At 60.6% G+C, this 47215-nt stretch carries 47 protein-coding genes, 2 pseudogenes and 2 riboswitches; of the genes and pseudogenes, 23 read left to right on the forward strand and 26 right to left on the reverse strand.

All coding sequences use genetic code 11. The features are described 5' to 3' along the window. The first annotated feature begins 261 nt into the window (after positions 1-261). A riboswitch (glycine riboswitch) is annotated at positions 262-354 on the forward strand. Between the two features lie 10 nt (positions 355-364). After that, positions 365-471, forward strand: a riboswitch (glycine riboswitch). Positions 472-512: 41 nt separating this feature from the next. From gcvT to AWT75_RS14345, 5 genes and pseudogenes are all read left to right on the forward strand, one after another. Next, positions 513-1601, forward strand: a complete 1089-nt coding sequence (gcvT, locus tag AWT75_RS14325; RefSeq protein WP_062789778.1) for a glycine cleavage system aminomethyltransferase GcvT — start codon at positions 513-515, stop codon at positions 1599-1601. A 92-nt stretch (positions 1602-1693) separates the two neighbouring features. After that, a complete protein-coding gene (gcvH, locus tag AWT75_RS14330; protein WP_062789780.1) occupies positions 1694-2080 on the forward strand; it encodes a glycine cleavage system protein GcvH in 387 nt (128 codons plus the stop codon). Between the two features lie 85 nt (positions 2081-2165). Continuing rightward, positions 2166-5017, forward strand: a pseudogene (gcvP, locus tag AWT75_RS14335) (aminomethyl-transferring glycine dehydrogenase). A 493-nt stretch (positions 5018-5510) separates the two neighbouring features. Continuing rightward, positions 5511-7541: a putative bifunctional diguanylate cyclase/phosphodiesterase gene (locus tag AWT75_RS14340; RefSeq protein WP_239689602.1), complete on the forward strand. Its 2031-nt coding sequence runs from the start codon at positions 5511-5513 to the stop codon at positions 7539-7541. Between the two features lie 106 nt (positions 7542-7647). After that, positions 7648-9231: an ABC transporter substrate-binding protein gene (locus tag AWT75_RS14345; protein ID WP_062789853.1), complete on the forward strand. Its 1584-nt coding sequence runs from the start codon at positions 7648-7650 to the stop codon at positions 9229-9231. A gap of 13 nt (positions 9232-9244) precedes the next feature. Here AWT75_RS14345 and AWT75_RS23010 read toward each other — a convergent pair whose 3' ends face one another. Continuing rightward, positions 9245-9580, reverse strand: coding sequence for a hypothetical protein (locus tag AWT75_RS23010; protein WP_062789783.1), 336 nt, complete (start codon positions 9578-9580; stop codon positions 9245-9247). Between AWT75_RS23010 and AWT75_RS14355 the strand changes: the two genes are divergently transcribed. Continuing rightward, positions 9494-10111, forward strand: coding sequence for a TetR/AcrR family transcriptional regulator (locus AWT75_RS14355; protein ID WP_420835426.1), 618 nt, complete (start codon positions 9494-9496; stop codon positions 10109-10111). The two genes, AWT75_RS23010 and AWT75_RS14355, sit on opposite strands and share 87 nt — an antisense overlap. Positions 10112-10277: 166 nt before the next feature. Then, positions 10278-11555 (forward strand): O-acetylhomoserine aminocarboxypropyltransferase/cysteine synthase family protein, encoded by a 1278-nt coding sequence (locus AWT75_RS14360; protein ID WP_062789787.1) that lies wholly within the window; start codon positions 10278-10280, stop codon positions 11553-11555. Positions 11556-11613: 58 nt separating this feature from the next. On the opposite strand, the gene AWT75_RS14365 is transcribed toward AWT75_RS14360, so the two are convergent. The 4 genes from AWT75_RS14365 to AWT75_RS14375 all read right to left on the reverse strand — a co-directional run bounded on the left by AWT75_RS14365 (position 11614) and on the right by AWT75_RS14375 (position 13723). After that, positions 11614-12072 carry a BLUF domain-containing protein gene (locus AWT75_RS14365; protein WP_052693880.1) on the reverse strand — a complete coding sequence of 153 codons (459 nt, stop codon included), beginning with the start codon at positions 12070-12072 and terminating at the stop codon, positions 11614-11616. A gap of 125 nt (positions 12073-12197) precedes the next feature. Next, on the reverse strand, positions 12198-13022 hold the full coding sequence (locus tag AWT75_RS14370; RefSeq protein WP_239689603.1) for an EF-hand domain-containing protein: 825 nt from the start codon (positions 13020-13022) through the stop codon (positions 12198-12200). Continuing rightward, positions 13004-13147, reverse strand: coding sequence for a hypothetical protein (locus AWT75_RS23015; protein ID WP_239689604.1), 144 nt, complete (start codon positions 13145-13147; stop codon positions 13004-13006). Before AWT75_RS23015 ends, AWT75_RS14370 begins: the two co-directional genes overlap by 19 nt. A gap of 3 nt (positions 13148-13150) precedes the next feature. Continuing rightward, on the reverse strand, positions 13151-13723 hold the full coding sequence (locus tag AWT75_RS14375; protein ID WP_045846164.1) for a LemA family protein: 573 nt from the start codon (positions 13721-13723) through the stop codon (positions 13151-13153). 111 nt (positions 13724-13834) lie between these two features. Here AWT75_RS14375 and AWT75_RS23020 point away from each other — a divergent pair, with 111 nt between their 5' ends. Both AWT75_RS23020 and AWT75_RS23025 read left to right on the forward strand, forming a co-directional pair. Then, positions 13835-14368, forward strand: a complete 534-nt coding sequence (locus AWT75_RS23020; RefSeq protein WP_239689605.1) for a hypothetical protein — start codon at positions 13835-13837, stop codon at positions 14366-14368. Beyond that, positions 14281-14688 (forward strand): DUF2520 domain-containing protein, encoded by a 408-nt coding sequence (locus AWT75_RS23025; RefSeq protein ID WP_239689606.1) that lies wholly within the window; start codon positions 14281-14283, stop codon positions 14686-14688. Before AWT75_RS23020 ends, AWT75_RS23025 begins: the two co-directional genes overlap by 88 nt. Here AWT75_RS23025 and pncB read toward each other — a convergent pair. Genes pncB through AWT75_RS14395 form a run of 3 tightly spaced genes read right to left on the reverse strand, consistent with a single transcriptional unit; the run spans position 14674 to position 17194 of the window. Further along, positions 14674-15891 carry a nicotinate phosphoribosyltransferase gene (gene pncB, locus AWT75_RS14385; protein ID WP_045846278.1) on the reverse strand — a complete coding sequence of 406 codons (1218 nt, stop codon included), beginning with the start codon at positions 15889-15891 and terminating at the stop codon, positions 14674-14676. The two genes, AWT75_RS23025 and pncB, sit on opposite strands and share 15 nt — an antisense overlap. A 20-nt stretch (positions 15892-15911) precedes the next feature. Next, positions 15912-16616 (reverse strand): SAM-dependent methyltransferase, encoded by a 705-nt coding sequence (locus AWT75_RS14390; protein WP_062789789.1) that lies wholly within the window; start codon positions 16614-16616, stop codon positions 15912-15914. Further along, entirely contained in the window at positions 16616-17194 is a 579-nt protein-coding gene (locus AWT75_RS14395) for a Maf family protein (protein ID WP_062789791.1), read from the reverse strand. Before AWT75_RS14395 ends, AWT75_RS14390 begins: the two co-directional genes overlap by 1 nt. A 59-nt stretch (positions 17195-17253) precedes the next feature. Between AWT75_RS14395 and AWT75_RS14400 the strand changes: the two genes are divergently transcribed. From AWT75_RS14400 to AWT75_RS14450, 11 genes are all read left to right on the forward strand, one after another. Next, a complete protein-coding gene (locus tag AWT75_RS14400) occupies positions 17254-17754 on the forward strand; it encodes a YceD family protein (protein ID WP_045846168.1) in 501 nt (166 codons plus the stop codon). A 35-nt stretch (positions 17755-17789) separates the two neighbouring features. Then, complete coding sequence (gene rpmF / locus AWT75_RS14405) at positions 17790-17969, forward strand: 50S ribosomal protein L32 (protein ID WP_045846169.1); 180 nt, start codon at positions 17790-17792, stop codon at positions 17967-17969. Positions 17970-18037: 68 nt separating this feature from the next. Then, positions 18038-19075 carry a phosphate acyltransferase PlsX gene (plsX, locus tag AWT75_RS14410; RefSeq protein WP_062789793.1) on the forward strand — a complete coding sequence of 346 codons (1038 nt, stop codon included), beginning with the start codon at positions 18038-18040 and terminating at the stop codon, positions 19073-19075. A 7-nt stretch (positions 19076-19082) separates the two neighbouring features. Beyond that, entirely contained in the window at positions 19083-20042 is a 960-nt protein-coding gene (locus AWT75_RS14415) for a beta-ketoacyl-ACP synthase III (RefSeq protein WP_045846171.1), read from the forward strand. A gap of 153 nt (positions 20043-20195) precedes the next feature. After that, positions 20196-21125: an ACP S-malonyltransferase gene (gene fabD / locus AWT75_RS14420; RefSeq protein WP_045846172.1), complete on the forward strand. Its 930-nt coding sequence runs from the start codon at positions 20196-20198 to the stop codon at positions 21123-21125. A 69-nt stretch (positions 21126-21194) separates the two neighbouring features. Next, the gene (fabG, locus tag AWT75_RS14425) at positions 21195-21932 is read left to right on the forward strand and encodes a 3-oxoacyl-ACP reductase FabG (RefSeq protein WP_062789795.1); all 738 of its coding nucleotides are present in this window, start codon (positions 21195-21197) and stop codon (positions 21930-21932) included. Between the two features lie 108 nt (positions 21933-22040). After that, positions 22041-22280: an acyl carrier protein gene (gene acpP / locus AWT75_RS14430; RefSeq protein ID WP_019103041.1), complete on the forward strand. Its 240-nt coding sequence runs from the start codon at positions 22041-22043 to the stop codon at positions 22278-22280. A gap of 165 nt (positions 22281-22445) precedes the next feature. Continuing rightward, on the forward strand, positions 22446-23687 hold the full coding sequence (fabF, locus tag AWT75_RS14435) for a beta-ketoacyl-ACP synthase II (RefSeq protein ID WP_045846174.1): 1242 nt from the start codon (positions 22446-22448) through the stop codon (positions 23685-23687). Between the two features lie 128 nt (positions 23688-23815). Next, the gene (locus tag AWT75_RS14440; protein ID WP_062789856.1) at positions 23816-25108 is read left to right on the forward strand and encodes an aminodeoxychorismate synthase component I; all 1293 of its coding nucleotides are present in this window, start codon (positions 23816-23818) and stop codon (positions 25106-25108) included. Then, a complete protein-coding gene (gene pabC, locus AWT75_RS14445; RefSeq protein WP_062789797.1) occupies positions 25108-25923 on the forward strand; it encodes an aminodeoxychorismate lyase in 816 nt (271 codons plus the stop codon). Before AWT75_RS14440 ends, pabC begins: the two co-directional genes overlap by 1 nt. A gap of 181 nt (positions 25924-26104) precedes the next feature. Then, a complete protein-coding gene (locus tag AWT75_RS14450) occupies positions 26105-26983 on the forward strand; it encodes an EAL domain-containing protein (protein WP_062789799.1) in 879 nt (292 codons plus the stop codon). A 30-nt stretch (positions 26984-27013) separates the two neighbouring features. Here the strand turns inward: AWT75_RS14450 and AWT75_RS14455 are convergent, their stop codons facing one another. Then, positions 27014-27307, reverse strand: coding sequence for a DUF4936 family protein (locus AWT75_RS14455; protein WP_062789801.1), 294 nt, complete (start codon positions 27305-27307; stop codon positions 27014-27016). A gap of 124 nt (positions 27308-27431) precedes the next feature. Between AWT75_RS14455 and AWT75_RS14460 the strand changes: the two genes are divergently transcribed. Further along, a complete protein-coding gene (locus AWT75_RS14460) occupies positions 27432-28322 on the forward strand; it encodes a prephenate dehydrogenase (RefSeq protein ID WP_062789803.1) in 891 nt (296 codons plus the stop codon). 1 nt (position 28323) lies between these two features. Further along, positions 28324-29070, forward strand: coding sequence for an SDR family oxidoreductase (locus AWT75_RS14465; protein ID WP_062789805.1), 747 nt, complete (start codon positions 28324-28326; stop codon positions 29068-29070). On the opposite strand, the gene AWT75_RS14470 is transcribed toward AWT75_RS14465, so the two are convergent. After that, positions 29067-32327 carry an ImcF-related family protein gene (locus AWT75_RS14470; RefSeq protein WP_082696116.1) on the reverse strand — a complete coding sequence of 1087 codons (3261 nt, stop codon included), beginning with the start codon at positions 32325-32327 and terminating at the stop codon, positions 29067-29069. The genes AWT75_RS14465 and AWT75_RS14470 overlap by 4 nt on opposite strands. 63 nt (positions 32328-32390) lie before the next feature. On the opposite strand from AWT75_RS14470, the gene AWT75_RS22220 reads away from it, so the two are divergent. Next, positions 32391-32555, forward strand: coding sequence for a hypothetical protein (locus AWT75_RS22220; protein ID WP_204377063.1), 165 nt, complete (start codon positions 32391-32393; stop codon positions 32553-32555). Here the strand turns inward: AWT75_RS22220 and AWT75_RS23860 are convergent. From AWT75_RS23860 to AWT75_RS14550, 16 genes and pseudogenes are all read right to left on the reverse strand, one after another. Next, positions 32474-32650 carry a PAAR domain-containing protein gene (locus AWT75_RS23860; protein ID WP_204377062.1) on the reverse strand — a complete coding sequence of 59 codons (177 nt, stop codon included), beginning with the start codon at positions 32648-32650 and terminating at the stop codon, positions 32474-32476. The genes AWT75_RS22220 and AWT75_RS23860 overlap by 82 nt on opposite strands. Beyond that, entirely contained in the window at positions 32647-33807 is a 1161-nt protein-coding gene (locus AWT75_RS14480; RefSeq protein WP_153013341.1) for a hypothetical protein, read from the reverse strand. The genes AWT75_RS23860 and AWT75_RS14480 overlap by 4 nt, the downstream gene beginning before the upstream one ends. Before the next feature lie 11 nt (positions 33808-33818). Next, on the reverse strand, positions 33819-36092 hold the full coding sequence (locus AWT75_RS14485) for a T6SS phospholipase effector Tle1-like catalytic domain-containing protein (protein WP_062789811.1): 2274 nt from the start codon (positions 36090-36092) through the stop codon (positions 33819-33821). Next, entirely contained in the window at positions 36074-36736 is a 663-nt protein-coding gene (locus AWT75_RS14490) for a DUF3304 domain-containing protein (protein ID WP_062789813.1), read from the reverse strand. Before AWT75_RS14490 ends, AWT75_RS14485 begins: the two co-directional genes overlap by 19 nt. After that, a complete protein-coding gene (locus AWT75_RS14495; protein WP_062789816.1) occupies positions 36718-37380 on the reverse strand; it encodes a DUF3304 domain-containing protein in 663 nt (220 codons plus the stop codon). The genes AWT75_RS14490 and AWT75_RS14495 overlap by 19 nt, the downstream gene beginning before the upstream one ends. 141 nt (positions 37381-37521) lie before the next feature. Continuing rightward, a complete protein-coding gene (locus tag AWT75_RS21335) occupies positions 37522-38208 on the reverse strand; it encodes a hypothetical protein (protein WP_153013342.1) in 687 nt (228 codons plus the stop codon). 55 nt (positions 38209-38263) lie between these two features. Next, positions 38264-39097 carry a toxin Tle1 chaperone Tla1 gene (locus tag AWT75_RS14505; RefSeq protein ID WP_062789826.1) on the reverse strand — a complete coding sequence of 278 codons (834 nt, stop codon included), beginning with the start codon at positions 39095-39097 and terminating at the stop codon, positions 38264-38266. Continuing rightward, positions 39097-40704: a DUF2345 domain-containing protein gene (locus tag AWT75_RS23540; protein ID WP_161937755.1), complete on the reverse strand. Its 1608-nt coding sequence runs from the start codon at positions 40702-40704 to the stop codon at positions 39097-39099. Before AWT75_RS23540 ends, AWT75_RS14505 begins: the two co-directional genes overlap by 1 nt. 119 nt (positions 40705-40823) lie before the next feature. Beyond that, a pseudogene (locus AWT75_RS23545) lies at positions 40824-41429 on the reverse strand (contractile injection system protein, VgrG/Pvc8 family); the annotation flags it as partial. 75 nt (positions 41430-41504) lie between these two features. Further along, the gene (locus AWT75_RS14520) at positions 41505-41990 is read right to left on the reverse strand and encodes an Hcp family type VI secretion system effector (RefSeq protein WP_045846180.1); all 486 of its coding nucleotides are present in this window, start codon (positions 41988-41990) and stop codon (positions 41505-41507) included. Between the two features lie 89 nt (positions 41991-42079). Then, entirely contained in the window at positions 42080-43660 is a 1581-nt protein-coding gene (locus tag AWT75_RS14525) for an OmpA family protein (RefSeq protein ID WP_062789835.1), read from the reverse strand. Between the two features lie 9 nt (positions 43661-43669). Further along, entirely contained in the window at positions 43670-44314 is a 645-nt protein-coding gene (locus AWT75_RS14530; protein ID WP_062789838.1) for a DotU family type IV/VI secretion system protein, read from the reverse strand. After that, positions 44311-45660 carry a type VI secretion system baseplate subunit TssK gene (gene tssK, locus AWT75_RS14535; protein WP_062789841.1) on the reverse strand — a complete coding sequence of 450 codons (1350 nt, stop codon included), beginning with the start codon at positions 45658-45660 and terminating at the stop codon, positions 44311-44313. Before tssK ends, AWT75_RS14530 begins: the two co-directional genes overlap by 4 nt. Before the next feature lie 12 nt (positions 45661-45672). Beyond that, positions 45673-46176: a type VI secretion system baseplate subunit TssE gene (tssE, locus tag AWT75_RS14540; protein WP_082696120.1), complete on the reverse strand. Its 504-nt coding sequence runs from the start codon at positions 46174-46176 to the stop codon at positions 45673-45675. Continuing rightward, on the reverse strand, positions 46173-46841 hold the full coding sequence (gene tssJ / locus AWT75_RS14545; RefSeq protein WP_082696121.1) for a type VI secretion system lipoprotein TssJ: 669 nt from the start codon (positions 46839-46841) through the stop codon (positions 46173-46175). Before tssJ ends, tssE begins: the two co-directional genes overlap by 4 nt. Further along, on the reverse strand, positions 46834-47215 hold a 382-nt coding region (locus AWT75_RS14550; protein WP_161937756.1), incomplete at its 5' end, for a type VI secretion system baseplate subunit TssG. The genes AWT75_RS14550 and tssJ, both read right to left, overlap by 8 nt.

The raw sequence follows: 47215 nt of genomic DNA on the forward strand, positions 1-47215 counted from the left end.
AGCGGTATCGAGTGGTACTGAGGCAGGGCGCTGCAACACCTGCGGCGGCGTTGCGACGTCGGCTGAAGGGCAGGTGAGATGTGGATCAACAAGGGCTGCTGCGGCAGCCCTTTTGTTATGTCTGATCAATAATGAATAAATTGTGACAAGGAATTATTCGTATTTTTTCGATTACGAAAATAATGCAAAAACAACAGGATAGATCACTTCGCGTGAAGATATTCTTGGCTTGCCTTTGTCTTTATCTGCAACGATAATCGCCCCCATCATGCAGGAGAGAGTGGCCAATCGCGGCCACCGCCGAAGGCGCAAGCGCACCCGCAATCGCTCAGGCAAAAGGACTGCATCATCGGATATCACGTATCTGCTTTACTCTGGAGAGCGCTGCCCATGAAGGCAGCCACCGAAGGGGCTAACGGCGGCTGAAAATGCCCGCCGGAAAATCTCAGGTGTCAGGACAGAGGGGTGTTGTACCAAGACAGGCAAAACACCCCCTTTGCAAGGACGCACAGATGACGGCCCCGAAACGTACCCCCCTGTTTGACGCTCATGTCGCCGCCGGCGCCAAGATGGTTGATTTCGCCGGTTGGGAAATGCCCATCCATTACGGCTCCCAGCTGAAGGAACATGAGATCGTGCGCAGCGACGCCGGCATGTTCGATGTGTCCCACATGACCGTGATCGACATCACCGGCAGCGATGCCAAGGCCTGGCTGCAACAGCTGATTGCCAACGACGTGGCCAAGCTGGGCTTTGAAGGCAAGGCGCTGTACTCCGGCATGCTGACCGAAGACGGCACCGTGGTGGACGACCTGATTGTCTACCTGACTTCCTACGGCTACCGCATGGTGGTGAATGCCGGTACCACTGATAAAGACCTGGCCTGGATGGAGAGCCACAAGGCCGGTTTTGATGTCTCCCTCAATGTACGTCGCGACCTGGCCATGCTGGCCGTGCAAGGCCCCAATGCCATTGCCAAGGTCTGTGCGGTAAAGCCGCAACTGGCCGACGCCATTCAATCACTCAAGGTATTCCAGGGCTTGCCTGCAGGCGACTGGTTCTTTGCCCGAACCGGCTACACCGGTGAAGACGGTCTGGAAATCATGATTCCGGCCGGCGAAGCCATCAACTTCTTCAATCAGCTGGTAGAGGCCGGCGTGGCCCCCATCGGCCTGGGCGCACGCGACACCCTGCGTCTGGAAGCCGGCATGAACCTGTACGGCCACGACATGGACGAAACCGTATCTCCGCTGCAGGCCGGCATGGGCTGGACCATTGCCTGGGAACCGGCCAGCCGTGACTTTATCGGCCGCAAGGCACTGGAAGCCCAGAAGGCCGCCGGTGTGCCGATGAAGCAGGTGGGCCTGGTGCTGGAAGGCCGTGGCGTGCTGCGTGAAGGCCAGAAAGTGGTAGTGGAAGGCGTGGGTGAGGGCATCATCACCAGCGGCACCTTCTCGCCCACCCTCAAGCACTCCATCGCCATCGCCCGCGTACCGGCCGCAACCGGTGCCGACGCACAGGTGGATTTGCGTGGTACGCTCACCGCTGTCCGCGTGGTGAAGATGCCGTTCGTGCGCAACGGCAAGAAAGTTTTCGAATAACAGCGAGCCGGAATACAGCTAGCCAGCCCTTGGCGCTGGCTGGCGGTTTCCCGCTCCCGTAACGGTTCAATCAATCCGAGGAGATTCAATCCATGAGCAATATCCCTGCCGAACTGAAATACGTTGCCAGCCACGAATGGCTGCGTCTGGAAGCCGACGGTTCCGTTACCGTGGGCATTACCGAACATGCACAAGAGCTGCTGGGCGACATCGTGTTCGTCGAGCTGCCGAAAGTGGGTGCCAACCTGGCTGCTGAAGAGCAAGCTGGCGTGGTGGAATCGGTAAAAGCCGCTTCCGATGTATACGCCCCGATCGCCGGTGAAGTGCTGGAAGTGAACGCCGAACTGGAAGCCGCTCCCGAGCTGGCCAACAGCGAGCCCTATGGCGCTGGCTGGTTCTTCAAGATCAAGCCGGCCAATGCCGCAGATCTGGACAGCCTGCTGGATGCCGCTGGCTACGCCAAGGAAATCGGCGCCTGATTGCACGCTGTCAAAGCCTCGTGATGCACACCATCGCGGGGCTTTTTCAGTTTCAGGCACAGCTCTTCATTACCGGACACCCACCATGACTCTTGCTTCCCTGTTTAACCGTAGCGAATTCATTGCCCGCCATATCGGGCCCTCCGATGCAGAACGCAGCGAAATGCTGGCCGAAATCGGTGCCGCCTCGCTGGACGATCTGGTTGCCCAGACCCTGCCGGCCGACATCCGCCTGAACCGTGCGCTGGACCTGCGTCCCCGGTGCCGGAAGCCGAAGCCCTGGCCGCGCTGAAAGATGTGGCCAGCCGCAACATCGTCAACAAGTCTTTCATCGGCCTGGGTTACTACCCGGTGCTGACCCCCACCGTCATCCTGCGCAATGTGCTGGAAAACCCGGGCTGGTACACCGCTTACACCCCGTATCAGGCTGAAATCGCCCAGGGTCGTCTGGAAGCCTTGCTCAACTACCAGCAAATGGTGATGGACCTGACCGGTCTGGAAATGGCCAATGCCTCGCTGCTGGACGAAGCCACCGCCGCCGCCGAAGCCATGGCCATGGCGCGCCGTGTATCCAAGAGCAAGTCCGAACAGTTCTTTGTCGACAGCCGCGTGCTGCCGCAAACCCTGGACGTGATGAAGACCCGTGCCAAGTACTTCGGTTTCGAGCTGGTTTCCGGCCACCCGGAAGAGGCTGGCAATGGCGACTACTTTGGTGCGCTGTTCCAGTATCCGGGCGAAGCGGGTGACCTGATCGACCTGACGCCGTACATTGCCGCCGTCAAGGCCAAGGGTGGTGTGGCCGTGGTGGCTGCCGACATCATGGCGCTGGTGGCACTGAAGTCGCCGGCCGAAATGGGTGCCGATGTGGCCATCGGCAACACCCAGCGCTTTGGCGTGCCGATGGGCTATGGTGGCCCGCACGCGGCCTACTTTGCCTTCAAGGATGAAATGAAGCGCTCGGCACCGGGCCGCATCATCGGTGTGTCGGTGGATGCCAAGGGCAAGACCGCGCTGCGCATGGCGCTGCAAACCCGCGAGCAGCACATCCGCCGCGAAAAGGCCAACTCCAATATCTGTACCAGCCAGGTACTGCTGGCCAATATCGCCGGCATGTACGCGGTGTACCACGGTGCGGAAGGCGTCAAGCGCATTGCCAGCCGCATCCACCGTCTGGCTGCCATCTTCGCCCATGCGGTGAAGAGTGCCGGTGGCAAGCTGGTATTCGACCGCTTCTACGATACGGTACAGGTGGAAGCGGCCAATGCCGACGCCATCTACGCCGCCGCCCTGGCTGCCGGTTACAACCTGCGTCGCGTGTCTGCCACCGTGCTGGGCGTGGCCTTCCACGAAGCGGCTACCGAGGCTGATCTGGCCACGCTGATCCAGCTGTTTACCGGCAAGGATGCCGACATCGCCGCGCTGGATGCCGCCGCTGCCGATGCCATCCCGGCCGGCCTCAAGCGCGAATCCGCCTTCTTCACCCACCCGGTGTTCAACACCCACCACAGCGAGCACGAGATGCTGCGCTACCTGAAGAAGCTGGAAAACCGCGACCTGGCGATGAATCACTCGATGATTTCGCTGGGCAGCTGCACCATGAAGCTGAATGCCACCAGCGAGATGATTCCCATCACCTGGCCGGAATTCGCCAATATGCACCCGTTTGCCCCGCGTGATCAGGCTGCCGGTTACCTGCAACTGATCGACGACCTGCAAACCCAGCTGAAAGCCATCACTGGTTTTGACGCCATTTCCATGCAGCCCAACTCGGGTGCGCAGGGCGAGTATGCCGGCCTGCTGGCCATCAGCCGTTACCACGAAGCGCGTGGCGAAGCGCAGCGCAATATCTGCCTGATTCCGCAATCGGCCCACGGTACCAACCCGGCCACCGCGCAGATGATGAACATGCAGGTAGTGGTGGTGAAGTGTGACGAATCCGGCAACGTCGACGTGGCCGACCTCAAGGCCAAGGCGGAGCAGCATTCGGCCAACCTGGCGGCGCTGATGATTACCTACCCGTCCACCCACGGTGTGTTCGAACAGCCGATCCGCGAAATCTGCGACATCATCCACAGCCATGGTGGCCAGGTGTACATGGACGGTGCCAACCTGAACGCCCAGGTGGGCCTGTGCCGTCCGGCGGACATCGGTGCCGACGTGTCGCACATGAACCTGCACAAGACCTTCTGCATCCCGCACGGCGGTGGCGGCCCGGGCATGGGCCCCATCGGCCTGAAAGCCCATCTGGCCCCGTTCATGGCCAACCACGTGGTGGCTGACGTGCCGGGTGCGGTTGCCGGTCAGACTGCGGTGTCCGCTGCGCCGTTCGGCTCGGCTTCCATCCTGCCCATCTCCTTCATGTATATCCGCATGATGGGTGCCGAGGGCATGAAGGCTGCCACCGAAAACGCACTCTTGTCCGCCAACTACATGGCCAAGAAGCTGGGTGAGCATTTCCCGGTGCTGTATACCGGTGCCAATGGCCGTGTGGCGCACGAGTGCATCATCGACCTGCGCCCGCTCAAGGCTGCCAGCGGCGTGACCGAGGTGGACGTGGCCAAGCGCCTGATGGACTACGGCTTCCACGCTCCGACCATGAGCTTCCCGGTACCGGGCACGCTGATGATCGAGCCGACCGAATCCGAACCCAAGGCCGAACTGGACCGCTTCATTGCCGCCATGACCGCCATCCGTCAGGAAATCGACCAGGTGCAGAACGGCACATGGCCGGCGGACAACAACCCGCTGCGCAATGCACCGCACAGCAAGGCTGACATCGCTGGCGACTGGGACCGTCCGTACAGCCGCGAAACCGGCCTGTTCCCGCTGCCTTATGTGCTGGAAAACAAGTTCTGGCCGAGCGTGAACCGTATCGACGACGTATACGGCGACCGCAACCTGGTGTGCAGCTGCCCCAGCACCGACAGCTACATGTAAGTCAGCCCATGCGTGGGGCCTGTCTGGGTCCCACCGCCATAAGCCCCCGTTTTTCGGGGGCTTTCAGGCCGCAGGCAAGGTCATTTGGTACGATTTTCCAGGGCCCGGCAAAGCCGGGCCTTTCGATTGAGTTATCGCTTCCGCAGCCTTCCTGTCTATTCCCAATTCCCCCGCCCTTGCCCTGCAAGGGAGCCTCGCCTTCTTTATCAGAAAGCGAGATGAGGTGGAAATCATCTGTAAGCCCCCGTTTTTACGGGGGCTTTTTTATTTTTCTGGCGCCAGCTGACTGCTTGTCCACCCGTCATGGCGGGTAGGCGTTAACCACCTGTTGCTTAAAATATGGGCAGGTATTAAAGAAATGAGATTTATTTTAAGTTTATGGTTTAAAAAGGCTGGATGATTGCTAGAATGACTCTCTTATTCATTGCACATGACGAAATGCTTGTTGTCATGGATTCACCATTCAGGATGCAAGAGCAGGTTGGAACGCGATATGCCGCATGATGGAGTACCGTTTACCGAGGAAAGCATGGCGCGCTTTGCCTTGCTCGACAGGCTGCGCCATCCGGTATGGGTATTCGATATTGAAGCCCGGCGCGTGTACTGGGCCAACCCTCCTGCCTTGCAGGTGTGGGAGGCTGCCAGCCTGGATGAATTGTGCAGCCGTGACATGGGGCAGGACATGTCCGACTCCGTGGCACGCCGTTTGCAGCAGTACCAGAGTGACTTCATCAGCCATGACATGATGTTTTCCGAAACCTGGACGCTCTATCCCAACGGTCATCCGCGCAGCCTGAAGGTGATGTTCAGCGGAATACGCCATCAGGGACGCATGCTGATGCTGTGCGAGGCGCTGGGTGAGTTGCAGGCCGACCCGGACACCCTGCGCAGTGCGGAAGCCCTGTTGCATTCGCCGGTATTCATCACCCTGTATCAGGCCGATGGCAAGGCGCTGTATCGCAATCCCAGTGCACGTGAGCAGGTGCTGGACCCGGCAGAGTGCTGGCAGACGCGTTTTGTCGACCCGGCCGATCTGGCCGCGTTGCAACAACAGCTGCGGGCACATGGCAAGGGTCGCTTGGTGGCCAGGGTGCTGACCCGGCAGGGGGAGCGCTGGCATGAAGTATCGGCACGCCATTGCCGCGATGCGGCATCCGGCCAGCCTGCAGTGCTGGTCAGCGAAATGGATGTCAGCGAGCTGAAAGAGGCCGAGGCGCGCGCCAGCTATCTGGCCATGCACGATATCCTCACCGGGCTGCCCAATCGCAATTTCGTCCAGCAGCATTACCCGGCCTTGTTGCAGCAGGCCCGTGCGCAAAATCTGGAAGTGGCCTTGTTGTGCATCGACCTGGACCGCTTCAAGAACATCAATGACAGCCTGGGTCACGGCTTTGGCGACTTGCTGCTGGTGCAGATGAGCGAGCGCCTGAAACAACTGCTGTGTGCCGGCCAGCAACTGGCCAGGCAGGGTGGCGACGAATTCCTGTTGCTGCTGTGCGCTCCGCAGGTCAAGGAGCTGGCTGCCAGCCTGGCCGCAGCCATCGTGGAAAGCCTGGGTCGCCCCTTGTGGCTGCACGGGCAGGAAGTACAGCTGACCGCCTCGGTGGGCATCAGCCTGTGCGCCGACGGGGCCGAGGATGTGCAAAGCCATATGCGCCATGCCGACCTGGCCATGTACAGCGCCAAGGAAGCCGGGCGCAATGGCGTCCAGTTTTACGACGAATCCATGGATGCCCGTGCCCGATCGCGCCTGGCGCTGGAGTACGAAATCCGCCGCGGCCTGGAAAATGGCGAATTCGAAGCCTTCTACCAGCCTCGCGTGGATTGCTTCAGCGGCCGCATTGTCGGGGCTGAAGCGCTGGCGCGCTGGCGACATCCGGAACGCGGCCTGTTATTTCCTGACAGCTTCATCCCCGCCAGTGAGGAAAGCGGCCTGATACGCGAACTGGACCGGCAAATCCTGGCACAGGTGGCCTCCCAGCTGGCGAACTGGCATCGACAGGGGCGGAACTTGCAGGTATCGGTCAACCTGTCGGCCAGCCAGTTTGCCGACCCGGAGCTGCCTGCCACCCTGCAACAGATCCTGCAGCAAAGCGGCTGCCCGGCCGCCAGTATCGAGCTGGAAATCACCGAGTCCCTGCTGCTGGCGCACGACCCGCACACCATGAACACGCTGGCCGCCTTGCAGGCCATGGGTTTTGCCATTGCCATCGACGATTTCGGTACCGGCTATTCCAACCTCGCGTATCTGCAAAACTATCCGCTCAACACCCTGAAGATTGATCGCTCCTTCATTTCCGGCCTGCCGCAAAGCTCGGCCATTCCGGAGCTGATCACCAGCCTGTGCCGCATCCTCAAGCTGGCCATGGTGGCCGAAGGAGTGGAAACCCATGCCCAGTTGCACTGGCTGCGCGAACAAGGCTGCCAGCAATATCAGGGCTATCTGTGCAGTCGCCCGCTGTCATTGCGCCACTTCAACGAATTGCTGGAGCATGGTGAAGAGCCGCCACGAAGCGCAGTCTGAATAAGCTTAGCGGGAATGCGTCATTCAAATTTGCCGCATCTTCCCTTAAGCTGATGTCCAGCCGGGGCCCCGCATGATGACGGCCTTCCCCCGCACGGAGACCAAGATGAACCTACGCACCCTGTTACCAGCCCTGATGCTGGCCAGCCCGCTGGCGCTGGCGGCCAAACCCCTGACTGTCTGTACCGATGCCAATCCGGAAGGCTTTGACGTGGTGCAGTACAACTCGCTGGTGACCACCAATGCCTCGGCCGATGTGCTGATGAACCGGCTGGTGGAATACGATGCGTCCGCTCACAAATTGCAGCCTGGCCTGGCCAGCAGCTGGCAGGTCAGCGCCGATGGCCTCAGCTACACTTTCAAGCTGCGTCCGGGCGTGGCCTTCCACAGCACCGATTACTTCAAGCCCAGCCGCAAGCTCAATGCCGACGACGTGGTATTCAGCTTCGAGCGCATGCTCAACCCGGACCACCCCTGGTACAAGACCGCGGCCAACGGCTACCCGCATGCCCAGTCCATGCAATTGCCCAAGCTGATCAAGTCGGTCAGCAAGGTGGACGACAACACCGTGCGCTTTGACCTGAACTATCCGGAATCCACTTTCCTGTCCACGCTGAGCATGGGCTTTGCCTCCATTTACTCGGCCGAATACGCCGCCCAGTTGCAGGCTGCCGGCAAACAGGCTGAGCTCAACAGCAAGCCCATCGGCACCGGTCCCTTCGTGTTCCGCAGCTTCCAGAAGGACAGCGTGGTGCGTTATCAGCCCAATCTGGCTTACTGGGGTGGTAAACCCAAGGTATCGGCACTGATCTACGCCATCACGCCGGATGCCACCGTGCGGGTACAAAAGCTGAAGGCAGGAGAGTGCCAGCTGGCCTTGTCAGCAAAACCGCAAGACGTGCTGGCGGTGCAGGGCGACAGCAAGATCCGCGTACTGTCCACACCGGCCTTCATGACCGCCTTTGTCGCCATCAACAGCCAGCACAAGCCTTTTGACAATGCGCTGGTGCGCCAGGCAGTGAATCTGGCCTTTGACAAGAACACCTATCTGAAGACCGTGTTTGATGGCACGGCTACAGCCGCCACGCTGCCGTATCCGCCCAATACCTGGAGCTATAACAAGAGCGTGAAGCCGTATCCGCAAGACCTGGCACGCGCAAAAAAACTGCTGGCCCAGGCTGGCTACCCCAACGGCTTTGACACCACGCTGTGGGTACGCCCCAGCGGCAGCACGCTCAACCCCAACCCCAAGGCCGGCGCCGAGCTGTTGCAGGCAGATCTGGCCAAGGTAGGTATCCGGGCGCAGATCAAGGTGATCGAGTGGGGCGAGCTGATCAAGCGCGGCAAGGCGGGCGAGCACGACCTGCTGTTCATGGGCTGGGCCGGGGATAATGGCGACCCGGACAACTTCCTCACCCCGCAGTTCTCCTGCGCCGCCGTGCAGTCCGGCACCAACTTTGCCCGCTATTGCGACCCGAAGCTGGACAAGCTGATTAGCGACGGAAAGAAAACCAGCGATTTTGCCCAGCGCAGCAAGCTGTACCTGCAGGCGCAAAAGCTGATCAGCGATCAGGCCTTGTGGCTGCCGCTGGCCCACCCCACGGCCTATGTGCTGGAGCGCAAGGAGGTGAGCGGCTACGCCGCCAACCCCTTTGGCCGCGTCAACTTTGCTGCGGTGAATGTGCAGTAAGCACTCAAGCCGGCTAAGCCGTTAAGTCCGATGCAAAAGGCAGCCTTGTGCTGCCTTTTTGCATCGCCAAGCGGCTGCCCATGGCAATCGCCGTGCTGCCCGGGACTCCTTGCGGTATCATGTGCCGGTGTTTGTCGATCACAGACGCAGCGGGTGCCGGGAACAGTCTGTCCCGGGGTTCCGCGCACCGGGAAGAACCTGCCATGAGCCGTAAAGAAAGCAAAGTCCAACCTTTGACCGCATTGTCGAAGCCAGCCTGCAGCTGTTCAACCAGCAGGGCGAGCGCAGCGTCACCACCAATCACATTGCGCGCTATCTGAATATCAGCACCGGCAATCTGTACTACCACTTTGCCTGCAAGGAAGACATCATCAACGAGCTGTACCGGCGCTACTCCAAGGGTATGGCCGATTATCTCAATGCCGCGGGCGAGCTGAGTGTGACTGCCTCGGTGGAAGGGCTGGTGTCCCTGCTGGAGAAGGTATTGCGCCATTTGTGGACCTTCCGTTTCATTCCGCAAAGCATTTCCAGCCTGTTTTCGGTCAACCAGTCCTTGCAGGAAAGCTACAGCAAGATCGAAGCCGGGCTGATCAGCCGTGGCGTGGAAAAGCTGTTTTTCAAGCTGCGCGATCAGGGCATGCTGGAAGGTGACGACGTGCAGATCGGTTTTCTCGCGCGTAATTTCCAGCTGTTGCAAACCGGCTGGATTGCCCGTCCCGACATTGCCAAATGTCCGCAGGAAGCACAGACCGTGGCGCGTGAGGGTTGCCTGAGCCTGCTGTATTTCCTGGCACCTTATGTGTCCAGCCGTTTCCGCCAGCCTTTCGAGCGCGTGCTGGCCGGCATGGCGCCGGTACATGGTGCGCTGCCGGCGGTATAAGCCATCTTTTCCTTGCCGCATTGCATGGCCAGTCGCTGACTGGCCATTTGTCATTTTGTGCCGGATTTTTCATAAGCTTTGCAGGAAATCCGGCTTGGCTTCTTCCCCTGCTGACGGTATGGTTAGGCCGATATGCAACAGGCGTAAAGCCACAGGAGAGAAGAAGATGAAACTGGAAACCCTGGCCGTGCACGGCGGCTACAGCCCGGACCCGACCACCAAGGCGGTGGCGGTGCCGCTGTATCAGACCACCAGCTATGCCTTTGACAGCACCCAGCACGGTGCCGACCTGTTCGACCTGAAAGTGCAGGGTAATATCTATACCCGCATCATGAACCCCACTACCGATGTGCTGGAAAAGCGCGTAGCTGCGCTGGAAGGTGGCATTGGTGCACTGGCGGTGGCATCTGGCATGGCGGCCATCAGCTATGCCATCCAGACCATCGCGGAGGCTGGTGACAACATCATTGCCACCAGCACGCTGTATGGCGGTACTTATAACCTGTTTGCCCACACCTTCCCGCAACTGGGCATCGAAGTGCGCTTTATCGACTACAAGGACCCGGCCTCCATCAGCAAGCTGGTGGATGGCAAGACCAAGGCGGTGTTCTGCGAGTCGGTGGGCAACCCGCTGGGCAATGTGGTGGACTTTGCCGCCTTTGCTCAGGAAGCGCACAAGCATGGCCTGCCGCTGATTGTCGACAATACCGTGCCCTCGCCGTACCTGTGCCGCCCCTTCGAGCATGGCGCGGATATCGTGGTGCACAGCCTCACCAAATACCTGGGCGGCCACGGCACCAGCATTGGCGGCATCATTGTCGATTCCGGCAAATTCCCCTGGGGCGAGCATAAAGAACGCTTTGTGCGCCTGAATACGCCGGATGTCAGCTACCACGGCGTGAATTACGTCGAGGCACTGGGCCCGGCGGCCTATATCGCCCGTGCCCGCGTGGTGCCGCTGCGCAATATGGGCGCCGCCATTTCGCCGTTCAATGCCTTCCTGATCCTGCAAGGCATCGAAACCCTGGCCTTGCGCCTGGACCGCATTTGCGACAATGCGCTGAAGGTGGCCGAGCGCCTACAAGCCCATCCGGCGGTGGAGTGGGTGGAATACGCCGCCCTGCCTTCCAGCCCCAGCAAGGCGCTGGTGGACAAATACATGGGTGGTCGCGCTTCGGGCATCCTGTCCTTCGGCATCAAGGGTGGCATCGAGGCCGGTGGCCGTTTCATCGATGCACTGCAACTGGTGACCCGTCTGGTGAATATCGGCGATGCCAAGAGCCTGGCTTGCCACCCGGCGTCCACCACCCACCGCCAGCTGTCGCCGGAAGAGCAGCTCAAGGCCGGGGTGCGACCGGAGCTGATTCGCCTGTCCATCGGCATCGAGCACATCGACGACATTCTGGCTGATGTGGATCAGGCGCTGAAAGCAGCGGCCCTGTAAAGGTGCTTTGTTGATGCAAAAAGGCTGCCGGATGGCAGCCTTTTTCAATGTGGTGGAACTAGCGGCGGTGTACCACCTGCGGGTTCAGGCCGTTGGCCAGGTGGTGATGCCACTTGCCGTTGATGAACTCCTGCACAAAGCGCTTGGCGCGCTCGGCGTGGTCCAGCTCGCCATGCGGGGCGATATTGCTCAGGTGTACCGGGTGGCCCAGTTTGCGCGCCAGCTCTTCGGTATCGATGAATACCAGTGGCTGGCCGGGAAAACTGGGGTAGCTGACGGTTTCGCGTGACAGCAGGGTCAGTTGCAGATGGTGCTTGTCGCGCTGAATGAAATCGTACAGCTCATCCACTGCGGCTTCCTCGCCCTCCAGCATTTGCAGGAAATCCTTGTTCATCAGCAACAGCAGGCTGTTGATGCCCAGGCGCTGGTTGCGGGCACGATAACCGGCCAGCAGCCCCAGCAGGGATTGCGGTGAATAGGCCGGATTAAGGGCGCTGGAGTAAATCAGGCGGATCATTGCAGTCTCCTGGCGCTGGAGCGCTCTTGTGGTGATGATGGCCGGTGTCATGGTGCGGACCCGGCTGGCTCCATGATAGGTGGAATTGCCTTGTCATGCACCTTGCCCGCTTGTGTGGCCAAATTTCAGCCGCCGGCCGCGCCCAGATGCAGCCAGAGCAGGAAGCTCAGCAGTGCCGCCAGTGCGTGCAGCCAGGCGCGCCAGCGATAACTCACGGCCACGCCTTGCGGCGTGAGGGTGTTGATCAGATAGGGCTTGCCGTCATCCGGCTTGCGTACATGCAAGGTGGGCGGGGTGCTGGCCAGCTGCTGGTGTAACTGGCGTACCTCACGCTCGGCAGCGGCACGTACCAGCTGCCATTCCTGTTCGCTGATCTGCCCGCTGCCGTCCAGATCAAAACGGCGCAGCAAGGCCGGCTGGTCCTGTTTCCATTCGCTCAGCTTTGCGCCCACATCCTGGCGGAATGCCTGCTGGTCGGGTCGCACGCCACCGTGGCTGCTCAACTGGCCCAGTACGTAGAGCGGGTCGCCTTCATCTATCCATTCTTCCACCAGCGTTTCATTGCCTTCCTGCCAGCTCTCGCGGTGTGGCGGCTGCACCTCGGCACCTTCCGGGTGGATGATCACCGCCTGCTTGCCATCCTGCAGCACAAAAGACTGATCGCTGCACTCCGGTACGGACAGCAGGCTGCCGCTGTCCAGCGTCAGCGGGTCTAGCGTACGGCCGGACAGGGCGCTGCGCCGGTCATTGTGATAGCGCCAGCAGCGGTACCACACGCAGCGGCGGCCGGAATAGGGGCTGTAGTTGACGGCACGCTCATGGTTGGCGGCCACGCCATAGAGTTCCACATGGCCCAGTGCGGCTGTTGCTGCGCGTGCGGTGGGCGTGTCGGCAATCAGCCGGTAACGCCGGTAATTGAGCCACCAGCCGATCAGCCCGCAGAGCAGCATGGCAGGCAGCAGCAGTTGGCGAAAACCGGCAGTCCCAGTTTCAGGCCGGCAAAGCCCAGCAGCAGGTAAAGGCCAAAGGCCATCCAGCCATTGCGCGTCCACTGCCAGCTCAACCACTGCTGCATGATTCAACCCTGGCGGAACAGCTGGGCCAGATCAACATCCCGCTTTTCGGCGACGCTGAACTGCAAGGCGCGGGCGGGCTGGAAGTTGAACAGGCGGGCGATGAGCACATCGGGGAATTGCTCGATGCGTACATTGTTGAGGTTGACGGCATCGTTATACAGCTCGCGCCGATCGGCAATGGTGTCTTCCAGCTGGCTGATGCGCTCGGCCAGATGAGAGAATTGCTGGTCTGCCTTCAGTTCCGGGTAGGCTTCCGCCACGGCCAGCACCTGGCCGATCAGCCCGCGCAGCTTGCCTTCCTCGTGCCCCAGCCCTTCCATATTGCGACTTTGGGCGTACTGGGCCACGGCCGAGCGCGCCTCCATCACCCGGCTGAGGGTTTGCTGTTCGAACTGGGCGTATTGCTTGCATACCTCCACCAGCTTGGGCAGTTCGTCATGGCGCTGCTTGAGCAGCACGTCGATATTGGCCCAGCTGCGGGCAACGGCATGCTTGAGGTTGACCAGCGCGTTGTACAGGGTGATGAAATACAGCAGGACAATGGCGATCACGCCAAAGAAAATCACCAGCTTCATGGAGGGGACTCCCCGAGGGTGCCGTGGTGGCAGGTAAAATACTGTTAAGCAGGATTATTCTAGCGGCATCGTCAGACATGCTGCCAGCAGTGTCAAGAAAGAGGATGGGGAATGCAGCTGCTCAACATCATTGGAGCTGGAAAACTGGGACGTACGCTGGGTCGCCTGGCGGCGCAAAGCGGCCAGTACCGGGTACAGGACTGCGTGGCCCGCAGCGCGGCATCGGCGCAGGCAGCGGTGGATTTTATCGGCGCAGGCCGGGCATGCAGCCAGCTGGCACAGGTGCAGCCAGCAGCGCTGACCTTGCTGTCCGTGCCGGACGATGCCATTGCCGCCACGGCACAGGCGCTGGCTGATAGTGGGCGGGTGCAGCCCGGAGCGGTGGTGTTTCATGCCAGTGGCGCGGCAGAGGCGGAAATACTGGCACCCTTGCGTGCAGTGGGGGCGCATGTGGCCAGCCTGCATCCCGCGTTTTCCTTTGCCGACCCGGCACGGGCAGTGATGCAATTTGCCGCCACCTTGTGCGCGCTGGAAGGCGATGCGCAGCGCTGCCGCCGTTGCAGGACTTTGCCGCGGCCATTGGCGCACGGCCGTTTGCGCTGGCACCGGGTGGCAAGGCGGCCTATCACGCGGCTTTGTCGGTAGCCTCCAATTATCTGGTCACGCTGACCGATATCGCCCGTCAGCTGGCACGGCAGGGTGGTGTGGATGAGGCGCTGTTGCCCGCCTTGCTCGGGCCGTTGATGCAGGGCAGTCTGGCCAATGCGCTGAGCATGGGGCCGCAGCAGGCGCTGACCGGGCCCATCGTGCGTGGTGATGCTGCGACGGTAGCGCGTCATCTGGTGGTATTGCCGCTGGAATTGCAGCCCGCCTATCGGGTGCTGGGCGAGCGCACGGTAGCACTGGCGGGGGCGCGTCTGCCTGAGGAGGCGCGGCAGACGCTGCTGGCCTTATTGCGCGACTGAATCGGCTTCTGGTGCTGCCACCTTGAATACCTGGCGCAGATAGGCAAGGAAGGTGGCATCGCTGCACATGGTCTTGCCCGGGCTGTCGGATAACTTGGCCACCGGCTGGCCATTGCAGCTCACCAGTTTCAGCACGATTTGCAGCGGCTCCAGCCCCATGTCATTGGTGAAGTGGGTGCCAATGCCAAAGCTCACCTGAATGTGCGGGCTGTAGCGGCGGTGCAGTTCCAGTGCCTTGTCCACGCTCAGGCCGTCGCTGAAGGTGAGCATCTTGGTGGCCGGGTCGATGCGCAGTTTGCGGTAATGGGCAATTGCCTTGTCCGCCCATTCCACCGGGTCGCCACTGTCGTGACGCAGGCCGTCGAACAGCTTGGCAAAGTACAAGTCGAAATCCGCCAGAAAGGCATCCATGCACACCACGTCGGTGAGCGCGATGCCCAGGTCGCCGCGGTATTCCTGCACCCAGGCCTCCAGGGCTGCGTTCTGAAAATCACGCAGCCGCACGCCCAATGCCTGGAAGGCCTGAAAGAACTCATGCGCCATGGTGCCGATGGGGGTGATGCCCAGCTTCCATGCCAGCCAGACATTGCTGGTGCCACGGAAAATCTTGGGCAGGGCGGCATTGAGCTGCTCCACCACTTGCTGCTGCCATTCACGGCTGAAGCGGCGACGGGTGCCGAAGTCGGAAATCAGCAGCGGAAAGCGCTGGCTGGCGCTTTCTTCTGCCTCGAAGCGCAGCAGGGTGGCAATTTTCTCATCCAGCCGCCGCTGGCCTTCCTCACGTACCTGCGGCGTGTCCAGACGGCGGAAGTACAGCTCGTTGACGATGGCCAGCACGAAAATCTCGAAGAACATCGCCTGTACCAGCGGTCCTTCGATATGAATGTTCAGCGCATCGCCATCGCATTCCACCCGGATGAAGCGGCGCTGCAGGTGGAACAGTTCCAGATAATCGACAAAATCACTCTTGATGAAGCGCAAGCTGCGCAGATAGGCCAGCTCCGGCTGAGTGAACTGTAGCTGGCACAACCAGTCCAGTTGGGCTTCCAGCTCCTTGTGCAATTGTGACAGCGGGTAATCCGGCTGGTTACGGCAGCGGAAGGCATACTGCCCGTAAGCTGCCGGAAACTGATGCAGGATGGCCTGAAGCATGGTGAATTTGTACAGGTCGGTATCCAGCAGGGAATGGATCAGCGGCGGCAGCTTGGGCATGGTGTGGGCTTTCAGGCAGCGTGCAGGATGAAAATGGCCGGGCGTTTGTGGAAGTCCGGCGCGTCTTGTGGCCAGTCCTTCACCAGGCGGCTGACGATGGTTTCCGTCGGCAAGGTCAGGTCGCAGGCTACCGCCAGCCGTGTAGCGGGGGCCAGTGTCTCACGCAATTGCTGCAGCAGCGCATTGTTGCGGTAGGGTGTTTCGATGAACACCTGGGTTTCGTTGCGCTGGCGCGAGCGTTGTTCCAGCTCCTTCACCACTTTGGCCTTTTCCGCCGCATCCACCGGCAGGTAGCCGTGGAAGGCAAAGCACTGGCCATTGGCCCCGGAGGCCATCAGCGCCAGCAAAATGGAAGAAGGGCCGATCAGCGGTGCCACGCGGATGCCGCGCTCGTGCGCCAGTGCCACCAGTTGCGCGCCGGGGTCGGCTACCGCCGGGCAGCCGGCTTCGGAGATCAGGCCCACGTCTTCACCCGCCAGCAGCGGCGCAAGCAGGGCGGTGACATCGGCTGGCTTGGTGTGTTCGTTGAGCGTGCTCATCGCCAGCTCGCGAATGGGCGTGCTGACGCCCAGCGCCTTGAGGTGCTTGCGCGCGGTTTTTTCCGCTTCCACCACAAAGTGGCGGATATGCAGCACCTTGGCCGCTTCGCTGGCAGGCAGCCAGGCAATGCTTTCGTCGCCCAGCGGGGCGGGAATCAGAAACAGGGTGCCGGCCATTACAGAATCTCCACGCCTTCGGCGTTCAACATGCTGATGAGTCGGAACAGTGGTACCCCGATCAGGGCGTTCGGGTCGTCCGACTCCACTTTTTCCAGCAGCGCACCACCCAGGCCTTCGCTCTTGGCGCTACCTGCGCAGTGCAGGGCATCCGGCTCGCGCGTCAGGTAATTGCGGATTTGCTGTTCGGTCAGCTGACGCAAGGTCACGCGGGTAATGCCCACGGTTTCCTGCAAGCGTTCGCTGGCGGTGTTGTATAGTGCCAACGCCGAATGAAACACCACGGTGCGACCGCTCATCCACTGCAGCATGGCTACGCCGTTTTCAAACGAGCCGGGTTTGCCGATTTGCTGGCCATCGAGCAGGGCGACCTGGTCGGAGCCGATGATCAGTGCATTCGGGTAGTCGGCCGCCAGCGACTGGGCCTTGGTGCGTGCCAGGCGGACGGCAGTGTCCAGTGCACTTTCACCCGGCAGCGGGGTTTCGTCGCAGACGGGCGGCACGGCGGTGAAGGGCAGCCCGAGGCGGGCGATGATTTCCTGCCGGTAGCGGGAGGTGGAAGCCAGGATGATCTGCATGGTGGTATTGCTTGATTATTTTGACAAATCAGGGAGGCGGATTATATCATGCTGGGTTTATGTCTAACCCGATTTTGATCGACCCGCTCAAGTTCGCCCGTGAGGGCCGCGTTCTGACCGGCAAATTGCCCGTCAGCACCCTGGACGAGCGTGTGCACAGCGACCTGTCCGATACCTCCGGTACGGTGGAATACACCCTGGAAGGTTTTCGCGATGGCTCGTCCCGCCTTTCCCTGCGCCTGCAGGTGAAAGCCAGTGTTGCGGTAAGCTGCCAGCGTTGCCTGGAAGTGATGCCGTTCGAGGTGAGTACCGATTCGGTGGTTACCTTGTTCACCCGGCAGGAAAAGCTGGATGAAGCCTGCGAGCTGGACGAAACGCTGGATGCCATTCTCGCGCCGGAAGAGCTTGATGTGGTGGCAATGATCGAAGACGAAATCATCATGGGCTTGCCGCACTCGACGAAACACGACGAATGCGGTTCGGAAGCTCTGACACGTGCCAAGGCTGACAAGCCCAATCCGTTTGCGGTGCTGGCCACGTTGAAGATCTCCAAGTCTTGAGTTATCAATACACGCGATTTTCCTAGGAGTCGAACATGGCTGTTCAACAGAACAAAAAGTCCCCGTCCAAGCGCGGCATGCATCGTGCCCACGATTTTCTGACCGCTCCGTCGCTGGCCAAAGAGCCGACGACCGGTGAAACCCACCTGCGTCACCACATCAGCCCGAACGGCTTCTACCGTGGTCGCAAGGTTGTTGCCACCAAAGGCGAATAATTCGTCCTTTCTCACCCAATACTTACCGTTTGTATAAAAACAGGTAGGTTTCACTACCGTACACGTTGATGACTATCACCGTCGCGGTTGATGCAATGGGCGGTGACGTTGGCCTCAAGGTCACCGTCCCAGCATCGATCCAATTCCTGCAAGACCATCCCAACACCAATCTGATTCTTGTCGGAGACCAGGCAGCCATCGAGGCTGAATTGTCCCGTCATCCGGGTGTTGCGCGTTCGCGCGTCCGTATCCAGCACGCCACCCAGGTGGTAGGCATGGACGAGTCGCCGCAGCTCGCCCTGAAGAACAAGAAAGATTCGTCCATGCGGGTGGCAATCAATCTGGTGAAGGAAGGCGAGGCGCAAGCCGCCGTGTCTGCCGGCAATACCGGCGCACTGATGGCAACCGCACGCTTTGTCCTCAAAACCATTCCGGGCATCGAACGACCGGCCATCGCCAAGATGATGCCGTCCGTCAAGGGCAGCACCTGCATGCTGGACCTGGGCGCCAACGTCGATTGCACGCCAGAACAACTCATGCAGTTCGGCATCATGGGTTCGGAGCTGGTTTCCAGCATTACCGGCAATGCCAATCCGCGCGTCGGACTGCTCAATATCGGTTCGGAAGACATCAAGGGTAACGACAGCGTCAAGCGCGCCGGCGAATACCTGCGTCAGTCCGAGCTGAACTTCATCGGTAATGTCGAGGGCAACGACGTCTACAAAGGCACGGTAGATGTGGTAGTCTGCGACGGTTTTACTGGAAATGTGGCGCTCAAGTCGGCTGAGGGGCTGGCGCACATGATTTCTTCTTTCCTGCGGCAGGAATTCACCCGCAACTGGTGGACCCGCCTGTGTGCGCTGGCAGCCATGCCGGTGCTCAATCAGTTCCGCAAACGTGTCGACCCCCGTCGTTACAACGGTGCCAGCTTGCTGGGCCTGCGTGGCATCGTGGTGAAAAGTCACGGTGGAACCGATGCCGTTGGATTCCGTTTCGCGCTGGAACAGGCTTGCGAGGAAGCCGGCTCCGACGTGATTGGTCATATCACCGACCGGGTTGCACACCAATTAAACAATCTCAAGCAAGCCGAGCCGGAAGCGAACTGATTAATACATGGCCCATTCCCGCATTCTAGGCACTGGCAGCTATCTGCCATCCAATGTGCTCACGAATGCGATGCTGGCCGAGCGCGTGGAAACCAGTGACGAGTGGATTGTCTCGCGCACTGGCATCCATGCCCGCCACATCGTGTCCGATGAAGAAACCACCAGCGATCTGGCGCTGAAGGCAGCAGAAGCTGCCATCCAGAGCGCTGGCATCGACAAGACCGAGATCGATCTGATCATCGTCGCCACCACCACGCCTGACATGATTTTCCCCAGCACCGCCTGCCTGTTGCAGGAAAAGCTGGGTATTCATGGCTGTGCCGCATTCGATGTGCAGGCGGTTTGCGCAGGCTTCATGTTTGCCCTCACCACCGCGCACAACTACATCAAGGGCGGCATGGCCAGCAAGGTGCTGGTTGTCGGCGCCGAAGTGATGTCGCGCGTGATGGACTGGGAAGACCGCCGCACCTGCGTGCTGTTTGGTGACGGTGCCGGTGCCGTGGTACTGGGTGCCTCGGAAGAACCGGGCATCCTGCATGCCAAGCTGGCCTCTGATGGCCGCTACAAGGACATCCTGAATACCCCGGCACAGATTTCCGGCGGCAAGATCCAGGGCATTCCCTTCTTGCACATGGACGGCCCGGCGGTGTTCAAGTTTGCCGTCAAGGCACTGTCCGACATCGCCAGCACCACGCTGGCCGAAGCCGGTGTCGACAAGACACAAGTCGACTGGCTGGTGCCGCATCAGGCCAATTTGCGCATTATCGAATCCACGGCCAAGCATCTGGGCATGTCGATGGAGCGGGTGATCGTGACATTGCCGCAACAGGGCAATACCTCGGCTGCCTCCATTCCGCTGGCGCTGGATCATGCAGTGCGTGATGGCCGCATCCAGCGCGGTCAGACCATCCTGCTGGAAGGCATTGGCGGTGGTTTTGCCTGGGGTGCCGTGCTGCTGAAGTACTGATTCTTCGCGACGGAAGCATCGCTGGTTTCATGCCGTGCCCTGCCTGAGATAACGCCCATTTTCATGGGCGTTTGATCTGACTGCTTGGCAGCAAGGTCTGATTGCCTCATCCTTCCGTCGATTATTATTCCGTCGAAATTGCGGAGACTGTCTATGGCGTTTGCCTTTCTCTTTCCCGGTCAGGGCTCGCAAAGCCTGAAAATGATGGACGGCTTTGCCGACCTGCCGGTGGTGAAACACACCTTCGAAGAAGCCTCCACCGCGCTGGGCGTGGACCTGTGGGCCATGCTGCAGGCTGACAGTGCCGAGGCCATCAATGCCACCGTCAACACCCAGCCCATCATGCTGGCTGCCGGTGTGGCGACTTACCTTGCCTGGCAGGATGTCAGCGGTCTGCAACCTTCTGTTGTGGCCGGTCACAGCCTGGGTGAATACACCGCCCTGGTTGCCGCCGGTGCGCTGCCGTTTGCCGAAGCGGTAAAACTGGTACGCCTGCGTGCCGAAGCCATGCAGAACGCCGTACCGGCCGGTCAGGGTGCCATGGCGGCCATCCTGAACCTGTCGGACGATGAGGTGCGCGCTGCCTGTGCCGAAGCGGCCAATGGCGAAGTGGTGGAAGCCGTCAATTTCAACTCCCCCGGTCAGGTGGTGATTGCCGGTAGCAAGGCTGCTGTCGAGCGCGCCATGGAAGCCTGCAAGGCACGCGGTGCCAAGCGTGCGCTGCCGCTGCCGGTATCGGTGCCTTCGCACTGTGCGCTGATGAAGCCGGCCGGCATGCAGCTGGCCGAGGCCCTGCTGCAAGTACACATCAATACCCCGGCCATTCCGGTGCTGCACAATGCCGACGTGGCCAGCTACAGCGATGCGGCCGATATCCGCGATGCGCTGGTGCGCCAGCTGTACAGCCCGGTGCGCTGGACCGAAACCATCCAGAAGCTGGCAGCCGACGGCATCGTCAGCATGGCCGAGTGCGGCCCTGGCAAGGTGCTGGCTGGTCTGGCCAAGCGTATCGACGGCAACGTCAAGTGCCTGGCACTGACCGATGCTGCCGCGCTGCAAGCGGCCAAGGCCGAACTGCAATGATATTCATCCGTCAGCGCCGCCTGGCCGGCACTGGCGGATGTTGAAGTACACAACAAGGAGACATCCTCAATGAGTCTGCAAGGCAAAGTAGCCCTGGTTACCGGCGCTTCGCGTGGCATTGGCGCAGCCATTGCCGATGCGCTGCAAGCCGAGGGCGCCATTGTCATTGGTACCGCGACTTCCGAGTCCGGTGCTGCTGCCATCCATGAGCGTCTGGCTGCCAACGGTGGTGCCGGTCGCGTGCTCAACGTGACGGAAGACGGTGCCATCGAAGCGCTGGTTGACGCCATCGACAAGGAATTCGGCGCGGTGGCCATTCTGGTCAATAATGCCGGCATTACCCGCGACGGCCTGCTGATGCGCATGAAGGACGACGACTGGGATGCCATCATGGATACCAACCTGAAGTCGGTATTCAAGGCATCCAAGGCAGTACTGCGCGGCATGATGAAGGCCCGCTGGGGCCGTATCATCAACATCGCTTCGGTGGTGGGTGCAACCGGCAACCCCGGTCAGACCAACTACGCAGCGGCCAAAGCCGGTATCATGGGCTTCACCAAGTCCATGGCACGTGAGGTTGGCAGTCGCAATATCACGGTAAACTGTGTGGCACCGGGTTTTATCGATACCGACATGACCCGTGCACTGCCGGAAGAACAGCGCACCGCGCTGGTGGGCCAGATTTCCCTGGGCCGCCTGGGCGATGCCAAGGATATTGCTGATGCAACCGCCTTCCTGGCATCGGACCGTGCGGCCTATATCACCGGCCAAACACTGCATGTCAATGGCGGCATGTTCATGCCTTAACCGGTCCTGTCGAACAAAAGACAAGATTTAGGTGGGCTGCTCTAATTTTTTTTTGTAGAATACACGGGTTTTGTGATCCCGAATCAGAAAGGTCAAGGGTTTAGACAAATGGAAAACATCGAAGCGCGCGTTAAAAAGATCGTTGCCGAACAACTGGGCGTGAACGAAGCTGAAGTCAAGATCGAATCGTCCTTCGTTGATGATCTGGGCGCTGACTCCCTCGACACCGTTGAGCTGGTAATGGCTCTGGAAGAAGAGTTCGAGTGCGAAATCCCGGACGAAGAAGCTGAAAAGATCACCACTGTTCAGCAAGCCGTTGATTACGTTACCGCCCACCTGAACAAGTAATACTTTCAGGCCTGTACAGGACCTCTGCGCGGTGTGGCCTTGGCTCGCCTGCAGAGGTTCTTTTGTTATAGAGGGTTCCAAACGTCCGTTTGACTGTCATCAACTTCACACGGAAGTTGTGGGATCATCGGGAGACTGCCTCCCCTCTACTCACGGAGATTCTTCGTGTCCAAACGCAGAGTTGTAGTAACCGGTCTGGGACATATTTCCCCGGTCGGCAATGATGTTGCCACTGGCTGGGCCAATCTGTTGGCCGGCAAGAGCGGCATTGGCAAAGTGACCCGTTTTGATGCCAGCGACCTGAATTGCCAGATCGCCGGCGAGGTCAAGGACTTCGACATCAGCGCGTATATTTCCCCCAAGGAAGCGCGTCGTTCCGACCTGTTCATCCACTACGGCATTGCAGCAGCGCTGCAGGCTGTGGCTGATGCCGGCCTGGACGATGTGGCTGATCTGGACAAGACCCGCGTTGGCGTCAACATCGGTTCCGGTATCGGCGGTCTGCCGCTGATCGAGGAAACCGGCGTGGCCGTACAGGAAAACGGCATCCGCAAGATCGGTCCTTTCTTCATCCCCGGTTCGCTGATCAACCTGATCGCCGGCCACGTCTCCATCCTGAAGGGCTATCAGGGCCCGTCGTATGGCATCGTGTCTGCCTGCACTACCGGTGCGCACTGCATCGGCGATGCAGCCCGGATGATTCAGTATGGCGATGCCGACGTGATGGTGGCCGGTGGTGCCGAAGGTGCCATTTCCAAGCTGGGCATGGGCGGTTTTGCCGCCATGAAGGCGCTGTCCACCCGCAATGACGATCCGGAAACCGCGTCCCGTCCGTGGGACAAGGGCCGTGACGGCTTTGTGATGGGCGAAGGAGCCGGTGTGCTGGTGCTGGAAGAATACGAGCACGCGGTCAAGCGCGGTGCGCGTATCTATGCCGAGCTGATCGGCTTTGGCATGAGTTCCGATGCCCACCACATTACCGCTCCGAATGCGGATGGCCCGGCCCGCGGCGTGCAGAACGCACTGCGCGATGCCCGGATCAACCCGGATCAGGTGCAGTATGTGAATGCGCACGGCACTTCCACCCCGCTGGGTGATGCCAACGAAACCAGCGCGCTGAAGATTGCCTTTGGCGATCACGCCAAGAAGCTGGTGGTGAACTCCACCAAGTCGATGACCGGCCACTTGCTGGGCGGTGCTGGCGGCGTGGAAGCCATCTACTCCATCCTGGCGCTGTACAACCAGGTATCGCCGCCCACCATCAACCTGCACGAGCAGGATGTGGAAGCCGGTTGCGATCTGGACTACGTGGCCAATACCGCCCGTGACATGAAGATCGACATCGCCATTTCCAACTCGTTTGGTTTTGGTGGTACCAACGGTACCCTGGTGTTCAAGCGCATGTAATGGCCGACGCGTGTTGCGGTGCTGCTGCGCCGCAACGCGAAAACGCATTGACAGCCCGAACCGCTGCGATACACTCGCGGCGGTTTTCTTTTTTTGCGGCGCGCTCCATGCCGCTGTATGGAACAGGCATGTTTACCGAACGACTCGACTTCCTTCCCGACCTGCTGGCCCTGCATGCCGCCCATCGTGCGGAATTCCCCTTCCTGCTGATGTCCTCCGGCGATCAGGGCTGGGACATGCTGTTTGCCGCAGAAAGCACCACCCTGTATCACGGCGGGGAAGGGGAGGCTTTTGTCGAGGCCTTGCGCGGTTTCCAGCCGCAGGAAGTGGATAACCCGCATGGCCTGCCCTTTGTTGGCGGCTATTTCCTCTATCTGGGTTACGACTTGCTGTCGCAGTTTGAAGCCAAGGTGGACGAGGCACTGCCGGACAGCTTTCCGCTGGCGGCCATGGCGCGGGTTCCGGCTGCATTGTTGATCAACCGGCGTGAGCAAAGCGCCTGGCTGGTGGCCGAAACGGCTGGTCAATTGCAGCGCCTGCAACAGCTGGTACACGGCATTGCGCCATTCAACCCGCATCCGGTCAGCTTGCTATCGCTGCAAGAAGACCCGCCGCAGTGGTATACCGATGCCGTGCTGCGGCTGAAGCAGTACATCTATGAAGGTGATGTGTTCCAGGTGAACATTTCGCGCGGCTGGCGCGCCGAACTGGGGCCCGATGTTGCCGCGCCGGACCTGTTTGCCGCGCTGCGCCGTGCCAATCCCGCGCCGTTTTCTGCACTGGCGGATTTTGGTCAGGCGCAGATTGTCAGCTCCTCGCCCGAGCGCCTGGTGCGGGTGCGCGATGGCTGGGCCGACACCCGCCCGATCGCCGGCACCCATCCGCGCTCGCCCGACCCGACCGAAGATGCCGCCCTCAAGCAGCGGCTGATCTCCAGCATCAAGGAGCGCGCCGAGCACGTGATGCTGATCGACCTGGAACGCAATGACCTGGGGCGTATCAGCCAGCCCGGCACAGTGGAAGTGAACGAACTGATGGCGGTGGAAAGCTATGCCTACGTTCACCATATCGAATCCAATATCCGTGGGCGTTTGCGTGAGGAAATCACCCCCGCCGACACCATCCGCGCACTGTTCCCCGGTGGCACCATCACCGGCTGCCCCAAGGTGCGCACCATGCAGATCATCCGCGAGCTGGAAAACAGCGCACGTCGTGCCTATACCGGCAGCCTGGGCTATCTCAACCGTGATGGCAGCATGGACCTGAATATCCTGATCCGCACTTTCATGCAGGAAGGGCAGCAGCTGCGCTTCCGTGCCGGTGGCGGCATCGTGGCGGATTCGGATCCGGAACGCGAATTGCAGGAAACCCGCCACAAGGCACGCGGCCTGCTGCGTGCGCTGGGGGTGGAGCAAGCCTGATGGCCATGCTGATCAACGGCCAGCCGGGCGAGCAGGTTTCCGCACTGGATCGTGGCCTGGCCTATGGCGACGGTATCTATCGCACCATTGAAATCCGTGCTGGCCAGCCCCGCTTGTGGACCTGGCAATACCGGCGGCTGGTGGCGGATGCCCGACGTTTGAAGCTGCCGGTGCCGGATGCAGCCCTGCTACTGGATGAGATCGGTCAACTGGCAGGCGGCCTGGAGCAAGGCGTGGCCAAGATTGTACTCACCCGCGGTGTAGGCGCGCGCGGCTATGCCATGCCTGCCGATGTTCGGCCTACCCGCATGGTGTCCGTCACCGCCTGGGCCGGCTATCCGCCCGAGCGTGCCCGTGACGGGGTGCATGTGCGCTGGTGCGACACCCGGCTGGCCTGTCAGCCACTGCTTGCCGGTATCAAGCACCTGAACCGGCTGGAAAACGTGCTGGCCCGCTCGGAATGGTCTGACCCGGACATTCACGAAGGCCTGATGCTGGACACGCGCGGCCTGCTGGTGGAAGCCACCATGAGCAATGTCTATCTGGTGACCGGGCAGCAGATCATCACCCCGAAACTGGATCAGAGCGGTGTGCAAGGCATGCTGCGCGACTGGCTGTTTGCCCATGCCCCGCAACTGGGTTACCCCTTGGTCGAGGCTGAAATCCTGCCCGCGCAATTGCAGGCTGCCGATGCGGTCTTCCTGTCCAATAGTCTGATCGGCCTGTGGCCGGTGGCCAGTATCGACGGCCAGAGCCTGCCGCACGCTCATCCCTGTTGCGCACAGCTGCAGGCCTTGCTGGCAGCTGAGAACTGATTACTGTCGCCAAGTCCCTATCTCCGCCCGCTGTATTCGCTTAGATAAAATTTGCATAAGGTTTGCTGATTAAATTATTTCTGGCGCTAAATAGTGCTCGCTATAGTGGCAGCCACGATGAAGGGAGCGGTTTCCCTTCCGTGTTCCGGCCTGCATCCGCGATGCGCCAAGGAGAATCAGCATGGTGGCAGCCAGCCTGCTGGAACAGCTTGCCTGTCAACAGCCCGCCGCACTGGCACCCATCGAACACGACCTGGCTTTCATCAACCAGCTGCTGAACGCGCACCAGTTCGAACAATTCCCCCTCAGCCTGCAAGCCGGACGCGTGCGTGGCCGCCACGAAGAATGGCGTTTCCGCTCGGTATTCCAGCCGGTGTATGCGCTGGAGGCCGATGGCGCTACGCGCCTGTGGTCGGTGGAGGCACTGGCGCGGGTGACTGACAGCTTTGGCGGCCAGTTGATTCCCACCGTATTGTTTGCTGCCGAAACCTCACCGCGCCGCTCGGTGTTTCTCGACCGTCAGCTGCGCTGTCTGCACCTGCTCAATTTCCTGCTGCAACACCCGGGGCCGGACCTGATCCTGTCGCTCAATGTGAATGCCCAGCATCTGGTGAATGTCAGCGAGGCGCACGGCCAGTTTTTTGCCGAAGTGCTGCAACAGCTGAATATCCCGGCCAGCCGCATCTGTCTGGAAGTGGTGGAAGACGCCGTCAGCGATCCACTACGCCTGCTGGAAGCCGTGCAGCGCTATCGCAGCCTGGGTTTCCGTATTGCGCTGGACGACTTTGGCCAGGGTGCATCCAATCTGGAGCGCGTCTGGTTGCTGGAGCCGGATTACGTCAAGCTGGACAAGGTGCTGATGCGCCATGCGCTGATGCGCCCCAGCGTGCGCGACAAGCTGGCCAAACTGGTGGACATCCTGCACCTGCACGGTGCGCAGGTGGTAGGCGAGGGGATAGAAAGCGCGATGCAGCTGGATATCGCCCGCGCTGCCGGCTGTGATTTCGTGCAGGGCTTCCATCTGGCGCGCCCGGCAGAGTTGCTCGGTCTGCCGGCCTGAACCTCCAGTTGGCGGTGTCATGCCGCACGCTTACCCTTCCAGCGGGACAAACCACTCCATGTGACGTGCGCCCCCCAGGCTCTCCAGCCCGTGATCGTGCAGTGCCTGCTGCAATTGCAGCAAGAAGGCCTGCTCATCCGCAATGCCGCGATACACTTCCATCCAGGTTTGCTGTGCCTGCTGCGCGTTGTCATCCTGCCGTCGCATCAGGCTGACTTCCACGCCCTGCTGTGCCAGTGCGGCCTGCATCTGCCGCAGCAGGGGCAGCCAAGCCGGCCCGTCGATGGTGGCAATCTTGTAATACACATACAGCTCGCTGGTCATGCTGGGCTTTCCTTCCTGAGGCATGCAGGCTTTGCAGTCGCGCAAAATCGCTTATCATAGACCACTTCGCCCACGCTGGTGGGCATCTGGCAAACCAGGTGACAGTGCAGGAAAGGGGAGTGGTGTGCAGCAGGGTATTACCACCTTGGTGGTGGTTGGCGTCGGTTTGATTGGTGGCTCGTTTGCCTTGTCGCTCAAACGCGCAGGCAAGGTGCAACACGTCATCGGCGTTGGTCGCACACTGGAAAACCTCACCCGTGCGCTGGAACTGGGCGTGGTGGATGAAATCAGCCAGGATCTGGCTGCCGTGGCCAGCCGGGCCGATATGGTATTGCTGGCCTGCCCGGTGGGGCAGATGGGCAGGATGATGCAGGCCATGGCCCCGCATTTGCAACCGCATGCCATCGTGACCGATGCCGGTAGTACCAAGGGCGACGTGGCCCAGCTGTTTGCCCAATACCTGCCGGCGCAGCTGGCTAACTGTGTACCGGCCCACCCCATTGCCGGGTCTGATTTGTCTGGCGCTGCTGCAGCCCAGTACGGCCTGTATGAAAAGCGCAAGGTGGTGCTCACCCCCTTGCCGCAAACCACCATGGCAGCCTGCGATACGGTGGCCGAACTGTGGCAGGCCTGTGGTGCCGTCATTCACCGTATGCGGCCGGAAGAACACGACAGTGTGTTTGCCACCGTCAGCCATCTGCCACACCTGCTGGCCTTTGCCTATGTCGGCATGGTGGCAGGCAAGCAAGATGCGCGGCGCTGTTTTGATTTTGCCGCCACCGGTTTTCGCGATTTCACCCGCATTGCCGGCAGCCATCCGGAAATGTGGAAAGACATCACCATGGCCAATCGCAGCGCCTTGCTGGACGAACTGGAACGCTACCGCCAGGCGCTGGCCGACCTGACTGCCCAGGTAGAAGCGGCCGACGCCGATGCCCTGGCGCAGACATTTGAAACCGCCCGTGCCGCGCGTGTGGGCTGGTATCAGCGCTTCCTGCGCGAAGGACAAAGCTGACATGGCGCGCACCCTGCTGATTACCGGTGCCTCCCGGGGCATTGGCGCGGCCACTGCCTTGCAGGCCGCTGCCGCCGGGTGGCAGGTGGCAGTGAACTACCGGCAGGATGCCGCTGGCGCTGCACAGGTGGTGGCCAGCATTCAGGCAGCCGGAGGCGTGGCACAGGCTTTTCAGGCCGATGTGGCTGAGGAAGCGGACATCATCCGGCTGTTTGACGCTGTGGTTCAGCATTTTGGTGCGGTACACGGACTGGTCAACAATGCCGGCAGTACCGCGCCCATGGGCCGCTTGCAGGACTTCAGCGCCGCACGCATCCAGCACATGCTGCAACTGAATGTGGCTGGCCCCATGCTGTGCTGTCGCGAGGCGGTACGCCGCATGTCCACCGCCACTGGCGGGCAGGGCGGGGTCATCGTCAATGTTTCCTCCGCCGCCTCCCGGCTGGGGAGTGCTGGCGAATATGTCGATTACGCTGCCTGCAAGGGAGCCATCGACACTCTTACCCTGGGCTTGGCCCGCGAAGTGGCCGCCGAGGGCATTCGCGTCAACGCGGTCCGCCCCGGACTGATAGCAACCGGCATCCATGCCATCAGCGGCGAGCCCGGCCGGGTGGCCAGGCTGGCACCGGGGGTGCCCATGCAGCGTGGTGGATTGCCCGAGGAAGTAGCCGCCGCCATTGTGTGGCTGCTGTCCGATGCTGCCAGTTTTTGCACCGGCAGCATCCTGGATGTCTCCGGCGGGCGTTAGTCCGCCACCTTGGCTGATGACGGGGCCTGGGCACCCGGTAACACAAACACCCGTTCCGGCAGGCTGAACTGGCGCAGCTTGAGCAAGGCCAGCGGGCCATCAGCCGCGCTGGTGCGCAGGATATAGCGCGCTGTCAGCCCATCGGGCAGGGCAAAGTCCAGCTGGTAACGCGCCTTGTCCAGTTGCTCCACCTTGGCCTGCTCCAGCAGACGGATAAATGCCCAGCGCCCGTTGAATGCCAGCGTTTGCCGGCTACCGGTCTTCAGCGATTCCCACACCAGTTGACTGCCTGGCTGCTGGGCATGGCCCGGCCAGCGCAATGCGCTCCAGCTGGCTTGCTGGTTGAAATAACTCACGGTTTGCCCATCCACCGTCAATTCGGTGCGGACCAGGCCGGGCATCGCCACCGGCTGCAGTTCAAAGCTGTAAGCAGCGTCCCCTTCGGTAAACCAGCGGCTGGCCAGCCGACTGAGGCTGTTGACGGCATTGAGGAAGGCAGCATCAAACGGCGCAGCATTGGCCAGATTGGGGCTGGGCAGCCATTGGTCACCTTCCTGCACCAGCGCACCGCCCAGGGTTTGCTGCAAGAAGCGGGCTATTTCGCCCTGTTGCGGGGCCAGATAGCGGCCAAGGGCCGGAATGGCGGCATCGTTGTCGGTACTGTTGAAGGGGTAACGTCCGCTCATCTCGCTGCCCCAGGGCAGTACGATGCTGCGCCGCCACAGCGCATTGATGTCCGCCGCCGCAGGCAACAGCACCACGGCACCGGCCTCATCCAGCGGGCTGACAAAGGCTTGCTGGGCAAACCCCGCCCATTCCTGGCCCAGGCTGGCGGCCAGCAGCGCGGCGTATTTCTGGCCGTCGCTGATTTCATTCTGCCGTCCTTGAAACAGCGCCTGGGCCAGTTGGCGGGCTGCCGCATCCGGATTGGGGCTGGCGGCCAGTTGTTGCAGTTTCAGCCGTACTGCGGTGAGGGTTTCCAGATAGCGGGTCAGGCTGACGCTGCTGGCCGGTGCGCTATTGCCCGTGTTATTGCCATCTGGCGGAACGCTGAGTGCCAGCAAGGGGCCAAAGGCGGCGCTCAGCGGGTCGGCTGCAGCCTGCGGCTCGTTTGCTGCATTCTTGCCCACCAGTTGGCGGGTTTTATCCAGCAGATTGCTGGCCAGTGACTTCTCTGCCGCCCCGGCGCGGCCCTGATATTGCAACATCGCCATCAAGGCTTGCAGCGGCGAGCGTTGCGGGTCGGCATAGGCATTCAACTGTTCGCTGGCGGCGGCCAGCGATGTGGTGTTCTGCCAGTGCAGCCGGTTAAGAAAGGCCTGCCAGGCGGCAGCATAATCGGCAAAGTAGCGCTGGCGCAGCCGTTGCGCCAGCACCGGCCCCTCGTTCTTGCTGCTGGCAACGCCTAATACCCAGCCCGCCTCGCTACCCTGTTTGGGGTCGGCCTGCTCAAACGCCTCCTTCAAATATCCTTCCCAGGCCTCGCGGGTATAAATGCCCGCTACGGTGCCGGGCAGGGCAAACAGCCCGCGGCTATCCACCCCCGGCAGCAGGCTGGCGGCACTGCGTGGCGGGTACTTGGCTGCTGCCTGTTTCAGGATGGTTTGGTACAGCGTGGCATCGTCATGCTCGATGCCATTAAGCGATAACAGTGTCTGGCGCGCCGCAGCCACCACGGCGGGGTCGGCAGCCTGCCGCCAGCCTGCCTGGCCTGGCAGGTGCTGGCTGTAAAAGCGCAGCACATCGGCCCGCCTGCCTTGTGCCAGCCCATCCGCCTGCAAGAGTTGCGCGCTCAGGAAGGCAGGCTGCGCCCGTGCCGGCTGGTCCAGCATCAGGTAAGCCTTCAGGCTGTCATAGCCTTGCCGTTGTGCCTGCTGCAGCAAGGCATTGTCGCTGCTGGTCAAGGGCAGCTCATTCAAGGCCAGTAACACCTGACGCAGATTCTGTCGTGCCGGCTCCACCAGCCAGCGCTGTGCGGCCTTGCCATAGCCATCCAGCAAGGCCTGCTGTACTGCAGGCAGCTGGTTCAGGCCCAAACGCCACCACCACGGCAAACCCTGACGCTGTGCCTGCTGCAATTGACTGATCTGCTGTTGCACCGCCCCTAGCGTAGGCAGGGCCACGGTCAGCGATGTGGCCTGTTGCAGCGCCTGCTGTTGTTGTTTTGCCTGCTGGATCATCTGGAAATTGTGCTGAAACGACAGCGCCACTCCCAATAGCAGCAAGCCGACCATGGCGGTGACCGCCCAGCCTGCCTTGTCGCTGTGCGACAGCCGGTGTCTGCGTGGCGAAAACTGCTGCCAGGGTCGTGTGGTGGCGGGGAGTCGCGCTGTGTCGTCTGCCACCCAGCCTAGCTGCACCAGCGGCTGCCCCGGCGGTAACTGCTGGCTGATGGCGCGTAGCTGCTGTACCAAGTGTTTGGTGACGTCGGGCTGGTCCAGCGCCGCCGACAGCGCCAGACGCTTGTTGTCCGACGACTTCTTTAACACATCCGCCTGCCCCTCTACGGCCAGCGTCCAGGCCAGCTGCTGCAAATCGCGGGTGGTGGTTTCCGTGTTGCTGGCATCCCGTATCTGACAGACCACCCCACCGGCAGGCACGGGCCAGCCGCTCAGTGCCAGGCACAGCGGCAGCCGCCAGCCACTGCGCTGGTTGAAATCCAGCAACTGTTGCAGCGCCGGGCTGCCCACGTCCGGTAGCGTGGGTGCCACCAGCATCACGCCGTCCAGCGGTGGACGCCAGTGGCCACGCAGGGTACGCAGTACCCGGTCTTCCACATCATCAGGTTTGACATAAAACACGCTTTCCGTGTCCTGCCAGCAGGCCTGAATAGTGGCATCGCTGGTTTGTGGAACGGATACCTCGGCTTGTGCGCTGTGTAACACCGCCACCCAGGCTTTGATGGTTCGCCATTTACCCGGATAGCGTTGCTGCATGTATTGGCGAGGGCTCAGCCAGGATTTGACGTCAGGGGACGCAAATGCCCCTGCTGCTGTCCTGCCGCTCACGTGTTCGGGCGGGATGGCCTGACGTTCTGCCTGCCTGATCCACAGATAAGCCACCACACTGGGCAAACTCAGTAGCGCAATACACAGGCCGATGCTCCAGGCCACCCGTTCCGGTTGCTTGGTATAAAAGCCACCCAGGTACAGATTGGCAATCAGCAGCAAGGCCATGCATAACAGCAGCAATGACAATGCCAGTACGACAGCCCGGATACGTAATTTTCCTGTCGGTTTCAGCAGGGAGGAATTCATTGAAATAATCCTTTAGACGCCTGATTGGCTACTGCATGACGGTGATCAACCATGGGCATTGGCATGTCCAACCACGACGATACGAGGCTTGGGCTGGCAGCGGCAGTTGCACAAGTCATCTTGCAGGGCAATGCGTTTGCCATGGCTCAACAGGCTGTGCCGTTCCCCGACACAAACAATCCGGCCGTGCTGTTACATGCAGGGCAACTGACCGGGTCATTTTCATAAGCCATTTTTTTGCCATGAATCAGGCCGGGGCCGGAGGCATGTACGGTGCCGCCTGCCGTGGTTTTGTCACCGTCCACTGCAATTAAGCGTTTCATGGTTTTCCTTTTGTTAGCGGTACCGCTGGCGTGATAATGCCCAGCCAGTCTTGCTGGCTGTCCTTGGCCAGCCAGCCGGTGGCGCGTTCATTGATATTTGCCTGATCCATCGCACGCAGCAGGGTGATCCAGGCCTGCAGTGGACCCAGGTCTCCCCAATAGGCCTGCTGTGCTTGTTCCTGCAAGGACCAGCTCGCCTCTTCCAGCCAGGTATTGGACTGGCTGCTGGCTGACAGATAAGCAGCCGGGGCCTCATCCAGTGCTGCATTGTCTTGTGCACGCTGTACATGTTGGCTGTCAGACAAAGGGACCGGGCGATGCAGCCGAAATGCACCGCCATCGCAGCCCAGCATGATGGCGAATGCCGCTTCAGCTGCCGGTAGGCTGCGGCTGACATCGCTGGCCGGGCAGTGCAGGCCCAGGCAGATGATTGTTGCCACGGGGCGGGTTTCATCGTGCAGTCGGTCGATGATGTATTCCAGCATCGCCACACTGCCTTCCAGTTGTGGATGAGGTGGCAGATGCAGGCCGTATTGCTGCATTTGCACACGCAAGGCAGACCATGCCGCCGCACTCCCACACCAGGCAAAGCCACAGGCTTGCATGCGGCTGCCATGCAGCCATGTGGCTAATGTTTTGGCCAGCTTGGCCAGGATGGCATCCTGCCGCTGTTGCCAGGTGGCATCGGCAAGTGTCAGCACATCGGCCATCCTGAGCACCCCTTCCTTGGCCTGAGGCGGGGCCGCGTGCAGGCCGCGTGCCAGCTTGTCCCGGCTGGGCGTATCGCTACATGCAGGCCCCCATAACATGGAATCCCGCACGCTGGCACTCTCCTGACGGCACCTCAGCCACCAGGCATGGTGCTCAGCCTGGGTATGCTGCTGGACAGCGGCATACAGTTGCCACAAGGCATACCAAGCCAGTCGCAGCGATACCGCTATGCCGGCCAGCAAGCATCCGGGCAGCAAGGCATACCACCAAAACTGCTCCCGTTGTGCTGTGCTCGGTGTGCCCTGGCTGAACCACCACAAGGTGAGCAGGGCATCACCGGCTACCAGCACTACACTCAGCAACAGGCAGGGCCAGATACGGGGTGGTGTCGCCAGCGGGACTGCGGCATAAGCCGGTGTACTGGCATGCCGCAGTGCTGCATCCATGGTGCAGTGCATTAGCCTCCCCCTTGCTGCCCGGCCAATTCCGCCGGCTGTGCCTGAGCCCCGGCAGGCGGTTCGCAGCTTGCCGCCGCTTTTTGCAAGGCGTTCAGATAGCGCTTGTTGGTGATGTCGTCGTACAGAATGGTCCGCAAGCGGAAGTAGCTGCCGTCCGTCTCGCGGTTGCCGGTGGCCGCCATCATGAACCAGGCGCGCGAGTCGTGTACGTGCTCGTCAAACAAGGCCAGCAGATCGCGGTTGGCCGCAGCGGTCAGCCCCTGGCCATTGCCTGCGTCACGCCAGCGTTGCTCGCCTTCGCGCAGCAAATACACCCCTTCGTATTCGTGGTCCGGGTTGATCGGGCGGGAGAACAGCGTGCTCAGCCACAGGCCAGTTTGGGTCAAGGTCCAATGCCAGGGGCGTTTCCAGTCCGGGTCGCTGTCAATCAGGCTGGCCTGGCCCGGCTCGGCCAGCGGGCTGGGCAGGCGCTTGCCCTTTTCATTGAACCGCTGGTCTACCCGCCGCCAGTGCAGATAGTCTTCGCGAAACTCCAGCGCCGCTTCGCGCAGCTGTGAGTGGTCCATGCTGGGGTCGAAGTCCTTGGCGGGGGACGGCACGCTCAGCCCCGGTACCACCTGGCCGCTGCGCGGGTCCACCACGCCGGGCGGGGCCGGGTTGGCCGCCACCTTGTCCTGCGCTTTTTGTACATCGCGCATGGTGCTGCCGGGGCGGTTGATCACGGCGGCCAGTTCGTCCTGCGCCTGTTCATGCGCCTGCGCTTGCTGCCAGGTGGTTTTGGCCCAGTCGTTATGCATGGCATCGTCCGGCGGAATACGGCGGAAGGCGGCGGTTTGCTCCTGCTGCACCCCGCCGCTGCCGCCCAGGCCACCGGCAAAGCGTTCGATGCGCCAGGCGGTGATCAGCGCGGTTTGCTTGACCACGATTTTTTCCACCGTGTCTTCGTCGCAGTCACGCAGTTGCGCCCAGGCGTTGAAGCGGGTGATCAGGTTATTACTTACTTTAAATTGTTCTTGAACCTCGCTGTCCATCCAGCGCCAGCTTTCGATACCGGCCAGCTTGCCTTCGCTGGTGTCGTAGGATTCTTTCGGCACCGTCATTGGCGCAGCGGCACGGAAAGCCAGCAGGTACATGCGGCGCAGGGCAATCTGCGACAGTTGCATGCCCACCTCGCCGCCACAGCGGCCTTGCTCGCACAGGCCGTAGCCACCGCCGACATCGGAATGCACGCCGGGGTAGACAAATTCTCCCAGATTACCTGCCGGGTAGCGGCCGGACGGCAGGCGGGTGGAATCCAGCGGAAAGCAGATGCGCTGCTCGTGCGCCGCCACCAGATGCACATGCTGGCCGATAAAGCCGGGGGCCTGCGGCAGCGGCATGGTATTGTCCGCCCAGTCCATATGGCCCAGCGCCGGCGGGCGGATGGCGGCCAGCCCCACCGAGGCCACGGTATCGAACAGGCCGACAAACGGCACCTTGACCGGCACGCCAAACAGCCGGTACTTGCCATCTTCACCGTACTCGCACAGCTCCAGCAGCCAGTGCAAGAAGGCGCGCGCCTCGGCAGCACCACGGGAGAAGCCATACACATGCACCCGCAAACCAGCCAGTTTGGGTGCTTGCTGCACCTCCAGATGCTGAATGATGGAAGCCATGCCATTGCGCATGGCCTGGTGGCGGCGCTTGCTGGGCGGCACCGGCCCCTGCCGCTTGGTATCCCAGTGATTGAGCTCGCCATTCACCATGTCACAGGCAATGCGATAGGCTTCCTCGGTGGTCAGGATTTCCGGTTGGTCCGGGTCCGGGCTTTTACTGCGCCGCAGTGCATCAATCAGCCGGGTCAGCCCCCACAGAATGCGCATCTGCCCGCCCGCGGCGTATTTCAGTCCGGCGGCGGAGAAGCTCATTTCATGGATTTCCTTGAACTGGGTGCCCACCCCTTGCAGATAGTAGGAAAAATAGCCATCGCGCGCCGCGCGCTCCCCCTGGATGGAAGCATCGTATAGCCGGGCAATATTGGAGTGGCTGTTGGTGAGCCGGTCGGTGGCGCGGTGGTTATTGGTGCCATCGAAGAACAGCGACACATTGGTCACCAGCCCGCAAGGGGGCGGGCGGCGCTGGGCGCGCGCGGCCAGGCAGGCCTCCTGCATTTCCTGTTGCTGCACATAGCGCGTATTGCGTAATTCCTGGGCATCACTGGGGAAGGCATCCAGTTGCTCATCCCAGGGGGCGGCCAGTTGGGCGTGTTCCAGGTTTATTGCGCTTTCGGACATGACTGACCCTCCATCTGTTTGGCTTCAGCTCTCCACTTGGCCAATGTGGGAAAAACCTGTTTGCTATCAATCACCAGCCTCACCTGATGGCAGGGCAGGAAGGCCAGATTGATGCCATAGGTATCCTGGTACGGCGGAATCTCCACCTGCGCGCTGTAGTGCTGGTAGCTGGCCCGAATCTTTTTCATGTATGCATCAAATTTTTCAGGTTCTTTATCCATATTTGGTGCACACCCCAAGCAAGGATTGGGGTCCTCCACCCAGCGCACGGTGGCCATCAGGCCGGGACGCCAGGTGCGCGGCAGCGTGGCGCAGCACTCCTCGCCGCCGGACACCCCGGCCACACCCAGAAACTCAAACGTGACGGATTTGACGGTGTAGATATGCGGGTTGAAGTCATACAGATGGGTAGGCACGCCGATCAGCCCGCCACCCGGCCCGGCCAGGCTGGAGCACGCTGCCAGCCAGGGCAGCAGCAGGCAGAGCAGCGCGCGTTTAAGCCAGCGGATGCCGTGCCGCCAGAGCTGTTGCTGCAAATAGCGCATATCGCGCAGCTGCTGGGCATCACTGGGGAAGGCATCCAGTTGCTCATCCCAGGGGGCGGCCAGTTGGGCGTGTTCCAGGTTTATTGGGCTTTCGGACATGACTGACCCTCCAGTTGTTTGGCTTCAGCTCTCCACTGCTTGATCAGTGGATATTTCTGTTGGCAATCCAGTACCAGCCGTACCTGATGGCAGGGCAGGAACACCAGATTCAGGCCGCAGGTACTGCCATATTGTGGAATCTCCACCTGTGCGCTGTAGTGCTGGTAGCTGGCTTCTTTCTTTTTCACATATTCAAGAAATTTGCTTCTTTCCTTATCCATATTTGGAGCACACCCTAAGCAAGGATTGGGGTCCTCCACCCAGCGCACGGTGGCCATCAGGCCGGGACGCCAGGTGCGGGGCAGCGTGGCGCAGCACACCTCGCCGCCGGACACCCCGGCCACACCCAGAAACTCAAACGTGACGGATTTGACGGTGTAGATATGCGGGTTGAAGTCATACAGATGGGTAGGCACGCCGATCAGCCCGCCACCCGGCCCGGCCAGGCTGGAGCACGCTGCCAGCCAGGGCAGCAGCAGGCAGAGCAGCGCGCGTTTAAGCCAGCGGATGCCGTGCCGCCAGAGCTGTTGCTGCACATAGCGCGTGTTGCGTAATTCCTGGGCATCACTGGGGAAGGCATCCAGCTGCTCATCCCAGGGGGCGGCCAGTTGGGCGTGCTCCAGGTTTATTGTGCTTTCGGACATGGCTGATTCTGCACTTGTAAGTGCTCCAGTTGTTTGGCTGCTTATTTTTAAGATGGAAGCCCAGCTAAAAAATGTGGCTGCGCTGCACCGTTTTGCCGGGTACAACGCCATTCTTTCGCCGTTGAAAACAGTGAGCCATGCTTACTTGAAAAGTGGTGCAAGGTTTTTATTTAAAATTTTCAAGTAGTTGTTTGATAGCTTCTTAAATTCTTCTGTTTCTCTTTTTTCCTTGTCTTTGAAATTTTCGGTTGATGAGTTGTTTTTATTGATTGCTCGGATGTAAGTAATGGAAATGTTGTTATTTTCTTTCGAGTAAAGTTGAATAGAGGCAAGTATGGGGGTGTCAAAAGCATATTTCGTTTCGAACGTATTGCAGTCGAGACTGGGTATTGCTTTGTTGTTGTTTGTAATTTCTTCCTCTGATTTTCCTGTGTTATTTTTTTCGCATATCTTTGGCAGGTAGGTAAAGGGTATGCTTTGACTCATCGTAATGCTTAGCATGTAGTCTGGCATTTGTTCTAAAGTGTTTGATGAGGTGTATAGTTCAATGCCAATCTGATTTTTACTGACGATAAAAGATCCAGTATCCAGTCCGACAGGCAGTGGCTTCCATTCTCCCGGTGGGAGTGGAATATTGAAATTGCCTATTTTTATTTCCTTACTGATTGGTTTGTTACTATTTATCCAGTCTTTTAGTTGATCAATGCTTTCTTTTGAAAAATATATTTTTTCCGATTTTAATGTGTCGGCATGGCTTGTTGCTGAAGTGCAGAAAATGCTGCTTAGTATTACCATGGCGATTGCGCTGTGACGGAGTGTGGTTGACATAATGTGTTTTCCTTAGTGACTGTGTGGAGGTTTATTTGGTAATGGCAGGAATTAACTACGCTTGAGATGGTTGTTTGTTTTTTCTGTGTTTTTGCAGTTTTTCATCAATAAAGGCATTGCGCTCTGGTTCAGAAAGCAGACTTTCCTCATCGGCAAGTAATTGCATTTGATAAAGAAGTTGCATCATGGCTTCTTTGTTAGGCAGGCCAAATTTATCAGCAGTGGCTTCATGGGTTTGTTGCCATTTTTCCGCCTGATGCCAGGCACTCAACGCTTGTACGCTACCATCGCTCAGGTGTAGTACTTGATGTGGCCAGTCCGGCAAAGAGGGGAAATCAGTTGGGCGGTTTATCCGACTGGAAACGCCATCCCGGTCTTGCCAGTGAATGGAGTGAATGGGTTCGAAAACAAATTTGAATTCGGCAGGGGATAAATTGCTGAGTGCTATATGCAAACAACGTGGATCGTAAAAACGAAATATCATGGGTAGCAGGCCATTCTCCAGTTCCACTTGCGTGGCTTGTGTTAACCGTTGAGCAAGTTGATCCAGATTGATATGTGCTTGTGCGATGATGAAAATAAGACGAGGTTCATTTTCTATAATCTGCATTAATTCCAGTAATAGTTTTACTTGTGGTTGTTGCTCCGTGTTGATGGCAATTAATACCGGCCCGGATACGGCTACCGATTGGTGAGCCGTATTGTCCAGTAACAGACGATGGGCTGGTTCTGTAGAGTGGTATCGAATGGTTTGCAGAATTAAATTCTTATCATCTGCCAGATCAATCATGGCAAATAGCTGGTTTTGCTTTTCTTGCCGTAGTTGGGTGAGCAATTCATCTAGCCATTCTGCTGTTGTATGCGATTTGGTTTTTTGTACATGCAACATTAGCTATGTCCTCCAGTGAGTACTTGTCCTTCTTTGAAAGCGCGCTCCAGGCAAGACTTGCAATTCACCTTGGTAAAGGATGGAAGTGGAATGGATTTGGCCTGTGGACTGGTAATACTGAAGTCGCCAAAGTGGGTGATTGGCCCTGCGCCGCTACCCAGTTTTAGCCCTTCACTGCCAATGCTGATCCAGCTGCCGCCAGCCGCCAGCATGATTTCTTTGGCATTGATGACGACCTTGCCATTGGAGCTGCTGATATTGAGCTCCCCCATGGATGCCAGTTGTAATGCATCAGACTGCGCCTGGATTTGAACGGGACCTTTATTGGCGAATAATTTGATGCCTGCTTTCAGGGCAAACAGGCTGATGATTTCACTGACATTGACGGTCAGCTTTTTCATAACCGTGATTGCGGTATTTCCAACACTGCTGACGGCCAGGGTTTTTCCGCTATGCAAGTGCATGCTGTCGGGCGTTGATAGTGCGATTCCTGCCGGTGCAGTCGCCACCAGTACGGCTTCCTGTAACTGTTTGATTTGTTGCTGTAACAACTGGTGTTGTGCTTGCCAGTCCAATTCCTCTGCATTGGCTGTTTTGGCTGCAAAACTCATGGCACGGACGTCCTGGTTGGCGTTGTCCAGTGTCTGGTAGGTTTCGCTCAGGTCGGTTTGCAGGCCAGTGGCTTTGCGCTGCGAATAGGCCGAAAGCAGCAGGCCTTTACCGGCCCGGATGGCCCCCCACTGGTCGCTGCGCAACTCAAACCCTGCCCCGCGCGGCTGGCGCTGGGCATCCACCAGGTGGCCGAGGTTGAGCTGGGTCTTGCCATATTCGGTGGCCAGCTTGATATGCTCCTTGCCCTGCAAGTCCTCCATGCGCAGCTTGTTGTGGGCGCGGGTGAGGATGACATTGCGGGTGTGCCAGCCGCTGTCGATGTGGTCCGGCTTGCTGCTGTCGTGCAGCACCGAGGCAATGTAGGGGTGGTCCGGGTCGCCATCATCAAAACCCAGGTTGACGCGGGTACCGGCATGCAAGGGCAGATGAAAACCAAAGCCGCCGCCGGCAAAGGGCTTGGCCAGCCGCACCGGGCGCGAGTCGCCACCGGGGCTCCAGCGGTCCAGATCAAACAGAAAACGCACCCGGTAGCGGCCCAGCTCATCCAGAAAGGGATAGCGATAGCTGTTATCGCCCGGACTCACCACCATGGCAGGCAAGGTGCCGTGAATGCGCGGCCTGGGCAGCAACGCCGGTCGCCAGGTGCGGTCGGCCGGAATGGCCTGGAAGTGGTTGTGATAGGCCTGATCGCGCGCGCCCTGATGCCGGGCGGCAATGATCAGCCAGCCATGCGGCGCTTCATCAAACCCCTGTGCCAGCCGCAACACCTCGCCCGGACGGCTGTGCAGCACGGTGCCACTGCCACTGGCCACGCACTGGCGCGCCTGCGAAGCCTGATGGCGCAGCTGGGCGATGCGGGCGGTTTCCGCTGCATCACGCCCGCCCTCACCCCAGGCATAATCCAGCCCGTAGGCCGCTGCTTGCGGTCCAGCCACACCATGCTCGGCATCCAGTACGGTATCGGCGGTGAGATAGTTGAAATCGGTGCGGCGCACGCTGTGCAACAGGCTGCGATGGTGAATCTGCCACTGCTGGACGGCCGGGCTGTCATCCTGGCGCAGCCGCCCGCCGCCCGCAGCGGAATATCCAGTAGCCGCCCGCGGCCATAGTGCTCCAGATTATCGCCAAACAGCAGCACCTCCTTGCCCGCCTCCTCCACCACAAACTGGTAAAACAGGCCCGCCTCCGCCGCCAGGCGGGAAATGAACTGCAAATCCGACTCGCGCCACTGGGTGAGATGTGCATGGGTGGGCAGTGGCGCCGTCAACTGAAAGCGCACGGCACTGGCGGCAAAGCCATGCTGCTGCAACAGCGCCGTGATGACCTGCTGCACCGTGTTGTTCTGAAACAGACGGCAGGTGCTGCCCTGGGCCAGCAGGCTCAGGCGCGGCCCGATGGCAAAGCGGTAGCGGGTTTGCTGCACATTGCTGTCCTCACGCCAGGCCTCGCACACCACGCCATGCCACACGCGCTGCAAAGCGGGGTCGGCGGGTGGACTGGGCAGGCCGGGAAAGGAAGGCAGCGGGTTGAGGGGTGGCGGGCTGATGGTGAAGCTGACCGGCTGGTGGATGAGGCTGGCGAGCGGCAGGGCGGGGTCGGGGCTGGTGACGGTGACGTTGAGCAGGTAGGGGGTGTCGAGTGCTTCGTCGAGGGTGAAGTGGTGTACGGAGAGGTCCAGGCCCAGGTGGGAGGGGAAGCGCAGCTGGTAGGGGTTGGGCATGGGTAGCGTCCTTGTCTGATGGCGTGAAAACCCATACAGCAGGCGGTGATGCCTGCTGCATGGGGGAGCTAGGCGTTAGCGGTTTTCCACCCAGCTGTCGGAGTGGATGATGTTGCCGTCCTTGTAGGCCCAGGTGATTTTTTCGTAACGCACTTCCACTTCTTCAAGGTGGTTGTAGCGCTCCTTGGCGACGTCCTTGATGTTGTGCATCCTGGGTTTGACGGCCACCACCTTGACGTTCTCCAGCTTCATGTTGAAGTACTCTTTTTCTTCACCGGCATCGTCAATGCGGTACCACTTCAGTTCCATGCCCTTGAGGTTCTGGCCGCTGGTGACCGCCTTGTACAGGTAGGGCGAGGCGGCATCGAATTCCTTGACGAAACTCAGCGGGGTATGCACGCGGGTGCCGGTGAGCTTGCCGGTATTACCATCGGTGGGGATGTAAACGCTGTGGTCGAACTCCAGTACTTCGACCGAGCCTTCACGACCCTGCACGGTGACAGAGCCCTTGATGTCGGCACCGCCGTCGTCCTTGATCCACAAATAAGCGGGTATGGCCATGCTGTTTCTCCTTGCTGCGGGGCTCTGCCCCGGTGGTGGTGCCACCCGGCACGCAGGGTGCTGCGGGTGGTGCTGTTGACACCCGGTTGTCACCGCCCGGCGGGCGGTTCGATCAGGGTGATTTCCACGCGCCGGTTTTTGCTGCGGCCGGACGCATCGTCATTGCCAGACAGCGGCTGGGTGTCAGCCAGCCCCTGTACGGCAAAATGGGTTAGGGGAAAGGTGGAGGCCGTCACCAGCCATTGGCGTACCGCCTCGGCCCGTGCCAGCGACAGCCGCAGATTGGCCGTGCGGCTGCCGGTGTTGTCGGTGTGGCCGTCTATCAGCACCCGCTTGCCGGGATTGGCCTGTATCCATACCAGCACGGACTGCAAGGCCAGCTTGGCTTCCGGCTTGAGCAGGCTCTGGCCGCTGTCGAACAGTGCCGTGCTATCCAGCCGGATTACCTCCGGCTTGGGTTGGGGCGGGTGGTAGGACTGAATGGCGCGCTGGACGATGTCAGCCAGGTATTGCCCCTGATACAGGCCAAAGCCGAGCCGGAGTGGCACGCCATCGGCAGCCAGTGTGCCAAGGTGCTGCTGCCAGCTTTGCAGCTGTTGCACCGCCTTGCCCCGCGCGGGTTCCTGGCTGACGGACAGTGACTGGAAGGCGTGCAGGCGCACCGCGGTTTGCGCAATCAGCTGCTGATTGTTCCAGGCCGAGCAACAGACAAAGGCCAGTAGCAGCAAGGCACAGCTAGTCAGCAGGGTGGCCAGCTGTCGCCAGTGGCGCGGGCAGGCGCGGATGGGCGCAAAGCACCCCGCCAGCACGGTCAGCTGTGCATTGTCGGTGGGGCCGCTGAACACCGGGGTGGCGGGGGTGTGTAGCCCGCTATGCCGGGTGGCGGCCTGTTGCCAGGGTGGCTCGCCAGCATCTGCCAGCGTGGCCGGGTGAGCCAGCCAGCCGACAGCGTGCACGGCAGGGGCGCCTTTGCTGGCTTGTTGGGGCAGCAGGGCTGGCAGCAGTTGCTGGCTGACATGCTGTTGCAAGCTGTTGAGTACCGCGGCTTGCTGCAGGGCCATGGACGCATGGTCGGCCGGTGCTTGCAGTGCGTGCGCCAGCACGGCCTGCATCTGCTGTTCGATGGCGTCTTGCAGCGCCGGATAGCTGGTACAGGGTGTGATGGCGGCATCCTGCGGTACTTGCAGATTGGCTTGCGGATGAGCGGTCAGTATCAGCACTGCACCCGGCAGCGGGTGGCCTTGTTGCGCTTGAGCCAGTTGCCAGGCGTGATACCAGTCGGCCAGCCGGGCGCTGGCAGCCGGTGTGGCATCGGTTTCATCGGCATTGATGACCAGTATCACTCCGCGCACCCGAATGCCGCTGCTGTGCCAGGCCGCCAGTTGTTGTGGCCGGTCCAGCCAGTGCCAGGCCGGTTGCAGTGTGCTGCGCCAGCCTTGCTCACCTTGCAAGCTATGTGCTGCCGGCCCTGCCAGCAGGATGACTTCTGTTACATCGCTGGCCGTGCTTTGCCGCCGCAAGTGGCTCCATAGCGCCAGCATGCCGATCAGCCATGCCAGACTTAGCAGCATGGCCACCGCGCCGGAAACCGGCAGCGCCTGCCAGATCAGCAGCAGACCCAGCGTCAGCATGGTCAGTGGATACAGCCAGTACCAAAGCAGCTGTGGCATGGTGCGTCCTTAGTTGCCAAGCTGGCGCAGTGCTTGGTGCAGCCAGCCTTGGAGCAGTAAATAGATGACGAGTAGCAGCAGGCCGGACAGCATGGCCCACAGCCACGGAGAAAAACTGCGCCAGTGCCAGACCGGGCGGGGTGGCGGGACGGCTTCCTGGGTGGGCTCCAGCGCGTTGATCACCTTGTCCAGTTGCTGTCGCCATTGCTTGCGTTGCGAGGCATCGCCCTGGCTGTACTTGCCTTCAAAGCCCAGTGCCAGCACCAGTTGCCAGCAAGCCAGCAGCCAGTACGATGGCTGCGGGCGGGCCAGCTCGCTGCGCATTTGCTCATACAGTTGTTCTCCGCCTTGCAGCGAGGCAAAGCGGTGCACTTGCAAGGGCCTGGCCTGCCAATGGGCACGGGCTGGTTCCGGCAAATGGCGCAGGGCGGTTTCGTCCAGCAGGCAGCAGCAGGCATAGATGATTTGCTCCCGCTCGGCGCGTGGTGCTCCGGCTTGTTCCAGCGCCTGTTCCAGTTGATCCAGCAACTGCTGGCAATCCTGGTTCAGCTGGTGTTCGGTCACCGGCTCGGCTTGTTGCTGCAAACGGGTGACGATCAGCGCGATGTCGCGCATATTGCCGCGCACGGCATGCAGGATGGACAGAGGGCTCATGGGGTAGGCACCGCGTACAAGGCCAGTTGCAGCTCTGGCAAGGAGGATGGGAAGTAAAAGGCGCAGGACTGGGCGGCCAGCATGGCGGCAAAGGCCGGATGCTGCTTGTCCAGCGCAAAATACAGGCTGTCCACCCGGCTGGGCAGGGCGGTGGGCAGGCGTTGCATGGCTTTGAGCGGAATGCCATTGAGCGCCGAGGACAGTATGCGTGCCACTTCGTCCGGGGCACCGGCCTTGGCCACCAGGGGTAATTGCTCTTGCAGCTGGTGCAGCGGCATGGCGGCGTGAACCGACAGGTAGAAATCCATGCCATCGCGCAAGCGGGCATCTGTCAGATGCGCCAGCCACAGATTGCTGCCATCGCGTTGCAGCGGCAGTACCACCACCGGGGTGGGAATCACCGTGTCCAGCAGGGTGCGGATCAGCTGTTCCAGTTGCTGGAATACCCTGCCCAGTTGGAGGTGGTCGTAAGCGGGGATATCGGTCAGCTGCTGTTCCAGGGCAAAGGTGCTGAGCATGCCGGCCAGCCGCGACAGGCACAGATAGGCGGCATAGGGCGGGCAGCTGTCCAGCGTGGGCAGCATGCGCAGCTCCGGCCAGCTTTGCGCCAGGCTGTGCATCAGCCATAGCAGGCTGAGATCGGACAGCAGATAGTCGGCGGCTTGCCGGGTGCGTTCACGGCGCTGTTGTTGCAGGCTGTGCTGCCTGGCCAGCAACAGCTCGGCCAGCAATTGCAGGCGCTGTTGCAGCAAGGGTGAAGCGCTGCAGCACAGCAAGGGCGGGATAAAGCCGGCGTCCAGCTCGAAACGGCCTTGTGGATTGCGTTGCAGCCGTGCCAGCGGCAGCTTGCTCATGCCATCCAGCGCTTCGCCGTCAAATTTCAGCAGCAGATTGAGTTGTTCGACCGCCAGTTCGTCTTCCTGCTCGCCCATGTGGTCGGGCACCTGGGCAAACTGTTGCCGGTAGCGGCGAGGGGTTTCTTCCGGCCGCACCTCGCCCTGATGCAGGTTATTGCCAAGCGGGTTGAGCAGCGGCAGCGTCAACCACAGTGTCACGCTGTCGGTGGCGTGGCTGAGGGTATCCAGATGACGGGCCGCAGGCGGCTGACCGCTGATGCGGGTATCGAAGGCCGTACCATCGGGAAACCGGCCTGCCAGCTGTTGCAGCCGGACCTGGCCCTGTTCCAGAGCCAATGGGTCCAGCGCCAGCGTAGTCAAGCCCCAGGGAAAGGGGCTGGCCAGTGCCGCCAGTTGCTGTTGTTGCCAGGCGTGCTGTGCTTCTTGTTGCTGGAATAACTGTGGCAAGAGCAGGATGCCTTCATGCCATAGGGGTTTGTGAATGCGCAAGCTGGATATCCTTCACGTTGAGCGGGGGGTACGGTTTGCCAGGGACGGTTGGGGCGTGGCCTGGCGTGCTGGTGCTTTCTGCCCGGCGGCCCCCAGCAACTGCAGGCGCACCGCATGGTCGGGCGTGAAATAACTGCCAAAGCGCACCAGGCCGCTTTGCTTGAGATGGCAGATCAGCTCATAGCCCAGTACATCGTCTTGGGCATTGGCCAGCAGCTGGATGTCGATGTGGGCCAGGCGTGGCTCGTAGCGCAGCAAGGTGCTGGCAATGTGTTGCCGCAACAGGTGCGCACTGGCCGGTAAATGGCGGTAAATCATGGCGAGGTCAGGCAAGCCGTAATCCGGCAGGTGCTTGATTGCGCCTTGTCTGCTGTTGAGAATCACCCGGATGTTGTCCATCACGCTGAACAGGTGCTGGCTGTTTTCATCCCAGGCGTGCAGGCTGCTGCCATCCTGAAAATTGCCCAGCAACTTTTCGTAGAGCGACGGCCCGCTATGGCGCTGTCGCGTGTTCATTTGCCACTCCTTGCTGGCACAGCCGGGGCACTGGCCGCTGCTGCAGGCGCTATGGTTTTCTGCGCTGGTGGGGTGGCCGGTGTTTGCGGCTGCGGTGCGGCTGGCGGGTCCGGCGGGTGTGGCAGCCAGGGGATGAGGATCTGGTTATCCAGTAGTTCCAGACGGGCTGCTTTCTGGTTATCCAGCTCCTTGACTGACATGCTGACGCGCCAGATGGCCGGTGGTGCGGGCTGGCGGAACAGCGCCACCACGGCGATCTGGCTGGTGTTGGGTTCTACCGCTGCATTGAGGCTGACACTTGCGCCGGGGCGGAGCAGCAGGTCGTGACGTGCCAGCATTTCATCGCCCAATGTCTCCCGGTCCTGGCTCAGCAGCTGTTCATAGCTGGCACGGGCAAAGGTCTTGCCGTCGCGCAACTGATAGACCCGCACCACCACGGAGAGGGCATGCCCGCGCTCATCCGGATTGATGGCCTCGCGCGCGGTGAAGTCCAGTTTCAGTGTGGTCAGCTTGGGATAAAACACGGCTGAAACCACTTGCTGGCTACCGTTTTTCAGTGCTTGCCAGGCTCCGCAGCCGGTGAGGGGGAGCAGCAGGCAAAGCAGAAGGGTAATGCGCAGGCGCATGCGGAAGGTCTCCGGCAAAAGGGTGGATAGGTCAGGCATGCAGCATCCCCAGGGGAATGTCGGCCAGCTGGCCGGGTGTGGCGTTGGCTGGTGCTGGCAGATGGGCGGCACGGCCCAGACGGTGGCTGTGGCGGCTTAGCCGGGTGGCGGGCCAGGCGGCAGTGGGCAGGCTGGCAAACAAGGCCAGATCCCAGCGCAGGCCCAGATAGGCGCGTAGTACCTGGCACAGGTCGTCATGGGTTTGCTGCCCGGCTTGCAGGTGGCCAAGTTCGGCACTGTGTTGCAGGTGCAGGGTGAGTTTGACCGTGCGCTGCACGTCCCGCAGCCGTGCGCCCAGTAACACCGTGCCGCGGCTGCAGGCGGGTGGCCCGGCCCAGCCGCCCGGCACCCAGCAGCACCTTACGCGGGTAATG

This window comes from Aquitalea pelogenes, assembly GCF_001515305.1.
Classification (GTDB): Bacteria; Pseudomonadota; Gammaproteobacteria; order Burkholderiales; family Chromobacteriaceae; genus Aquitalea; species Aquitalea pelogenes.

Coding starts and splice junctions, on each gene's coding strand:
- AWT75_RS14520 (WP_045846180.1), bottom strand. CDS start 41,990: ATGGCCATACCCGCTTATTTGTGGATCAAGGACGACGGCGGTGCCGAC.
- plsX (WP_062789793.1), top strand. CDS start 18,038: ATGACTATCACCGTCGCGGTTGATGCAATGGGCGGTGACGTTGGCCTC.
- AWT75_RS14390 (WP_062789789.1), bottom strand. CDS start 16,616: ATGGCCGGCACCCTGTTTCTGATTCCCGCCCCGCTGGGCGACGAAAGC.
- AWT75_RS14395 (WP_062789791.1), bottom strand. CDS start 17,194: ATGCAGATCATCCTGGCTTCCACCTCCCGCTACCGGCAGGAAATCATC.
- rpmF (WP_045846169.1), top strand. CDS start 17,790: ATGGCTGTTCAACAGAACAAAAAGTCCCCGTCCAAGCGCGGCATGCAT.
- AWT75_RS14455 (WP_062789801.1), bottom strand. CDS start 27,307: ATGACCAGCGAGCTGTATGTGTATTACAAGATTGCCACCATCGACGGG.
- AWT75_RS14495 (WP_062789816.1), bottom strand. CDS start 37,380: ATGTCCGAAAGCACAATAAACCTGGAGCACGCCCAACTGGCCGCCCCC.
- acpP (WP_019103041.1), top strand. CDS start 22,041: ATGGAAAACATCGAAGCGCGCGTTAAAAAGATCGTTGCCGAACAACTG.
- AWT75_RS23015 (WP_239689604.1), bottom strand. CDS start 13,147: ATGCAGCAGTGGTTGAGCTGGCAGTGGACGCGCAATGGCTGGATGGCC.
- AWT75_RS14440 (WP_062789856.1), top strand. CDS start 23,816: ATGTTTACCGAACGACTCGACTTCCTTCCCGACCTGCTGGCCCTGCAT.
- gcvT (WP_062789778.1), top strand. CDS start 513: ATGACGGCCCCGAAACGTACCCCCCTGTTTGACGCTCATGTCGCCGCC.
- AWT75_RS14415 (WP_045846171.1), top strand. CDS start 19,083: ATGGCCCATTCCCGCATTCTAGGCACTGGCAGCTATCTGCCATCCAAT.
- AWT75_RS14485 (WP_062789811.1), bottom strand. CDS start 36,092: ATGTCCGAAAGCGCAATAAACCTGGAACACGCCCAACTGGCCGCCCCC.
- AWT75_RS14375 (WP_045846164.1), bottom strand. CDS start 13,723: ATGAAGCTGGTGATTTTCTTTGGCGTGATCGCCATTGTCCTGCTGTAT.
- AWT75_RS14365 (WP_052693880.1), bottom strand. CDS start 12,072: ATGATCCGCCTGATTTACTCCAGCGCCCTTAATCCGGCCTATTCACCG.
- fabD (WP_045846172.1), top strand. CDS start 20,196: ATGGCGTTTGCCTTTCTCTTTCCCGGTCAGGGCTCGCAAAGCCTGAAA.
- fabG (WP_062789795.1), top strand. CDS start 21,195: ATGAGTCTGCAAGGCAAAGTAGCCCTGGTTACCGGCGCTTCGCGTGGC.
- AWT75_RS23020 (WP_239689605.1), top strand. CDS start 13,835: ATGCAGCTGCTCAACATCATTGGAGCTGGAAAACTGGGACGTACGCTG.
- tssJ (WP_082696121.1), bottom strand. CDS start 46,841: ATGCCTGACCTATCCACCCTTTTGCCGGAGACCTTCCGCATGCGCCTG.
- tssE (WP_082696120.1), bottom strand. CDS start 46,176: ATGAACACGCGACAGCGCCATAGCGGGCCGTCGCTCTACGAAAAGTTG.
- AWT75_RS14490 (WP_062789813.1), bottom strand. CDS start 36,736: ATGTCCGAAAGCCCAATAAACCTGGAACACGCCCAACTGGCCGCCCCC.
- pabC (WP_062789797.1), top strand. CDS start 25,108: ATGGCCATGCTGATCAACGGCCAGCCGGGCGAGCAGGTTTCCGCACTG.
- AWT75_RS14480 (WP_153013341.1), bottom strand. CDS start 33,807: ATGGATGCAGCACTGCGGCATGCCAGTACACCGGCTTATGCCGCAGTC.
- AWT75_RS14400 (WP_045846168.1), top strand. CDS start 17,254: ATGTCTAACCCGATTTTGATCGACCCGCTCAAGTTCGCCCGTGAGGGC.
- AWT75_RS14465 (WP_062789805.1), top strand. CDS start 28,324: ATGGCGCGCACCCTGCTGATTACCGGTGCCTCCCGGGGCATTGGCGCG.
- AWT75_RS14360 (WP_062789787.1), top strand. CDS start 10,278: ATGAAACTGGAAACCCTGGCCGTGCACGGCGGCTACAGCCCGGACCCG.
- AWT75_RS21335 (WP_153013342.1), bottom strand. CDS start 38,208: ATGTCAACCACACTCCGTCACAGCGCAATCGCCATGGTAATACTAAGC.
- AWT75_RS14340 (WP_239689602.1), top strand. CDS start 5,511: ATGCCGCATGATGGAGTACCGTTTACCGAGGAAAGCATGGCGCGCTTT.
- AWT75_RS14505 (WP_062789826.1), bottom strand. CDS start 39,097: ATGTTGCATGTACAAAAAACCAAATCGCATACAACAGCAGAATGGCTA.
- AWT75_RS14530 (WP_062789838.1), bottom strand. CDS start 44,314: ATGAGCCCTCTGTCCATCCTGCATGCCGTGCGCGGCAATATGCGCGAC.
- AWT75_RS14345 (WP_062789853.1), top strand. CDS start 7,648: ATGAACCTACGCACCCTGTTACCAGCCCTGATGCTGGCCAGCCCGCTG.
- AWT75_RS14470 (WP_082696116.1), bottom strand. CDS start 32,327: ATGAATTCCTCCCTGCTGAAACCGACAGGAAAATTACGTATCCGGGCT.
- AWT75_RS14450 (WP_062789799.1), top strand. CDS start 26,105: ATGGTGGCAGCCAGCCTGCTGGAACAGCTTGCCTGTCAACAGCCCGCC.
- AWT75_RS23860 (WP_204377062.1), bottom strand. CDS start 32,650: ATGAAACGCTTAATTGCAGTGGACGGTGACAAAACCACGGCAGGCGGC.
- AWT75_RS22220 (WP_204377063.1), top strand. CDS start 32,391: ATGTCCAACCACGACGATACGAGGCTTGGGCTGGCAGCGGCAGTTGCA.
- gcvH (WP_062789780.1), top strand. CDS start 1,694: ATGAGCAATATCCCTGCCGAACTGAAATACGTTGCCAGCCACGAATGG.
- AWT75_RS14370 (WP_239689603.1), bottom strand. CDS start 13,022: ATGCTGCTCTGCGGGCTGATCGGCTGGTGGCTCAATTACCGGCGTTAC.
- AWT75_RS14525 (WP_062789835.1), bottom strand. CDS start 43,660: ATGCCACAGCTGCTTTGGTACTGGCTGTATCCACTGACCATGCTGACG.